General features: G+C 71.7%; 50 protein-coding genes and 1 pseudogene (1 of these 51 running past the window's edge). 32 read left to right on the top strand and 19 right to left on the bottom strand.

Annotated features, from left to right (window positions below):
• The first annotated feature begins 84 nt into the window (after nt 1-84).
• The 4 genes from ACIRL2_RS15905 to argS all read left to right on the top strand — a co-directional run bounded on the left by ACIRL2_RS15905 (nt 85) and on the right by argS (nt 4,708).
• Nucleotides 85-609 carry a gluconokinase gene (locus ACIRL2_RS15905; RefSeq protein ID WP_395859243.1) on the top strand — a complete coding sequence of 175 codons (525 nt, stop codon included), beginning with the start codon at nt 85-87 and terminating at the stop codon, nt 607-609.
• Nucleotides 610-626: 17 nt separating this feature from the next.
• On the top strand, nt 627-2,006 hold the full coding sequence (locus tag ACIRL2_RS15900) for a gluconate:H+ symporter (protein WP_395859335.1): 1,380 nt from the start codon (nt 627-629) through the stop codon (nt 2,004-2,006).
• 244 nt (nt 2,007-2,250) lie between these two features.
• Nucleotides 2,251-2,859 carry a TetR family transcriptional regulator C-terminal domain-containing protein gene (locus tag ACIRL2_RS15895; RefSeq protein WP_395859242.1) on the top strand — a complete coding sequence of 203 codons (609 nt, stop codon included), beginning with the start codon at nt 2,251-2,253 and terminating at the stop codon, nt 2,857-2,859.
• Nucleotides 2,860-2,953: 94 nt separating this feature from the next.
• The gene (argS, locus tag ACIRL2_RS15890; protein ID WP_402232526.1) at nt 2,954-4,708 is read left to right on the top strand and encodes an arginine--tRNA ligase; all 1,755 of its coding nucleotides are present in this window, start codon (nt 2,954-2,956) and stop codon (nt 4,706-4,708) included.
• 197 nt (nt 4,709-4,905) lie between these two features.
• Here argS and ACIRL2_RS15885 read toward each other — a convergent pair whose 3' ends face one another.
• Both ACIRL2_RS15885 and ACIRL2_RS15880 read right to left on the bottom strand, forming a co-directional pair.
• Nucleotides 4,906-5,718 carry a hypothetical protein gene (locus ACIRL2_RS15885; protein WP_395859240.1) on the bottom strand — a complete coding sequence of 271 codons (813 nt, stop codon included), beginning with the start codon at nt 5,716-5,718 and terminating at the stop codon, nt 4,906-4,908.
• 4 nt (nt 5,719-5,722) lie between these two features.
• The gene (locus tag ACIRL2_RS15880; RefSeq protein ID WP_395859238.1) at nt 5,723-6,394 is read right to left on the bottom strand and encodes a papain-like cysteine protease family protein; all 672 of its coding nucleotides are present in this window, start codon (nt 6,392-6,394) and stop codon (nt 5,723-5,725) included.
• Nucleotides 6,395-6,629: 235 nt separating this feature from the next.
• On the opposite strand from ACIRL2_RS15880, the gene ACIRL2_RS15875 reads away from it, so the two are divergent.
• Nucleotides 6,630-7,565 carry a hypothetical protein gene (locus tag ACIRL2_RS15875; RefSeq protein ID WP_395859237.1) on the top strand — a complete coding sequence of 312 codons (936 nt, stop codon included), beginning with the start codon at nt 6,630-6,632 and terminating at the stop codon, nt 7,563-7,565.
• Between the two features lie 222 nt (nt 7,566-7,787).
• On the top strand, nt 7,788-8,102 hold the full coding sequence (locus ACIRL2_RS15870; protein WP_395859236.1) for a hypothetical protein: 315 nt from the start codon (nt 7,788-7,790) through the stop codon (nt 8,100-8,102).
• Between the two features lie 72 nt (nt 8,103-8,174).
• Here ACIRL2_RS15870 and ACIRL2_RS15865 read toward each other — a convergent pair whose 3' ends face one another.
• Nucleotides 8,175-8,606 carry a hypothetical protein gene (locus tag ACIRL2_RS15865; RefSeq protein ID WP_395859235.1) on the bottom strand — a complete coding sequence of 144 codons (432 nt, stop codon included), beginning with the start codon at nt 8,604-8,606 and terminating at the stop codon, nt 8,175-8,177.
• A gap of 164 nt (nt 8,607-8,770) precedes the next feature.
• Here ACIRL2_RS15865 and ACIRL2_RS15860 point away from each other — a divergent pair, with 164 nt between their 5' ends.
• Nucleotides 8,771-9,715, top strand: a complete 945-nt coding sequence (locus ACIRL2_RS15860; protein WP_402232524.1) for a ribose-phosphate diphosphokinase — start codon at nt 8,771-8,773, stop codon at nt 9,713-9,715.
• A 43-nt stretch (nt 9,716-9,758) separates the two neighbouring features.
• On the opposite strand, the gene ACIRL2_RS15855 is transcribed toward ACIRL2_RS15860, so the two are convergent.
• Together ACIRL2_RS15855 and ACIRL2_RS15850 are read right to left on the bottom strand one after the other, a co-directional pair.
• Nucleotides 9,759-10,973 (bottom strand): DUF6114 domain-containing protein, encoded by a 1,215-nt coding sequence (locus tag ACIRL2_RS15855; RefSeq protein WP_402232522.1) that lies wholly within the window; start codon nt 10,971-10,973, stop codon nt 9,759-9,761.
• A gap of 66 nt (nt 10,974-11,039) precedes the next feature.
• Nucleotides 11,040-11,693, bottom strand: coding sequence for a DUF6230 family protein (locus ACIRL2_RS15850; RefSeq protein WP_395859232.1), 654 nt, complete (start codon nt 11,691-11,693; stop codon nt 11,040-11,042).
• Nucleotides 11,694-12,247: 554 nt separating this feature from the next.
• Here ACIRL2_RS15850 and ACIRL2_RS15845 point away from each other — a divergent pair.
• The gene (locus tag ACIRL2_RS15845) at nt 12,248-12,451 is read left to right on the top strand and encodes a hypothetical protein (RefSeq protein ID WP_395859231.1); all 204 of its coding nucleotides are present in this window, start codon (nt 12,248-12,250) and stop codon (nt 12,449-12,451) included.
• Between the two features lie 274 nt (nt 12,452-12,725).
• Here ACIRL2_RS15845 and ACIRL2_RS15840 read toward each other — a convergent pair whose 3' ends face one another.
• Nucleotides 12,726-14,435, bottom strand: a complete 1,710-nt coding sequence (locus tag ACIRL2_RS15840) for an amidohydrolase (RefSeq protein WP_402232520.1) — start codon at nt 14,433-14,435, stop codon at nt 12,726-12,728.
• A 329-nt stretch (nt 14,436-14,764) separates the two neighbouring features.
• Between ACIRL2_RS15840 and ACIRL2_RS15835 the strand changes: the two genes are divergently transcribed.
• The 7 genes from ACIRL2_RS15835 to ACIRL2_RS15805 all read left to right on the top strand — a co-directional run bounded on the left by ACIRL2_RS15835 (nt 14,765) and on the right by ACIRL2_RS15805 (nt 22,119).
• Complete coding sequence (locus tag ACIRL2_RS15835; protein ID WP_402232518.1) at nt 14,765-15,157, top strand: type 1 glutamine amidotransferase; 393 nt, start codon at nt 14,765-14,767, stop codon at nt 15,155-15,157.
• Nucleotides 15,124-15,456 carry a hypothetical protein gene (locus ACIRL2_RS15830; protein WP_395859228.1) on the top strand — a complete coding sequence of 111 codons (333 nt, stop codon included), beginning with the start codon at nt 15,124-15,126 and terminating at the stop codon, nt 15,454-15,456. Before ACIRL2_RS15835 ends, ACIRL2_RS15830 begins: the two co-directional genes overlap by 34 nt.
• Nucleotides 15,457-16,668: 1,212 nt before the next feature.
• Entirely contained in the window at nt 16,669-17,736 is a 1,068-nt protein-coding gene (locus ACIRL2_RS15825; protein WP_395859227.1) for a phytanoyl-CoA dioxygenase family protein, read from the top strand.
• The gene (locus tag ACIRL2_RS15820) at nt 17,718-19,031 is read left to right on the top strand and encodes a DUF6271 family protein (RefSeq protein WP_402232515.1); all 1,314 of its coding nucleotides are present in this window, start codon (nt 17,718-17,720) and stop codon (nt 19,029-19,031) included. Before ACIRL2_RS15825 ends, ACIRL2_RS15820 begins: the two co-directional genes overlap by 19 nt.
• A 37-nt stretch (nt 19,032-19,068) precedes the next feature.
• A complete protein-coding gene (locus ACIRL2_RS15815) occupies nt 19,069-20,292 on the top strand; it encodes a type III PLP-dependent enzyme (protein WP_395859225.1) in 1,224 nt (407 codons plus the stop codon).
• Nucleotides 20,289-20,858 (top strand): GNAT family N-acetyltransferase, encoded by a 570-nt coding sequence (locus ACIRL2_RS15810; protein WP_402232513.1) that lies wholly within the window; start codon nt 20,289-20,291, stop codon nt 20,856-20,858. Before ACIRL2_RS15815 ends, ACIRL2_RS15810 begins: the two co-directional genes overlap by 4 nt.
• 10 nt (nt 20,859-20,868) lie before the next feature.
• A complete protein-coding gene (locus ACIRL2_RS15805) occupies nt 20,869-22,119 on the top strand; it encodes an MFS transporter (protein WP_395859223.1) in 1,251 nt (416 codons plus the stop codon).
• Between the two features lie 134 nt (nt 22,120-22,253).
• Here the strand turns inward: ACIRL2_RS15805 and ACIRL2_RS15800 are convergent, their stop codons facing one another.
• From ACIRL2_RS15800 to ACIRL2_RS15780, 5 genes and pseudogenes are all read right to left on the bottom strand, one after another.
• Nucleotides 22,254-23,402: an NAD(P)/FAD-dependent oxidoreductase gene (locus ACIRL2_RS15800; protein ID WP_402232806.1), complete on the bottom strand. Its 1,149-nt coding sequence runs from the start codon at nt 23,400-23,402 to the stop codon at nt 22,254-22,256.
• A 39-nt stretch (nt 23,403-23,441) separates the two neighbouring features.
• Entirely contained in the window at nt 23,442-23,630 is a 189-nt protein-coding gene (locus ACIRL2_RS15795; RefSeq protein WP_395859222.1) for a ferredoxin, read from the bottom strand.
• A 96-nt stretch (nt 23,631-23,726) separates the two neighbouring features.
• On the bottom strand, nt 23,727-24,581 hold the full coding sequence (locus ACIRL2_RS15790) for a fumarylacetoacetate hydrolase family protein (protein ID WP_402232804.1): 855 nt from the start codon (nt 24,579-24,581) through the stop codon (nt 23,727-23,729).
• Complete coding sequence (locus tag ACIRL2_RS15785) at nt 24,578-25,495, bottom strand: catechol 1,2-dioxygenase (RefSeq protein WP_402232802.1); 918 nt, start codon at nt 25,493-25,495, stop codon at nt 24,578-24,580. The genes ACIRL2_RS15790 and ACIRL2_RS15785 overlap by 4 nt, the downstream gene beginning before the upstream one ends.
• Nucleotides 25,491-26,958 (bottom strand): annotated as a pseudogene (locus ACIRL2_RS15780) (aldehyde dehydrogenase); the annotation flags it as partial. The pseudogene ACIRL2_RS15780 and the gene ACIRL2_RS15785, both read right to left, overlap by 5 nt.
• 224 nt (nt 26,959-27,182) lie before the next feature.
• On the opposite strand from ACIRL2_RS15780, the gene ACIRL2_RS15775 reads away from it, so the two are divergent.
• Nucleotides 27,183-28,664, top strand: coding sequence for an aldehyde dehydrogenase (locus ACIRL2_RS15775; RefSeq protein WP_402232511.1), 1,482 nt, complete (start codon nt 27,183-27,185; stop codon nt 28,662-28,664).
• A gap of 94 nt (nt 28,665-28,758) precedes the next feature.
• Nucleotides 28,759-29,478 (top strand): gamma-glutamyl-gamma-aminobutyrate hydrolase family protein, encoded by a 720-nt coding sequence (locus ACIRL2_RS15770; protein ID WP_402232509.1) that lies wholly within the window; start codon nt 28,759-28,761, stop codon nt 29,476-29,478.
• A gap of 118 nt (nt 29,479-29,596) precedes the next feature.
• On the opposite strand, the gene ACIRL2_RS15765 is transcribed toward ACIRL2_RS15770, so the two are convergent.
• The gene (locus ACIRL2_RS15765; protein ID WP_331771316.1) at nt 29,597-30,169 is read right to left on the bottom strand and encodes a MarR family winged helix-turn-helix transcriptional regulator; all 573 of its coding nucleotides are present in this window, start codon (nt 30,167-30,169) and stop codon (nt 29,597-29,599) included.
• Nucleotides 30,170-30,332: 163 nt separating this feature from the next.
• Here ACIRL2_RS15765 and ACIRL2_RS15760 point away from each other — a divergent pair, with 163 nt between their 5' ends.
• Nucleotides 30,333-31,793, top strand: coding sequence for an APC family permease (locus ACIRL2_RS15760; RefSeq protein ID WP_402232507.1), 1,461 nt, complete (start codon nt 30,333-30,335; stop codon nt 31,791-31,793).
• Between the two features lie 97 nt (nt 31,794-31,890).
• Here ACIRL2_RS15760 and ACIRL2_RS15755 read toward each other — a convergent pair whose 3' ends face one another.
• Entirely contained in the window at nt 31,891-32,697 is an 807-nt protein-coding gene (locus tag ACIRL2_RS15755) for an acetoacetate decarboxylase family protein (RefSeq protein WP_395859215.1), read from the bottom strand.
• 251 nt (nt 32,698-32,948) lie between these two features.
• Between ACIRL2_RS15755 and ACIRL2_RS15750 the strand changes: the two genes are divergently transcribed.
• The 6 genes from ACIRL2_RS15750 to ACIRL2_RS15725 all read left to right on the top strand — a co-directional run bounded on the left by ACIRL2_RS15750 (nt 32,949) and on the right by ACIRL2_RS15725 (nt 42,195).
• The gene (locus ACIRL2_RS15750; RefSeq protein ID WP_402232504.1) at nt 32,949-34,307 is read left to right on the top strand and encodes a glutamine synthetase family protein; all 1,359 of its coding nucleotides are present in this window, start codon (nt 32,949-32,951) and stop codon (nt 34,305-34,307) included.
• Between the two features lie 159 nt (nt 34,308-34,466).
• A complete protein-coding gene (locus ACIRL2_RS15745) occupies nt 34,467-35,714 on the top strand; it encodes a cytochrome P450 (protein ID WP_395859333.1) in 1,248 nt (415 codons plus the stop codon).
• Nucleotides 35,715-36,157: 443 nt separating this feature from the next.
• Complete coding sequence (gene lanA / locus ACIRL2_RS15740; protein ID WP_395859213.1) at nt 36,158-36,337, top strand: SCO0268 family class II lanthipeptide; 180 nt, start codon at nt 36,158-36,160, stop codon at nt 36,335-36,337.
• 95 nt (nt 36,338-36,432) lie between these two features.
• Nucleotides 36,433-39,711, top strand: a complete 3,279-nt coding sequence (locus ACIRL2_RS15735; RefSeq protein ID WP_402232502.1) for a lantibiotic dehydratase — start codon at nt 36,433-36,435, stop codon at nt 39,709-39,711.
• A complete protein-coding gene (locus ACIRL2_RS15730) occupies nt 39,704-41,059 on the top strand; it encodes a lanthionine synthetase C family protein (RefSeq protein WP_402232500.1) in 1,356 nt (451 codons plus the stop codon). The genes ACIRL2_RS15735 and ACIRL2_RS15730 overlap by 8 nt, the downstream gene beginning before the upstream one ends.
• 56 nt (nt 41,060-41,115) lie before the next feature.
• Nucleotides 41,116-42,195: a PI-PLC domain-containing protein gene (locus ACIRL2_RS15725; protein WP_402232498.1), complete on the top strand. Its 1,080-nt coding sequence runs from the start codon at nt 41,116-41,118 to the stop codon at nt 42,193-42,195.
• Nucleotides 42,196-42,455: 260 nt separating this feature from the next.
• Here ACIRL2_RS15725 and ACIRL2_RS15720 read toward each other — a convergent pair whose 3' ends face one another.
• Nucleotides 42,456-43,154: an HU family DNA-binding protein gene (locus ACIRL2_RS15720; RefSeq protein ID WP_395859209.1), complete on the bottom strand. Its 699-nt coding sequence runs from the start codon at nt 43,152-43,154 to the stop codon at nt 42,456-42,458.
• Between the two features lie 710 nt (nt 43,155-43,864).
• A complete protein-coding gene (locus ACIRL2_RS15715; RefSeq protein ID WP_395859332.1) occupies nt 43,865-44,251 on the bottom strand; it encodes an MmcQ/YjbR family DNA-binding protein in 387 nt (128 codons plus the stop codon).
• 110 nt (nt 44,252-44,361) lie between these two features.
• Here ACIRL2_RS15715 and ACIRL2_RS15710 point away from each other — a divergent pair, with 110 nt between their 5' ends.
• The 4 genes from ACIRL2_RS15710 (at nt 44,362) to ACIRL2_RS15695 (ending at nt 48,407) form a co-directional block, all read left to right on the top strand.
• Nucleotides 44,362-44,889, top strand: a complete 528-nt coding sequence (locus ACIRL2_RS15710) for a gamma carbonic anhydrase family protein (protein WP_395859208.1) — start codon at nt 44,362-44,364, stop codon at nt 44,887-44,889.
• A gap of 598 nt (nt 44,890-45,487) precedes the next feature.
• Entirely contained in the window at nt 45,488-46,660 is a 1,173-nt protein-coding gene (locus ACIRL2_RS15705) for a globin domain-containing protein (protein WP_395859207.1), read from the top strand.
• A gap of 210 nt (nt 46,661-46,870) precedes the next feature.
• Nucleotides 46,871-47,977 (top strand): nitric oxide synthase oxygenase, encoded by a 1,107-nt coding sequence (locus ACIRL2_RS15700; RefSeq protein ID WP_395859331.1) that lies wholly within the window; start codon nt 46,871-46,873, stop codon nt 47,975-47,977.
• Nucleotides 47,978-48,197: 220 nt separating this feature from the next.
• A complete protein-coding gene (locus ACIRL2_RS15695) occupies nt 48,198-48,407 on the top strand; it encodes a cold-shock protein (protein ID WP_395859206.1) in 210 nt (69 codons plus the stop codon).
• Between the two features lie 135 nt (nt 48,408-48,542).
• On the opposite strand, the gene ACIRL2_RS15690 is transcribed toward ACIRL2_RS15695, so the two are convergent.
• Nucleotides 48,543-48,929, bottom strand: coding sequence for a hypothetical protein (locus ACIRL2_RS15690; RefSeq protein ID WP_402232495.1), 387 nt, complete (start codon nt 48,927-48,929; stop codon nt 48,543-48,545).
• 194 nt (nt 48,930-49,123) lie between these two features.
• On the opposite strand from ACIRL2_RS15690, the gene ACIRL2_RS15685 reads away from it, so the two are divergent.
• The 3 genes from ACIRL2_RS15685 (at nt 49,124) to ACIRL2_RS15675 (ending at nt 52,993) form a co-directional block, all read left to right on the top strand.
• On the top strand, nt 49,124-51,103 hold the full coding sequence (locus tag ACIRL2_RS15685; RefSeq protein ID WP_402232493.1) for an ABC1 kinase family protein: 1,980 nt from the start codon (nt 49,124-49,126) through the stop codon (nt 51,101-51,103).
• A 146-nt stretch (nt 51,104-51,249) separates the two neighbouring features.
• Entirely contained in the window at nt 51,250-51,954 is a 705-nt protein-coding gene (locus ACIRL2_RS15680; protein WP_395859203.1) for a hypothetical protein, read from the top strand.
• Between the two features lie 280 nt (nt 51,955-52,234).
• Complete coding sequence (locus tag ACIRL2_RS15675; RefSeq protein WP_395859202.1) at nt 52,235-52,993, top strand: class I SAM-dependent methyltransferase; 759 nt, start codon at nt 52,235-52,237, stop codon at nt 52,991-52,993.
• A gap of 121 nt (nt 52,994-53,114) precedes the next feature.
• Here the strand turns inward: ACIRL2_RS15675 and ACIRL2_RS15670 are convergent, their stop codons facing one another.
• Nucleotides 53,115-54,716 (bottom strand): ABC-F family ATP-binding cassette domain-containing protein, encoded by a 1,602-nt coding sequence (locus tag ACIRL2_RS15670; RefSeq protein ID WP_395859201.1) that lies wholly within the window; start codon nt 54,714-54,716, stop codon nt 53,115-53,117.
• Nucleotides 54,717-54,973: 257 nt separating this feature from the next.
• Here ACIRL2_RS15670 and ACIRL2_RS15665 point away from each other — a divergent pair, with 257 nt between their 5' ends.
• Nucleotides 54,974-55,171 carry a hypothetical protein gene (locus ACIRL2_RS15665; protein WP_395859200.1) on the top strand — a complete coding sequence of 66 codons (198 nt, stop codon included), beginning with the start codon at nt 54,974-54,976 and terminating at the stop codon, nt 55,169-55,171.
• 511 nt (nt 55,172-55,682) lie between these two features.
• On the opposite strand, the gene ACIRL2_RS15660 is transcribed toward ACIRL2_RS15665, so the two are convergent.
• Entirely contained in the window at nt 55,683-56,603 is a 921-nt protein-coding gene (locus ACIRL2_RS15660; protein WP_395859199.1) for a DUF6777 domain-containing protein, read from the bottom strand.
• 557 nt (nt 56,604-57,160) lie between these two features.
• Nucleotides 57,161-57,187, bottom strand: partial view of an SDR family oxidoreductase gene (locus ACIRL2_RS15655; protein ID WP_395859198.1) — the end only. The gene runs 636 nt beyond the window's last position; only the last 27 of its 663 coding nucleotides appear in the window; its start codon lies off the right edge, out of view; the stop codon is at nt 57,161-57,163.

Here is a 57,187-nt window from a genome sequence, read left to right as displayed (position 1 = left end):
CAGAAGTCTTGATTAAGTACTACCTATAAGTTTGGGTATGGGACGGCGCCCGAGCACGAGCCGGGCAAGGACAGCGAGGTATCGATGAACGCCCCCCACGTCGTGGTGGTCATGGGTGTGTCCGGGACCGGGAAGTCCACAGTCGGTCGGCTACTGGCCGCCGAACTGCGGGTGCCCTACGCGGACGCGGACGACTTCCACCCACCCGCCAACATCGCCAAGATGTCGGCCGGGATCCCGTTGGACGACGTGGACCGCGCGCCGTGGCTGGACGCCGTCGGCGGCTGGCTCGCCGCACACGCGCAGTCCGGCGGCGTGGTCGGCTGCTCCGCGCTCAAGCGCGGCTACCGCGACCGGCTGCGGCTGGCGGCGCCCGAGCTGATCACCGTGCACCTGGTCGGCGACCGCGCCCTGATCGCCGAGCGCCTGCGCCGGCGCACCGGCCACTTCATGCCGGAGACCCTGCTGGCCTCGCAGTTCGCCGATCTGCAACCGCTGGAGTCGGACGAGGCGGGCCTCGTGCTCGACATATCGCCCGGACCCGACGCCGTCACCGAGCAGGCCGTCATCGCGCTGCGCCGCCTGGAACCGAATCAGGAAACTTCGTGACCGCCATAGCCCTGCCGATGGTGGCGGCGGGGGCGCCGGCCGCGCCGATCACCTCGGCCGGACACGCCCAACTCGGCCTCGCGGTGCTCGTCGGCATCGGCGTGATCGTGCTGCTCATCGGCCGCTTCAAGCTGCATGCCTTCCTGGCGTTGACAATCGGCTCGCTGGTGCTCGGCGCGGTCGCCGCGGCCCCGATGGACAAGGCGATCGCCAGTTTCACCTCGGGCCTGGGCTCCACCGTCGCGGGCGTCGGCGTACTGATCGCGCTCGGCGCGATCCTGGGCAAGCTGCTGGCCGACTCCGGCGGCGCCGACCAGATCGTGGACACCATCCTGGCCAAGGCGAGCGATCGCACCATGCCCTGGGCAATGGCGCTGATCGCGGGCATCATCGGCCTGCCACTGTTCTTCGAGGTCGGCGTGGTGTTGCTCATCCCGGTCGTGCTCCTGGTGGCCAAGCGCGGCAACCACTCGCTGATGCGGGTGGGCATCCCGGCCCTGGCCGGCCTGTCGGTGATGCACGGTCTGGTCCCGCCGCACCCCGGCCCGCTCGCGGCCATCGACGCGATCGACGCCGACCTGGGCGTGGTGCTCGCGCTCGGCGTGCTGGTCGCGATCCCGACGCTGGCCATCGCGGGCCCGCTGTTCGGCCGGTACGCCTCGCGCTGGGTGGACATCGCGCCACCGGAGGGCCTGGCCCCCGAGCGTTCCTCGGCGGATCCGCAGCAGCGGCCCGGCTTCGCCGTCACCGTGGGCACCGTGCTGCTCCCGGTGGTGCTGATGCTCGGCAAGGCGCTGGTGGACATCGTCGTCGACGACCCCGCGGACCGGGTCCAGCGGGTCGCGGACGTGGTCGGCTCACCGCTGATCGCGCTGCTTTCGGCGGTGATCGTGGCGATGTTCACCCTCGGCCGGGCCGCCGGATTCACCCGGGAGCGGCTGTCCGGCACGGTGGAGAAGGGACTGCTGCCGATCGCGGGCATCCTGCTGATCGTCGGCGCGGGCGGCGGCTTCAAGCAGACCCTGATCGATGTGGGCGTCGGCCGGATGGTCCTGGAGATATCCGAGGACTGGGCCATCTCGCCGCTGCTGCTCGCATGGCTGATCGCGGTGGCGATCCGACTGGCCACCGGTTCCGCGACGGTGGCGACCATCTCGGCGGCGGGCCTGGTGGCACCCCTCGCGGCGGACATGAGCAGCACACACACCGCACTGCTGGTGCTGGCCGTGGGCGCGGGCTCGCTGTTCTTCAGCCACCTCAACGACGCGGGATTCTGGCTGGTCAAGGAGTACTTCGGGATGAGCGTGGGCCAGACGGTGAAAACCTGGTCGCTGATGGAGACGATCATCTCGGTGGTCGCGGGCGGGTTCGTGCTGCTGTTGTCGCTGGTGTTGTAGCGCACACACCCGTGCCCGGAGAGCGGTAGACGGCGCGGGGCGTCGGGCGCGGCGGGCGGGGCGCAGCCGGCGCGGGGCGCGACGTCGTGGTGTCGCGCAAGGCGCCACGCGCGACGCGGTGGTCGGTCCCCGCACCCCGCGAGTCGCCGGGCCCGGCCCCGCCGACGCCCGGCACGATCCGGCGCGGCGTGGAGAAGGGTGTCGGGTCCGCCACGATCGGCCGGGCAGGCCCTAAGCTGCCGGCATGTCGGGTCCCCAGGATGCTGCTCGTGACGAGGACCGGGTACGCGCCGCCGCGTTCCGCCTCGTATCGGCCCGAGGCGGCTCGCCGGTCACCCCCGAGGAGGTCGCCGCCACCCTCGATCCTCCGCCCGTCGAACTCGGCCTGACCGACCCCGACGACGTACTGCTCGCCGCCGTGCACTGGTCGCATCGCCGGATCGCCCGGCGCTTCTTCGACCTCACCGCCGGTCGCTTCGGCCTGGCCGCTCTGCGGGCCGGCCTGATCGACCTGCTCCCCCTGGACGAGGACCGCCTTCAGGAGACCGTCCTCGAGGTGGCCATGTGGCACCGCGGCCTGGTCTCCCCCAAGATCGCCGCGAACAACCGCCGTGAGCGCGAGGACCTGAGCGTGATCGTCCGCGGTGTCCTGCGCGACGCCCGCGACGACGGCGAACTGATCGACGGCGTGGACGTGGACCGGGTCACGGCCGAATTGCTGGCCCTGATCGACGGCCTGAGCGTGCACGCGCTGCTCTACCCCGAGCGCATGTCCGGCACCGCCGCCGCCCGCGCGCTCGACGCCGAACTCGACCGGATCGCCCGTCCCGGCCCGAACCCCGAAGCCCGCTGAATCCACCCCGCAGACCACCCGGCTCGCCCGTTCCACCGCCGCACGCGCGGAAAATGACATGAGTCCGCACCCCCGGGTCGTCTAGCTTCCCCGCATGACCACTCCGGAGAAGCTGCTCATCGAGCGGCTGGCCCCGGCGTTCGCACGGGTCGCGGGCACACCCGCCGATCCGACGATCCGCCCGAGCCGGCACGCGGACTTCCAGTGCGACGGGGCCCTGGCCCTGGGCCGACGCCTGGGCCGCGACGCGCGCGAGATCGCGGCCGAGGTGCTCCGGTACGCCGCGCTGGACGACCTGTGTTCCGCGGCGGAGATCAGCGGGCCCGGCTTCGTGAACCTCACCCTCGCGCCGACCGCGCTCGGCCGGTCGCTCGCCGGGATCGCCGCCGACGAACGACTCGGCGTGCCGCGTACCGACCGGCCCGAGACGATCGTCGTCGACTACTCGGGGCCGAACACCGCCAAGGAGATGCACGTCGGCCACCTGCGCTCGACGATCATCGGCGACGCCGCCGTGCGGGTACTGGAGTGGCAGGGCCACACCGTGCTGCGCCGCAACCATCTCGGCGACTGGGGCACCCCGTTCGGGATGCTGATCGAGCACCTCCTGGACATCGGCGAGACCGAGGCGGCGCACGAGTTGTCGGTCGGCGACCTGACCGGCTTCTACCAGGCCGCACGGCGTGCCTTCGACACCGACGAGGAGTTCCGGGTCCGGTCCCGGGAGCGGGTGGTCGCGTTGCAGGCGGGCGATCCGACCACGTTGCGGTTGTGGCGGGTGCTGGTGACCGAGTCCAAGAAGTACTTCATGGCGGTCTACGCCCGACTCGGTGTCCGGCTGACCGCGGACGACTTCGTGGGGGAGAGCCGCTACAACGATCGACTGGCGCCGCTGGTAGCGGAGTTGGCGGAGCTGGGACTGCTCCGGGAGAGCGCCGGCGCGCAGTGTGTCTTCCCCGCGGGCTTCGTCAATCGCGACGGCGAACCGCTGCCGCTGATCGTGCGCAAGAGCGACGGCGGATTCGGTTATGCCGCCACCGATCTGGCCACCCTGCGGCACCGGTTGCAAGACCTCGCGGCCGACCGACTGTTGTACGTGGTCGGCACACCGCAGAGCGGGCACCTGGAGATGGTCTTCACGACCGGGCGCGACGCGGGATGGCACGATGCGACCGCGCGCGACGCGGACCGGCCGAGTGCGCCCGCGCGGATCGAACACGTCGACTTCGGCTACGTGTTGGGCTCCGACGGAAAGATCCTGCGGACCCGGGCCGGGGCCTCGATCAAGCTGGTCGACCTGCTCGACGAGGCGGTGTCCCGGGCCGCCGCCACGATCGCCGAGAAGAACCCGGACCTGGACGCGGACGCGCGGGCGGCGGTGGCCCGGGCGGTCGGCATCGGCGCGGTGAAGTACGCCGACCTGTCCGGGGACCGGCGCAAGGACTACCGCTTCGACTACGACCGCATGCTGTCCTTCGACGGCAACACCGCGCCCTACCTCCAGTACGCACACGCCCGGGCCCGCTCGATCCTGCGTCGGGCCGGTGCCGAGGCGCCGCGGGCGACCGGGCCGCTGGTGATCGGGGAGCCGGCCGAACGGGCCCTGGCCCTGCGCCTCCTGGCCTTCCCCGACGTGATCGCGGAGGTCGGCGAATCGCTGGACTTCCATCGCCTCGCCCTCCACCTGTTCGAACTGGCGACCACGGTCACCGGTTTCTACGAGAACTGCCCGGTGTTGCGCTCGACGGGCGAGATCCGGCACTCGCGACTGATCCTGTGCGACCTGACCGCCCGCACCCTGGCGCGCGGCCTGGACCTGCTGGGCATCGAGGCGCCGGAGCGGATGTAGCCGAGCGGTCGACGCCGACCGGTGCGCAGCGATCTGTTTGCAGCGACCTGTTTGCAGCCGACCGCACCCGCGCCCGCGTGCTCGGCGGGCGCGCGTGCGGTCGTGGCAGAACCTTCCCGGGCGGGGTCGACGTGGGGGAGCGTCGACCCCGCCCGGCCGGAAGGCCCCGGCCCCGATCGGGCCGCCGGGCAGGGGGATCAGCCGCGGCGGCGCCGGACCTTGACCAGCACGCCGCCCACGCCGGCGACGCCGAGCAGACCGGCCGCGGCGATCGCGGTCGGGCCGACGCCGAACGGGTCGCCGTCGGTGCGCGCCGTACCGGTGTCGGTCGGCCCGAAGCCGCCCGCGAGACCCTTGGCGTCGTAGCCGGAGCCGGGCAGCTTGTCCGCGTAGGCCCGGTGCACCCGGTCCCGGTACGCCGAGACCGTGGTCCCGCCGGCGCCGATCGCACGCTTCGCGTCGGCGTTCAGCGGCAACACCCGGTCGCCGCCCTGCACGTACCAGGCGTTGATCTGCGGCTCGCGGAAGACGACCCCGCCCGCGAGCAGACGCGCGCCGGCCGCGATGTGGCGCGCCTCGTCGTCGCCGTCCGCGATGTTGACCACCTGTCGGCCCTGCGGGCCGTCCACCGTCCACACCGACGCCTTGCGGCCGTCGGCGGCCACCACGGTGGCGGCGAGGAACTCCTGCCGGGCGATCGGCACCGGCCGCGCGCCCGGACGGGCCGCGACGAACTCCGGGGCCAGCGTGTACACGGCGACCACGTCGCCGTCGATCCGGGGAGCCGCGTCCGCCGCCGCGAGCGCGCCGTCCCGGGCGAAGAACCTGGACAACGTGTCGAGCGTGCCGGGCGCGGCGATCACGTCGCGCGCGGCGCCCACGCTGATCGCGTCCGGCGCGGGCGGTGCGGGCACGGACGCGGCGTGCGCGGCCTGGGGGGTGAGCGTCAGGGTCAGCGCCGCCGCGAGGGTACCCGCCGCGAACAGGCGCTTGATGCCGCCTGTGGTCATGGCGTCACGCTCCGATCCGGTAGAGCGAGTGGGTCCAGGAGAACTCGTTGTTGTTCACGTACCAGTTGTGCGCGGCCCAGTTGTAGCGGTGGTTGTCCGGCCACGGATCGCCCCAGTAGACCCAGTTCTGCGCGGTGTCGAAGCCGTGGATGACGTGCATGTGCCCGCCGCCCGAGGACCACTGGATCCGGGTCTCGATCGGCCGGTTCGCGTTGATCTCGGTCTGTACGGTGCTGTACTGGAGCCAACCGTTCACGTAGGAGCCGGAGTTGATCCCGGCCCAGCGCAGTGCCGTCTGCACGTTGCCGAGCGTCGCCTGCGAGTTGGGGCACTCGGTGCTCTGCGAACGGCCGAACGCCGCGTTGCAGAACTGGTTTTGGCTGTAGTTGCGGCCGTACCAGGTCGCGATCGTGTTGCCGGCACCCGCCCAGCACCAGTTGCTCTTCTGCTGGGCCTGCATGGTGATGTTCAGCTTCTTCGTGGCGAGCGCGAGCGGTTGGGCCTGTTCCGGGGTGGGGCTCTGCGCTTGGACGGCCGGCGCAAAGGAGCCGGCGGCGGAGGCGGACGCCGCCGAGGGCACCGCGAACAGCGCGGACAGCAGCGCGAACACGGTGAGGGTCAGCGCGCCGGCGCGGCGGCCGGACACGGGGCTCGTTCGTGGGGACGTTCGAGTCATGGCGTTCCTTCCGTAACGGAGGGACGGGGTGGGGCGTGGCGCGCGTCCGGACGCTGCAAGGTGGAGCATCGGGTGTTGTCGTGGTGTGTTTCAAGACGCTTCAATGCGGGGTGAAGCGGTGGTGTGAACGCCTGGACCGGCCTGTGAACGGCTCGTGACCGGTCGACTGGAACACCTCGGTCGGGAGCGGCGGTCCCGACCGGTCCGCCGTGAATGTTCACAAGGGAGGCGAGCGATGCCGCGGACCGACACTCGGGGTGACCCGGCCGAGGCGGAGTTGGCGCGGGTCCTGCGCGTCGGTCCCTTCCATCTGGCGTTGCGCGCGGCGCTGGCGGCCCGCGGCCTGGCCCTGCACCGGGTGCAGCACCGGTTGGCCCAGCGCGGCGTGCAGGTGGGGGTGACCAGTCTCAGCTACTGGCAGCAGGGGGCCCGGCGGCCGCAGCGCGCCGAGTCGCTGCGCGCGGTGCGGGCGCTCGAAGAGGTCCTGGAGTTGCCGCCGCACGCGCTGACCAGGCTGCTGGAGCCGGCGGTCGCCGAGCGTACGGCGTCGCGGTCCTATCGCGCGGTGGTGGAGGCGTCCGGCTCGCTCGGCCCCTTGTTGACCGACCTGGAATCACCCGCCGACGGCGGCCTGCACACCGTGTGCCAGCTCGAACAGGTCCGGGTCGGGCCCCGGCGTGAACTCCTGGATCGCGCCTCGCAGCACGTGGTGCGCGCGCATCGCGACGGGGTGGACCGCTATCTCGCCATCCACATCGGCGACCGGGGCTGCGCGCCCGAGCGAGTGCGTGTCCGGGCGACCGAGAACTGCCGTGTGGGGCGCGTGCGTTGGAGCCGGGACGCGGCCGTGCTCGTGGCGGAGCTGTTGTTCGACGCGCGGCTGCGCTCCGGGGACACCTACGTCTTCGGCTACGGCTTCGAGGACGGCACCGGCGGACCCAGCGACGAGTACGTGCGCGGCTTCACCTTCCCGTGCGGCCAGTACGTGCTCCAGGTCCGCTTCGATCCCACCGCCCTACCGGTGCACTGCCGTCGCTTCGCCCGGACCACGGCAGGCGCCCCACGTACCGGACGGCGCGACCTGACCCTCAACGGCCGACACTGTGTGGTCCACCTCGCCGAACAGGACGTCGCCCCGGGCATCCTGGGCATCGGCTGGGACTGGACCTGATCGCCGTCGGCGTCCGAGCGCCCGGCACTCGCCCGCGCGGACCCGCTCACCCGAAGGGCGCACCACCGGGGGCGATCCCGCACCGGATGACGTTGGATGGGCGGGAAATCGCCGGCGACCATCGGGCCCGCCCCGCCCGCCCACCACCGGACGGACCCCGGACGGCCGGGACACGACGGCCGCGGCGCGCGATCCGCGCACCCGAAGGAAGGAACGACACGCGTGAGCGAGACGACGGAACGGCCGGTCCTGCGGGCCGCGGGCTCACATCTGTATCCCGGCGCACTGGTGCGCCTGCACACGCCCGGGACGACGGACCCGCACCGAGCCGGCAGGGCACCGGGCGACCTGCTGTTCGCCGACGGTTCGCGAACGACCGCGCAGGTGCTGATCGACCCGGACGAGCGGGCGACCCTGTGGGTGGCCGAGTACACCACCGCCCGCGGCACCACCATCTCCGAACGGGTCTGGTCGACACACCCATCCCCCGACGGCTCGGGCGACGTAATCCTCCGCATCGGCACCCGACTGCCGTAGAGCGCCCCGCCCCCGCTCGCCACGCGCAACCCACGCGCGGTCGAGCAGGCGTGTGCCCGGTGCGCCCGATGCTCAGGCCGGCACGGCGAATCGCGCGGACACATCGCGACCGCCTCGGGTGATCACGGCCGCGACCAGCAGGACGCCCAGTGGCGGCAGCAGGAGCGGCGCCACCAGGCCGGAGCCGGCCAGTGCCGAGACGGCGATCGCCGCGCCGTGGGCCACGATCGCGGCCCCGATGCCCCGGCGGGCGCTGCCGTGCACCCGCAGCCGCCGAACCAGCGAACGACACACCCAAGCCGCCTGCACGCAGGCGCCCGCGGCCACCGTCCACATCAGGGCCCGCGACACGAAGACCTCGCGCGAGTCGGGCCCGTCGCCCTCCGGCCCGAAGCCGAACACCATGACGTCACCCATGAACCACACGAACCCGAGGGCCCAGAGCGCTTCCAGCACGACGACCACCATCGCCGACCCCGCCGCCAACCTTCGTAGCGTCTTCATGAGGGCATTGTGGTCCGTCGGCCGTCCCGGTGGGTGCGCCCGCCGGGTTCGGTCCGTCGTCGGGTCCGTCGGGGCCGTTGGTTCGGTGGGTTGGGGGGTGGGCCTTAGCATGTGGCCGGAATGCCGACTCGAGTGCGGCGATTCGATGACACAAGGAGCGGTTCGTGCGAGAGATCGCCGTGTTCAGCGGTAGCGCACACCCCGAACTGGCCGCCCAGGTCTGCGCGCACCTGGGTGTGCCGCTCAGTCCGACCCGGGTGAACAGATTCGCGAACGACTGTCTGGAGGTACAACTTCAGGCCAACTGTCGCGAGCACGACGTCTTCCTGATCCAGCCGCTGGTCGCTCCCGTGCAGGAGAACCTGGTCGAGTTGTTGCTGATGTGCGACGCCGCGCGCGGTGCGTCGGCGGGCCGGATCACCGTGGTGATGCCGCACTACGCCTACGCGCGCTCGGACAAGAAGGACGCGCCGCGCATCTCGATCGGCGGTCGGTTGGTCGCCGACCTCATGGTCGCCTCCGGTGCGAGCCGGGTGCTGGCGATGACGTTGCACTCGCCGCAGGTGCACGGGTTCTTCTCGGTTCCGGTCGACCATCTGCACGCGCTGCGTGAACTGGCCGAGCACTTCCGGCGCCACGACCTGTCCAACACCACCGTGGTCTCGCCGGACCTGGGCAACGCCAAGGAGGCCGCCGCGTTCGCCCGGATGCTCGGCGCCCAGGTCGCGGCGGGTGCCAAGCAGCGCTTCGCCGACGACCGGGTGGCGATCAGCGCGGTGATCGGCGAGGTCGCCGGCCGGGACGTGATCGTCCTGGACGACGAGATCGCCAAGGGCAGTACGGTGCTCGAACTGCTGGACCGTCTCCGCGAGTTGGGCGCCCGCTCGATTCGCGTCGCGTGCACCCACGGGCTGTTCGCCGCCGGCGCCCTCAAGCGCCTGTCGGATCAGCCCGACGTGCTGGAGATCGTCTGCACCAACACGGTCCCGATCCCCACCGAGGAATACACCGACAAGCTGCACGTGTTGTCGATCGCCCCCGCCCTCGCCGAGGCGGTCCGCCGCATCCACAACGGAGAAAGCGTCAGCGCCCTGTTCGACACCCCGTGACACGCGGTTCGGGCGGCGTCGGGTCGGGGTCGTTCGGGTCGGATCAGGTCAGGTTCAAGTCGGTGGTGATCTTGTCCGTGAGGACGAGGGCCTGTTCGGCGCGCACGTCGGTCATGAAGACGAACGGCGGGATGATCGGTGGGAGCGGCAGCCCGTCGGCGGCGAAATCGAGGCAGATCAGGCCCTCGATACAGCCGTGCAGGCGGGTGAGGTAGATCCGTACGTTGCCGTCCAGATCCAGCCGGGTCGTGTCGATCCGCATCCTCGGGCCGTCGCCGTCGCGGGTGGCGAGGCGGTAGTCGCGCAGGTGCGCGGCCCGCATGGTCAGCACGAGCACCCGCAACGGCCCGCGCGCGGTCTCCAGGGTGGTCACGCCGGCGAGGGCGAAGCCGATCGGGGCGAAGAAGCTCGCCGTGATGGTCGGAGGTGTGGCGCCGACGACGATCCTGGTCGTCGTCGGCGCCGACGCGGCGGCCGCCCTGGTGCCGCCGCACGCCTCGGCCGTGGCCCGCGCGGTACACGGCTTCGAGGCGGTCTCGGCCGCCTGGGCCCGGTTCCCGTCCGAGCCGAGTACGGACGCGACGATCAGCAACGGCAGCGCGACCGCCAGGGCCGAGGCTGCGCCGCCGGCGCGGCGCCGGTTGAACCGCCGCCGAGCCTTCGCGGGGGCGGGACGATCCGCCCCCTGATCCGCCCTCCGATCGGGCTCCTCGTCCGACTCCTCGTCCGACCGCGCGGCGGGGTCCGGCACCAAGCCGGGCCCGGGCCCCGGCCCGCCGAGCAGCGTGATCGAGGTGACGGACCCGACCGGCGCGGGCGGTGTGCTCGGCCGCGAACGAGGCTTCTCCCGAACGGACTCGGTCGCCCCGACCGCACGCACCGGCCGCCACGCGAAGCCCATCGCGCTGCCGAGCACGCCGAGCAGCATGCCCAGCAGGAAGCCACCGAGATTGGCCACGACGAACGACGCGATCGAGGCGACCAGCGCGACGATGCCCACGAAGTGCCGGTGCTGCGCCGCGAACCACATGAACAGGCCCGCGACCATCAGGATCACGCCGATGCCCAGACTCGCGATCCCGGCGATGCCCAGGCTGACCATCACCGGCAGCGGGGACAGCGGCACGGCCAGGATCTCCAGGCCGCCCGCGATCAGGTACACGCCGCTCCAGAACGGCCTGGTCCGCCGCCAGCGGCGAATCACCCGGCGCTCGGCTCGAAACGGCAGATGCCGGTCCAACCACGATCTCGGCTCCATGTCGGTTCCGTTCTCCGGAGGTGACGTGGGATCGGAGGAACAGTTCGCAAGAGCGGTGACGTGGGATCAGAAGCAGCCCCGGCCGTCGAGGCTCACCCCGACCCGCAGTCCCTTGAGGTTGAACGTGCCGCCGGTGGCGGACCACGCGTGCGAGCGCACGCCGGCCACCGTGACGTCGCCGGCCTGGAGTCCGAACGTGCCGCGTTCACCCTGCGCACCCGGCACCTTGTCCAGGGTGGAGGCGTCCCGGCCGATCTCCACGGTCCCGAACCGGGCGTCGCCGACCAGGTCTTCGGCACCGATGATGAGGTTCTTCGCGGTCACCTCACCCGCGTCGCCGCCGGCCGTGAGCTTGAAGGTGATGTCCCCCAGCGGGGTCTTGACCTTGGCCGACTGGCAGATGTCACTGAGCGTGGCATCGCCGATGGCGAGCATCGAGACCGGGTGGCCCTTGCCGTCGAGCGAGGTGTTGGTGCTCACGTACGACGACAGTCCGGCGCTGGTCAGCTTGCCCGAGCTGACCTGGAAGCTTGCCCCGGAGACGGCGAACGAGGCGGCCAACGCACCCTGGGCCATGGCCAGGGTGAGGAAGCCGACCGCGCCGAGGCCGACGATGCCGAGCGCCCCCGCGCGCCGCCAACCGGTGCCGCCCTCGTCGGCCTCCGCCGACGGGACCGTGTCGAGGTGGGATTGTGCGGCCGAGCCGTTTCGTGCGGACACTGTGTTCCCCTCTCGTGGGACCTGGCCGTTCACGGGTCGCCGAGGCGACGCGCACGCACGCACGGCACGGTGGACGCCGAAGGGCAGCGCGGCGGAGTGGTGGAGTGGGCCGTACTCGAGTGCGGTGGGACGGCGGAGCGGAGTTGCCTTCGACGCTGTGCGTATACCGTGCCGGGCCCGAGAGTAGGCTTCGATTTGAATAAAAGTCAACGAACTCCGCATAACTTGCCGCCATTTCGTACCTCCTCGCGGATCGGGGCGGTGCTCTCCGCGCTCTCGAGGGGTGGGAGGCCGGTGCAGGGCGAGGGTGACGAGCAGAGCGCCGACCATGCCCGCCGCGGTCGGCAGCACCACCACGAACTCCCCGTCGGCGGTGGCGGTGCGCAACGCCTCCCCGGCCTTGCCGCCGGTGCCGATCGGCGGTGCCGGGCGCGCTGAACCGCACGCTCGGCCGCCGTCCCCGCCTCGGCCCTCCGTTCGGCGCAATCGCCGTGTTCTTCGCCGGGCTTCGGGGTACTGGGTTCGCCCCTCGATCCGACGGCGGGAGAAACGCGATGGAGATCGGCACGAAGGTCAGGACGACCCGGCTGCTCGACGGCGGCCTGCGGCAGGTGGTGCCCGCGGACGCCGAGGGCTACGTGGTGGCCAAGCTGTTCGGCGGTGAGGTCGAGGTCGCCTTCACCCTGCGGGGCCTGCTCGGCGGCACCCGTACCGTCAACGTCCCGGTCGCCCCGACACACCTGGCGGTCCAGCCCTAGCGGCGGGGCTCGCGTCAGCAGCGCGGAAGGAGGTCCTCGCGCGGCACCGACCGCGTCGGGCCGTTCCAGGGACTGCGTATGCGGCGTGCCGGTCAGCTCGCGGTACACCGAACCGGAAATGCGCGCGGCCACGCCCGCCGTGAACTCCGGCCTCGACCGCGATCCGCGGCAGAGCCGGCAGGTCGCGCGGGTCGGTCGGCGTCCAGTTCTCGCCGAGTACCAGGATCAGGCGTGGGGCGGGCATGGGCATTCCTTCCTCGGGGGCGACGCCGACCTACGCGGCATACACGATCCGGCCGTCGAAGATGGTCAGCGCGACCGGGAGATCGGCGATCTCGCGCGGGCCGGTGATGGTCAGGTCGCCGTCGAGGACACAGATGTCGGCGACCTTGCCCGGCTCGAGGGAGCCCTTCCAGTCCTCGGCGAAGTCCTGACGCGCGGCGTTGATCGTGTACGCGCGCACCGCCGTGGCCAGGTCCACACACTGCTCGGGACCGCTGGCCCGACCGGTCGCCTTCGATTCGCGCAGCATCATCGCGGACACGCCGCGGCGCCAGTCGGGGTGGGTGATCGGCGCGTCCGAGCTCGCGGTGACCGCGATGCCCGCGTCCACGGCGCTGCGTACCGGCCACTGGTAGGCGGACCGCTCGGGGCCGACCACGTCGTCCATCAGGTCGGCGATCGTCCATTTGATCGCCGGGTTCATGTTCACCCCCCAGCCGTGCTCGGCGAGGGTACGCAGGCTGCGCGGCGTGCAGAAGTCGCCGTGGATGACGTAGTGGCGCTCGTCCCGCCGCGGGTGCGCGCGGGCGGCCTCCTCGAACGCCTCGACCAGCGCGTCGATGGCCCGATCGCCGGTGACGTGGACACCGATCTGATGTCCGGCGGCGTGCGCGTGCCCGACGATGGCGCGCAGTTCGTCCACCCGCAGGGTGTCCGAGTCGCCGTGCATGCACAGGCAGCCGTTGCCGCCGCCGACGTACTCCTCGCGCATCCACGCGGTACGGCTCGGCGGTATCCCGTCGGCGAAGACCTTGACGCCCAGGATTCGCAGCAGTCGGGGGTCGAGGTCGGCGATCCCGTCCGGGAGCGGCTCGGCCAAGCGCTCGGGCAGTATGTCGGCTGCCTCGCCCATCGCCAGCGGGAGCAGCAACACGCTCACCCTGGCGTCGAGTTCGCCGGTGCGGGCCAGATCCGCGTAGACCGAGAGGGTCTCCGGGCCGGCCGCACCGAGGAACAACGAGCCGCCGCCGGGGCCCAGGCCCGGTTCGGTGAAGCTGGTGATGCCCTCGGCGTGGCAGATCGCGACCGCCGCACGAACGGCCCGCTCGCGTTCGGCCCGGGTCATCGGCGGCACGGCCGCGTTGACCAGGTTCTGGGAGCCCTCTCGGAGCAGCCCGGTGGGCTCGCCGGCGGCGTCCACCTCGATGATGCCGCCGGGTGGCGCGATCGTGTTCCGGTCGATGCCCGCGACCTGGAGGGCGCGGGTGTTCAGCCACGCGGTGTGCCCGCTGAACTCGTAGAGCAGGACCGGTCGATCGGCGACCACGGCGTCCAGGTCCCGGCGGTGCGGGGATCGGGGGTCAAACGCGCTCGACGCCCGGCACTCCGCCAGGTAGCCGATGTCCCAGCCGTTGCCGATCACCCACGCGTCCGGCGGTAGCGCCTCGGCGTGTCGGGCGACGGCGACCGCGATGTCGGCGATCGAATCGACGGCGGGGTACGACACGTCGACGGCGAGCGGCGGGCGGGTGGCGCCGAACGCGCACGCGTGCAGGTGGGAGTCGTTGATCCCGGGCAGCGCGGTACGCCCGGCCAGATCGATCACCTCGGTCCCGGGGCCGATCAGTGGCCGGATCTCGACGGCCGACCCGACCGCGACGATCCGGCCGGCGTGTACCGCGAGTGCCTCGGCGACGGTGAACTCGGCGTCCACGGTGAGGACGCGGCCGTTGGTCAGGACGAGATCGGCGCGGTCCGGCATCCGGGCTCCTTGGGTTGCGACGACACACCGGGGAGTCGACACCCGATATTATTTGAGGCCAAACGATATGGAGGACCCCGACCCACCACAAGACCCGGGAGCGGATTCTTCGACGCCGAACGAGGAGCCGGGCGGGCACGATCCACCGAACGACGACCCGGCCTTGCGATCGGCGGACGACCCACCTATCGTTTGGACTCAAATAAGCCCCGAAGGGGATCGGGCTCCGAACGCATCGAAACGACTGGGTTCGGTTCGATGGAGTTCGGTCCTGTTCGGATCATGTGGGGTCGGTTTGTCGTGATGTGTCGACGGAAGGTCGGGTTCCGGTGCGCGCCTTGATCATTCGCCACGACCACGTCTCGCATGCCGGGTACGTCGGTGCGCGACTGGCCGAACGGGGATTCGTGCCGTACGAGGTGGCCGTCGTCCCCGCGCAACGCTTCCACTCCCCCGATGTGCGCGTCGCCTTCCCCCACCCGACGGACTTCGACGTCGTCATGTCGCTCGGCGCGCCGTGGTCGGCGTACGACACGGAGGCGATCGGCACCTGGATCGGCGACGAACTCGCGCTGCCGGCCGAGGCGGTCCGGGCGGACGTACCCGTCCTGGGCATCTGCTTCGGCGCCCAGGCGCCGGCCGCGGCGCTCGGCGGAACCGCCGAGCCGGCGCCGAGGTTCGAGCACGGATGGCACGCCGTCTCATCGCACGAGCGAACCTGATCTCCGCCTGCCCGTGGTACCACTGGCACTTCGACCGCTTCACCGTCCCACCCGACGGGCGCGAGATGGCCCGCTCGCCGGCGGGACCGCAGGCGTACGTGCTGGGCCGCTCGCTCGGCGTGCAGTTCCACCCCGAGGTCACCCCGGACACCGTGGGCGCCTGGCTGGACGGCGGCGGTGATGCCCTGGCCCGGGACCTGGGCTTGAACGTCGCGGAGTTGCGCCGGATCGAGGCGGGCGGCCGGGAACGGGCCGACGCGCCGGCGGACGCGTTCCCGGCGGACGTGGCCAAGCTCTGAGCCGCGGCCGGCCCGCCGGCCGAGAGCCCTCGGAAGGCCGCCCTCGGTGGGTGCCCTGATCGGGACGCGCACCGAGGGGCCGGTTCGGGCCCGGTGCCTCCTGCTGCCGCTTCGGAGGATCCGAGGGCACCTCGCGAGGATCGCGGGGGCCTCGCCGCCGCATCGGGGCCTCTCGGCCACGCGCTGCCGCGCCGATGGATAGGCGCGGCCCGCGAATCCGTGCGCGAGGAGCACGGCGGACCGGATCGATGCCCCGGACACCCGGTATTCGAGCCGCCGACACCGGCGGAATCCGCCGCGTTCATCCCGGGTTCGACTACGAACTGCCTTGCTCGGAAAGGCCGATCGACACTTCGGGGCACGCCCACCGTACCCCGTCGCGCGGGCCCGCCGCGTCCGTCACCGCGCGTCCGCGGACGGTTGCAAAAAGGATCAACGTGGGGGTTGACACTGAAAGTTGGTCTAGACCAACCTAGTGGAGCGGGGATCGGAGAGGTGTGTGTTCCGGCATGGCCGCCCGCTGATCGAGCGAGCGCGGGCCGGGACCGTACGTCCGCTGTGGGTGTGCGCGCCCTGTGCGCGGCACCGAGTACAAGGAGGTAGGAATCCCGGCTCGGTCATCGCGGAGAACCACGACCTCCGCGGCGCGACCGACCGGGCGCGGTGGTGCGCTTTCTTACCAAGTCTGCTTGCCGTAAAGCCCGTTCAGCCCTTCGCGAGATTCCACCGCGGGTCGGGGGACTCGGGGATCACCGAAGGGTCCACGAATCGCGATCCGTCGTTCGCCACCGTCTCGGGGCGACGGCCCTCACCGCTGTACGGATGAGCTCTCACAGCACCCGGGCAGCCTCACTCGACGCTCGTTCCGCGACCGGCGACAGCCGGCGACTCCCCGCGGCACGAGCGGCCCGCCGAGGTTGCGGTGTGTGCTGCCCTCGGTCGGACCGGGGCGAGTCGCCCGTCGGTCGGGATCGCAGCCCTCGGCCGCGCCCGCCCGGGACGAACTCCCTTGCACAGACAGCGACTCAGCTGCGCTCACCGTTCTCGGACCGGCGCGTCCGCCTGCTCGGCGCTCGTTGTCGTGCCCGGACGACGAGGGCGACCACGTCGAGGTCGTACTCGGCACGGGCCGCGATGCCCCCTGCCCGAACCACCGCCGAGAGCGGTCGATTCGCTCAGACACGGAAGAACTTCGAGCCCTGGAGTGGTCAGATGCCGACGCCCGACCCGTATCCGTATCGAGCAGCCTCGGATATCCCCTACTACAGCGCGGACGGTGAGACGTACCTGGCGCCGACACCGCTGCGTGATCTGAAGAAGTCGAGGCCGTTGCGGGTGTTGTCCGAGGAGGACTTCGACTTCTGGCAGACCTGTGGATACGTCGTGGTCAAGGAGGCCATCCCGGCCGCCGCGGCGGCCCGCCTGCTGGAATTCGCGTGGGACTTCCAAGGGCTCGACCCGGACCGACCGCAGGACTGGTACCGCGACGATCGGCAGTTCCGCTCCGACCTGGACCGGGAACTGCACATCTACGGCTTCGTCGAGGCCTACCACCACCAGCTCATCTGGGACAGCAGGCAGACCCGGCGCGTCTACGACGCGTTCGTGGACGTGTGGGACTGCGAGGAGTTGTGGGTGACGCTGGATCGGCTCAATCTGAACCCGCCCAACATCCGGGACCGCGATCGGGCCCTCATCGCGCCCACGGACCAGGGATTCGACATCGAGTTGCACTGGGACGTGGACACCACCCTGGAGATACCGCCGCAGCGGGTGCAGGGCATCATCGCGCTCGACGACACCCGACCCGACCACGGCGGATTCCAGTGCTCTCCGGAGCTGTTCCGTCGTTTCGGCGAGTGGAAGGCCGGACAGCCCGCGGATCGGGACCCGATCCGACCCGCCGTCGACCGCACCGAGTTCCCGGTGATCCGACCGGAACTCGAAGCCGGCGACCTGCTGATCTGGAACGGTCTGCTCGCCCACGGCGTGGCCCGAAACACCTCGGTGAACGGCGTGCGAGCGGTCCAGTACCTGTCCATGATGCCCGCGTTGGAGTCCCACCACGAGCAGCGTCGATCCCGGGTCGAGTCGTGGCGGCACCTGAGCACACCCGACTGGAACAAGACACTGGTCGGCGACGCGACGAAGCACGAATCGTTGCGCTACGGCACCGCCACCCTCGACGACCTCGGCGAGAAGCTTTTGGGACTGCGGTCCTGGAGCGGACTCGACAACGAACAGGCGACCGGAGAGCCGGCATGCGCAAAATCTGCCTGACCCTGCCCACCAACCGGGCGTGCGCCGCCACGATTTCCGCGATCGGCGAGGAAGCCGCCTATGCGGCACAGCACTTCGACGTCGAGGTGCACCTGCTGATTCTCGATTCTTCCGACCCCCGGGCGTACGCGGCTCACGCCCAAGTCGTCGAGGAGTCGCCCGAGTCGGCGAACGTGATCGTGCACCATCTCGACGAGGCCCGGCAGCGCGACTTCCTGTGCGCGGTGATCGACCGCGCCGGCGTCGGCAAACCGGATCTGCTGCTGGACCTGATGTTGCCGAACACCGTGTCGTACGGCGCCTGCACCAACCGCGCCTTCCTGATCGCCGCCGCGCTCGGGTGCGCGTCGATCCACCGCCGGGACTCGGACAGCACCTACCAGACCCACGAGGGGGAACCGGTCTTCCCCATCCACCACGAGCTGACATCGCTCGGCAAGCGCGCCGGCGACGCGGCGTCCGGCGTGAGCGAGACCGCGCTGGATCCGGCACACGCGGACAAGCCCGTGGTCCTGGCAGGCGGTTCGTTCGTCGGTGAACTCTCCGTCGACATCGGCGAGATCCAGCGCATCGACCCCGTGGCCTACCACGACATCGTCGGCCTGTGGGCCCCGTCCGAGTGGTCGGAGCAGCAAAAGCGCACCCTGGTCGCGGAATCCTTCACCGGAGCCGGCACCGCCCCGTTCGTCCGGGATCACTCGACGCTGACCATCGTCGACCCGATGCGGATCGACATGTGCAACATCGGCTTCCACCACCAGGTGTACGAGCGGGTTCCGCTGCCGCCGGCGACCGACACCATCGGCAGCGACTACTTCCTCATGCACCTGGTGCACGACGCCGCGCTGCCGGGCGTCCTGCACAACCGCCACATCGTGAACTTCTACACGCCGGAACGGCGAACCGACTCGGGGTTCGTCGCCTACCAGCTCCGGTTGACGAAGTTCTTCCTGTCGATGCTGCACTTCAACTTCATCTACGCCCGGATGGCGACGAAGGGCGACGCGCTCCTCGACGCCGAGGGACACGTCCGTCCCGACTCGATCGCCGAACTCGCCCGCGAAAGCGCCCGGTTGGACCACGCCGAGAATGTGCGACGGCTGCGCAGTCTGGACCGGTCCTACCGAAGGCTGGGCGGCCGATACGCCGCGTTCGCCGACACGCTGGCCGAGCGCGGCCCGCGACTGCTCGACGAGGCCCAGGCGGACATCGAAGACTTCGCGCTGCTGATCGAGGCATGGGCGGCGCTGATCCACGCGAGCAAGGCCACGAGCGTCCACGAACCGCACCGATAGTGGGACCCGGACCGACATCATGCACGTAAACGCACGTATGCGCGCCGCCCTGGCGGCCTCCACCGACGACCGAATCGTCTTCGACCTCGCCGGCATCGAAGAGCGATACGACTCCCTGCTGCGCGAGTTGCCCGACATCTCCGTCCGATTCGCGATGAAGGCCTGCCCCGTGGACGAGGTGCTCGCCTGTCTGGCCGACAAGGGCGCCGGCTTCGACGCGGCAAGCCCGCGGGAGATCGAGCAGGCGATCGCCACCGGCGTACCCATCGATCGCATCCACTACGGCAACACCATCAAGTCCGACCGGAACATCGCCGACGCATATCGGCTCGGTGTCCGGGACTTCGCCACCGACAGCCTCGAGGACGTGCGGGCCGTCGCCGCCCACGCGCCCGGCGCCCGGGTCTTCTGCCGACTGGCCACCAGCGGCGAGGGAGCCCTGTGGGGTCTCAGCCGCAAGTTCGGCTGCTCCGCTGCCGACGCGGTGCTCGTCATGGAGGAGGCCCACGCGCTGGGCCTGATCCCCTCCGGCCTGTCGGTGCACGTCGGTTCCCAACAGATGACCACCGAGCCCTGGCGAGACGCCTGCGACCGGATCGCGGTCGTGCTCGCGAACCTGAATCGGCGCGGGATATTCCCGGACCACGTCAATCTCGGCGGCGGGTTGCCGGCCCTGGGCTACCTCGACCGGCACGGCCGGCCGTTGCACCCCCCGATGGACAAGATGTTCTCGGTCATCCGCGAGGGCATCGCGCGCCTGCGCGAGGTGTCCGCGACCCCGCTGGACTTCCTGATGGAGCCCGGACGCTACTTCGTCGCCGACAACGGCGCGATCCGGGCCCGGGTCTCCCGGCTGTCCGCGCGCGAACAACTCGACGGACAGCGCCAGTACTGGCTGTACCTGAGCTGCGGGAAGTTCAACGGCCTCTACGAGATGGACGAGTTGCAGTATCGACTGGTCTTTCCCACGCACGACGACGCGGAGTTCGTGCCGGCCGTCGTCGCGGGCCCCACCTGCGACAGCGACGACGCCTACCCGCACCGGGACAACCTCACCCGGGTGCCCGAGTCGGTCGCCTCGGGGGATCCGGTCTGGATCGTCTCCTGCGGCGCGTACGTCACCAGTTACACCACCCTGGGGTTCAACGGTTTCGGTCCGCTTCCCTACACGTGGACCGACGGCGACTCCGACGATCGCGACAACGTTCGGCGCCGGAATCCGCCCCGGCGCGCCGATCTGGTCCTGGAAGGTCTGCGGTGACGGGCCCACGCGCACGCATCCGACACATCACCGAGGACGACTGGGACCACATCGTCGCGCTGGAGGCCGCCACGTATGCCGACGGCGCGCTGTCCGAGGAGCGGCACGCGCTGGAGTCGCGCGCCCGCTCGTCGCCGGCCACGTGCTTCGTGCTGGACGTCGAAGGACGACCGGCGGGCTACGTGCTGGCCCTGCCGTACCCGATGTTCCGGTATCCGGACCTGTCCCGCGCGGAGGACGTGGTCTTCCACTCGCGCAACCTGCACCTGCACGATCTCGTCGTCGCCGAGCGTCATCGCGGCAACGGCTTCGCGCGCGATCTGCTGGACCGGCTGATGACGACGGCGCGGACCAAGAGGTACGAACGCCTCTCCCTGATCGCGGTCCGCGGCAGCGAGGCGTTCTGGGCGGCGAACGGCTTCGCCGCCCTTCCCGACGTCCCGCTTTCCGCGAGTTACGGCGCGCACGCGGTGTACATGTCCACGGCGGTGCACCCGGGCCCCGCATCGAGAAGGCAACACCCGTCGATGGTCCGCGCCGCGGATCGTCCCCACACAACGAAGTAGGCGCATACCCATGTTTCGCGTTCGCGACGACTTCCGCCGGGCCCAGGTGGCGATCGCGGCCCTGTTCTGCTTCCTCGGGCTCCAGTACGCCACCTGGGCCTCGCGGCTGCCCGCGCTCAAGACCGGGCTCGACCTGAGCGAGGCCGAGGTCGGCCTGCTGCTGATGGCGTGCGGAGCGGGCGCGGCGGCCTCGTTCCCGCTCGTGGCGATCCTGACCAAGCGCCTGGGCTCGCGACTCCTCGCGCTGTTGTCCGCTTCGGTGCTCGGCCTGCTCCTGCTCGCGTTGGCCGCGGCACCGAACTATCCGGTGGCCCTGGTGATCATCTGCTGCGACGGGGTGGCCGTCGGGTGCCTCAACGTCGCCATGAACGCACAGGGCGCCGCGCTCGAAGTCGCCCATCAGCGCACCGCGATGTCCCAACTGCACGCGACGTTCAGCGCCGGCTCGTTGTGCGCCGCGCTGCTGGCGTCCGGGATGAACGCGGTGACATCGAACCTGACCGCGCACTTCGCGGTGGCCTGCGTGCTGCTGTCGCTGCTCCTGGGCTTCGCCCGGTCGGGCCTGTTGACCGAGGATCGACCCGCGGAGAAGTCCGCCGAGCCACAGGAGTCGCCGGAGCGGAGCGGGCGCGGGTTGACCCTGCCGTCGCGGATCACCATCTGGATGGGCTGCGCGATGGCGTTCGGCACGGTGACCGAGGGGGCGATGAACGACTGGTCCGCGCTCTACATGAAGGACGTCGCGCACGCGGCCTCGGAGGTGGCGCCGCTGGGCATCGCGGTGGTCTCGGTGATGATGGTGCTGGCCCGCGTATTCGCCGACGGCTGGCGCAGCCGGTGGGGCGACGGCCGGATCGTCCGGGTCGGCAGCGCGCTGGCCGGGGTGGGGCTGGCGGTCGCACTGCTGGTCGGTGGCGTGGTGCCGGCGCTGATCGGCTTCGCCTGCGTCGGCCTGGGCATCGCGGCGGTGACCCCGTGCGTGTACGTCGCGGCGGCCCGGGCGGGCTCGGACGCGCTGGCTCTGGTCGCCGCGATGGGCACCACCGGCCTGTTGGCCGGACCGGCGCTGATCGGCTTCATCGCGAGCGGCAGCAGCCTGGTGTGGGGCATGGGCGCGGTGGCCGCCTCGGCGCTGCTGGTCTCGGTGTGCGCCACGCGGATCCGCTGGACCGACCTGGGTGAGAAGGACCCGATCGCGAAGGCCGTCGCGCCGGCCGAACCGGTCGCCGACGTCGAGCCGTTGACCGACGCCGGTGCCTGAAGTCGGCGTTTGAAGTCGGCGTTTGAAGTCGGCGCTCGGCGCCGGTACTTGATGCCGGCGCTTGCTGCCGGGTGACCGACGCCGGTGCTTGATGCCGCGTGGTCGGCATGGGGTGCGGCGCCGCCGGGCGTAGGTCAACCGACCAGCTCCCGGCGGTACTTCGTCGCCAGCGCGACCGCCTTGCCGCCCAGCGCCACCACCCCGACCAGCGCGTCGTCCCGGTGATAGCCGACCGCGCAATCCCCGTCCCAATCGCCCTCCAGCAGGCGCACGTCCGTGCCCGCCAGGCCCGGGGCGCCGTACGACTGGAGGCGCTCGTCGTACTGGTCCGACCAGAACGTCGGCAACGGCGCGAACGGCGTCGGGTCGCAGTCCGTGCGGGCCAGGTGGGCGGCGAGCGTGCGGGCCGCACGTTTGGCGCTGTCGGTGGGCATGCTCCAGTGCTCGATCCGGCGCGGTACGTCGTCGTAGCGCGGATTGACGAACCGGGCCACATCGCCCACGGCGACCACGTCGGGGCGGGACTCGACGCGCAGGAGCGCGTCGCAGCGCACCCCGTCGCCGAGATCGAGGCCGTTTCCGGCCAGCCATTCGGTGTTCGGGATCGAGCCGACGGCCTCGACCACGACGTCGGCGGGCAGTTCCCGGCCGTCGTCCAGCAGCACGCCGGCGACGTACCGATCCCCGGTCGACTCGCGTACGGTGCGGCCGAGTTCGAACCGCACGCCGCGGGCGAGATGCCGCCTGCGCAGCGCCGCGCCCAACTCGACGCCGAGCGGGCGGTACATCGGCTCCGCCTCGGGGCCCACCACCGTCACCTCGGCGCCGAGCGAGCGCGCGGTCGCGGCCACCTCGCAGCCGATGAAGCCCGCGCCCACGACCACCACCCGGCGGCCCGGGCCGAGTGCCGCGCGCAGGTGTCGCGCGTCGTCGAGCGTGCGCACGACGTGCCGTCCGTCCCGGGGCCCCGGACAGGTCAACCGGCGTGGACGCAGGCCGGTGGCCACCACGAGGCCCGCGTACGACAACCACTCGCCGTCCGCGAGCCGAATCCGCCGGGTGGTCAGGTCGGCCGCGACGGCGGCCCGGCCGAGCCGCCAGTCCACGTCGGCGCAACTCGCCCGCAGGCGAAAGGCGAGCGAGGCGTGCGAGACCCCGCCCGCGAGCGCGTCCTTGGACAGCGGCGGCCGGTTGTACGGCATGTGCGGCTCGTCGCCGACGACGGTGATCCCGCCGGTCCAGCCGGCCGCGCGCAGTTGTTCGGCGGCCCGCAGACCGCCCATGGAGGCGCCCACCACGACGACTCGGGCAGCGGTCACGGTTCAGTCCTCGATCGTGATGGCCTGGAGCGGGCACACGTCGGCGGCCTCTTCGACCGCGTCGCGCAGCGCCTCGTCCGGTTCGCCGACGAACTCCAGTCGCCCGGCGGCGTTGATCCGGAATACCTCGGGCGCGGAGAACACGCACTGCCCGTGGTCCTGACAGCGGTCCATGTCGACGACGACCTTCACGGTGTAATCCCTTCCCTGCATTCGGTGTGGAGGTGGATGGCGGGATGCGGAACGGTGCGCGGGCGGGTCGCGGGAGATGCCCGGGCACGATCGCGGTCAGCGCCGAGGCGCCCGGATGCCACGGAACTCCCAGTCGCCGCCCAGCGCGGTGGAGAGCACCTCTTCGGACTCGGTGGGCTGGGCGCCGCAGTCGGTACGGATCGGGGTCGGACCGGCGACGATGTGGTTGGTGAGGCGGCCCAGTCCTTCCGCCTCGACCTCGACGACGTCCCCCGGTTGCACCGGACGCGAGCCGGCCGGCGTACCCGACAGCAGCACGTCGCCGGGGCTGAGCGTGATCGTGCGGGCGATGTCGGCGACGAGGTAGTGCATGTCCCACTCCATCTCGTCGGTCGAACCCTCCTGCACCACCTCGCCGTTGACGTAGGTGCGCAACGCCTTGCCGCGGAAGTCCCAGCCCTCGACCAGGCCCGGGCCCAACGGGCACAGCGTGTCCGAGCCCTTGACCCGCAACATCGAACCCGCGTCGGTGTCCCGGAAGTCGTGCAGGCCGTAGTCGTTGGCCACCGTGTAGCCGCGGATGAAGGCGCCCGCGTCGGCGGGCGCGATGTTGCGGCAGGTGCGGCCGATCACGATGGCGATCTCGCCTTCGTAGTTGAGGTACTTGCAGCCGTCCGGGCGCACGATCGCGCCGCCGTGGGCGTTCAGCGACGACGTGGGCTTGTGGAAGTAGGTCGGCGCGGACGGCAGCGAGGTGCCGAATTCGGCCACCCGGCTGCGGTGGTTGAGGTGTACGGCGATGATCTTGCCGGGCTCGACCGGCGGCAGGTGCCGGGCGTCGGCGGTCTTGGTCCGTCTGCCGTCCGCGGCGACCAACTCAGCGCCCTCGCGGACGACTTCGACGATCGCGCCGTCGAGCAGGATGCGGCGGTACTCGGTGGTGCGGCTCATGTGGTGTGTCCTTGGCATGTGGGGGTGGGACCGGCGGAGGCGGTCCAGCCGTCGAGGGGTCGGTCGAACCAGACGTGGGCCTGGCCGGTGCCGGTGGCGTTCTCGTAGTCGCCGACCAGCCGGCCGGGCGCGGTGCAGCGTTCCTCGCCGAGCGCGCCGAGCATCATCAGGTAGTGCCCGAAGCGGGCCTCGGGCTTGTACCGCAGGAAGTCCGGCATGCCGGCGAGCACGCTCGCGTGGTCGCCGTGTTCCATCCAGGCGATCCGCTGTTCGTCGGCGGCGCGGGCCTGCGGTGTGCGCACGTGGATCGGGTCGGACGCCTCGTGCGCGCGCAGTTCGCGCAGGTTCCAGAAGGTGTGCGAGAAGGCGCCGGAGGCCACCAGCAACACCTTGCGGTCGGTGGCCGCGATGCCGTCGGCGAGCGCGCGCCCCAACCGCAGGTTGTCCTCGACGTCCGCGGTCTGGCAACAGCCGATGCCCATCCAGCGTTTGCCGGGCACGCCGAGGTGGTGCCACAGGTTGACGGTGGCGTAGTGGATCGGCAGGTACGGGTCCTCGATCGGGGTGATCCAGGTGCCGTGTCGGTCGGCGAAGCCGGCGGTGGCGTGCGCCAGTTCCGGATCGCCGGGGAAGTCGTAGGGGATCTGCCGCATGCCGCGCGGCAGTTCCTCGGAGGTGTACAGCCCGCTGCGGTGCGGTTGCGCGGCGATCACGTACTCGACGGTGGTTGCCCAGTGCGAGTCGAAGACCACGACCGTGTCGTAGTCGAGCCGCTCGAACACCTCGGCACGCAGCTCGGCCAGGGCCGGGACCAGGCTGATCTCCCTGCCCTCGTTGAGCTCGTGGCGGACCTCGCGCGGCAGCATGATGGTGGGCGAGTGGGCCAGGATGCCCGCACCGACGATCTCGCCCATGGTCAGTGCCACCCGTTCGGCGCGGTGACGGTGTTCTTGACGTCGCAGTAGAAGTCGAAGCTCCAGGTGCCGCCCTCGCGGCCGACGCCGGATTGCCGGGAGCCGCCGAACGGGGCGCGCAGGTCGCGGACGAAGAAGCAGTTGACCCACAACGTCCCGGCGACGAGTTCCGCGCCGACCCGCTTCGCGCGCTCGCGATCTCCGGTCACCAGCGTCGCCGCGAGCCCGAATCGGGTGTCGTTGGCGAGCCTGATCGCCTCGGCCTCGGTGGTGAAGGTCTGCAGGGTCAGTACCGGGCCGAAGACCTCCTCCTGGACGATCTCGCCGTCCTGGGCGACGTCGGTGAGCAGGGTGGGGCGGTAGTACAGGCCGCCGAGTTCGGTGTTGCGTCCGCCGCCGAGCAGGGCCTTGGCGCCGGCGTCGAGTGCGCGGCGGACGAAGCCGTCCACCCGGTCCACGTGTTCGGCGTGGATGTTGGGGCCGACGTCGGTGGCCGGGTCGCGCGGGTCGCCCTGGACCAGGGTGCGCGCCCTGGCCAGGAAGCGGGTGGTGAACTCGGCGGCGACCGAGGCGTCCACGAGCAGCCGGGTGGCGGCCAGGCAGACCTGGCCGGCGTTGTCGTACTGCTCGACCGCGAGTTCGACGGCCAGCTCGAGGTCGGCATCGGCGAAGACCAACAGCGGTGACTTGCCGCCCAGTTCGAGACCGACCGGAGTCAGATTGGCGGCGGCCGCGGCACCGATGTGGCGGGCGGTGGGCACCGAACCGGTGAAACTGATCCGGCGCACGTCCGGGTGGGCGGTCAGCGCGGCACCGACTTCCTCGCCGTAGCCCTGGACCACGTTGAACACCCCTGCCGGCAGGCCCGCCTCGGCGGTGATGTCGGCGAGCAGCGACGCGGTCAGCGGTGTCCACTCGGCGGCCTTGAGCACGACCGTGTTGCCCGCCGCGAGCGCCGGGGCGATCTTCCAGGTGGCCAGCATCAGTGGCGCGTTCCACGGCGTGATCAGTACGCACGGCCCGGCGGCGTCCCACGAGACGTGGTTGTCGTGGCCCCGGGTGTCGAAGTCGTCGTGGCGCAACTGCCCGCTGAGCCAGTCCGCGAAGAAGCGGAAGTTGTGCGCGACGCGCGGCATCACCCCGCGCAGGTGTGAGCGCAGCAGCGCGCCGTTGTCGGTGGTCTCCACGATCGCCAGCTCGGCGAGCCGGGCCTCGACCCCGTCGGCGATGGCGTGCAGGAGGCGGGCGCGCTCGGCGGGCGTGGTCGCGGCCCAGGCCGGGAACGCGGCGCGGGCGGCGGCGACGGCGGCGTCCGCCTCGGCGCGGCCGGCCCGGGCGATCTCGCCGATGACGGTGCCGTCGATGGGCGAGACGTCGGTGAAGGTGTCCGAAGACCCGACGCGCTCGCCACCGATCCAGTGCCGGGTGTCGACGCGGACGCCCGCAACGGTGACCTCGGTCATGTGGAAAACCCTCCAAGTCGTTTGACCCCAAACAATCTAGCCATTCGCGATCGGGGCGGTCAAGGGGCGCGCCCGGACCCACCCCGCGCCCCCGAGGCCCGAGTCCGCAGAGCCGGCTCCGCGCTCCCGCACTCGGGCCTCGCGGAGCCCGCCTCGCGTTCCCCGTACCCGGGTTCCGTTGTATCGTTTGCCCCCAAACAATCCCGTCGGCGAAAGCGGGCAGCATGTTGCGGCTCTCCCACCAGGACTGGCTCGAACGGGCGGCGCGGCTGCGCCCGATGACCGTCCATCACATCGACGGCGCCGACCACGCCGGCGACGGCGACACGTTCCCCGTGGTCGCGCCACGCGACGGATCACCGCTCGCCGACGTGGCCCGGGCCGGGCAGCGCGAGGTGGACCTGGCCGCGGCCGCCGCCCGCCGCGCCTTCGACACCGGGGCCTGGCCCCGACTCGCGCCCGCCGAACGCGGCCGCGCGCTGATCCGGTTCGCGGACTCCGTCGAGGCGCACCGCGAGGAACTCGCGCTGACCATCGCGCTGGAGATGGGCAAGCCGGTCACCGAGGCGTACACCATCGAACTGCGCGCGGTGGCGGCCTGCTTCCGCTGGTACGGCGAGATCGCCGACAAACTGGTCGACGAGGCGCCGCAGACCGCCTCGGACGCGCTCGCGCTGGTCACCCGGGAGCCGGTCGGCGTGGTCGCGGCCGTCGTCCCGTGGAACTTCCCGCTCACCATGGCCGCCTGGAAGGTCGCCCCGGCGCTCGCGGCCGGCTGCACGGTCGTGCTCAAGCCCGCCGAGCAATCACCGCTGTCCGCGCTGCGACTGGGCCGGCTCGCCGCCGAGGCCGGCCTGCCGCCGGGCGTCTTCAACGTGGTCGCGGGCGAGGGCCCCACCGCCGGCCGCGCGCTCGGCCTGCACCCGGACGTCGACGTGCTCGCGTTCACCGGCTCGACCGCGGTCGGCCGACACTTCCTGCGCTACGCGGCCGACTCCAACCTCAAACGGGTCTGGCTCGAACTGGGCGGCAAGTCCCCGAACATCGTGCTGCCCGACGCCGACCCGCTCGCCGCGGCGGCGAGCGCGGCGTGGGGCGTCTTCTTCAACCAGGGCGAGATGTGCACCGCGCCGTCCCGCCTGCTCGTGCACTCCTCGATCGCGGACCGGGTGACGGACGCGGTGGTCGAACGGGCTCGGGCCCTGCGCGTCGGCGACCCGCTCGACCCGGCCACCACGATGGGCGCGCTGGTGAGCGCGGAGCACCTGGTCCGGGTCCGCGACCACATCACCCGCGCGCACGCGGCCGGCGCCCGGCTGCGCACCGGTGGGGCGCGGTTGGAGCGGGCCGGCCACTACCTGGAGCCGACCGTGTTCGACCGGGTCGCCCCGGACATGGCGCTCGCCCGCGAGGAGGTGTTCGGGCCGGTGCTCGCGGTGCTGACCTTCGACACCGAGGACGAGGCGATCCGGCTCGCCAACGCGAGCGAGTACGGCCTCGCGGCGGGCGTGTGGACCACGAACCTGTCCGCCGCGCACCGGATCTCGCGCGCGGTGCGGGCGGGCACTGTATGGGTCAACTGCTACGAGGAGGGCGGCCTGAACGTGCCCTTCGGCGGGGTCAAACAGTCCGGCCACGGACGGGACAAGTCGCTGCACGCGCTGGAGAAGTACACCGACCTGAAGACCACCTGGATCGCACTGTGACCGGCCGCCCTCGACGTCCCCGAAGCGCCCGAGGTCCCCGCCGTCGACACCGCCCCCACTGTCCACACCGTCCCCGAGAGCTGCGGAGACCGCTGTGCTGCGTCCGTTGATCGCGCTGCCGTGCAGGTTCGCGGCCACCACGTCCGCGCTTCGCCACGCTGCCGAGGTGACCGCCCGGGCGCTGGCCGAGGCGGTGTACGCGGCGGGCGGCGAGCCGTTCATGATGCACCCGGCCGAACCGGAGGAGGCCGCGTCCAGGCTGTCCCGCGCGGACGGCCTGCTGCTGCCCGGCGGCGGCGACCTGGCGCCGAGCAGCTACGGCGCGGACACCGTGCACGGCGAGGTGTACGACGTCGACGCCGCCCAGGACGCCTTCGACCTCGCCGCCGCCCGGTACGCCCTCGCCGTCGGCCTGCCCACCCTGGCCGTGTGCCGCGGCCTCCAGGTGGTCAACGTGGCCCTGGGCGGCACCCTCACCCAGGACATGCCCGTCCACCACCGCCACGTGATCCACCCGGTGACCCTCACCCCCGACTCGGCCACCGCCCGCGCCGCCGGCGCCACCGAACTCGACGCCTCCTGCTACCACCACCAGGCCGTGAACCGCCTCGCCCCCGGCCTCCGCATCACCGGCACCTCGCCCGACGGCACGGTCGAGGCCCTCGAACCCCTCGCCCCCACCGGTTGGTTCGTAGCCGTCCAATGGCACCCCGAGGACACCGCCCCCACCAGCCCACCCCAACAATCCCTCTTCGACACGCTCGCCGAATCGGCCCACCGCTACGCCGCCCAAAAGAGCCCGCACGCGGCTTAGCCGTCTCGAACCGGTCACCGCGTGGCCGAAATGGAGCGACAAAGGACAGGCCGTGCCCCCGACGACCTCACCCGAACACGGGTCCGCCCTGGTCGGGGGGCGGGCCCGTGACCGAGGTTCAGCCCTTCGCCCGCCGCCCGCCGCGTCGGGGTTTGGGGGTGTTGCCGGCCAGCAGATCCTGGCGGCGTTCCTCGCCCTTGGCCTCCAGGCGGGCCACGATGCGGCGCAGCGAGTCGGCGAGCGTCAGGCATTCGTCGGCGCCGAGGTCGTCGGTGACGAAGGCCTCCTCGGCGTTGAACGCCGGGAAGACCCTGGCCATCAGGTCCTCGCCGGCGGGGGTCAGCGAGAGCAGGACGAGCCGCCCGTCGGTGGCGTGCGCGGCACGGGTGAGCAGGCCGCGGGTCTCCAGCGTGCGGGCGACGCCGGTGAGCGTGCCCTTGGAGATGCCCGCCTCCTCGGCGACGTGTCGGGTCTCGCTCTCGCCCCAGATCCACACCTCCCACAGCACGGTGAACGCGGTCCAGGTCAACTCCGCGTCGCGCAGCACCGAGTTCTCCAGGTGTTGGCGCACCGCGGCGGCCGCGCGATAGATGTTCGACACCGCGGCCATCTGCTCGCGCCGCAGCGGGATGTCGCCCAGGCGCGCCTGGACGGCCTTCTCCGTTTCGGTGATGGACCGCTTGCCGACCACGTGCTCCGCCTTCTTCGTCGTTCGCGTCCGAGGGTCCCCGTTACGCCTTGCACACCCCGAAATCTAGCCCTTGTGGGGACCTGTTTGCATCCGTACGATCAGCGGCACTCGCAGATCGTACGGGCCCAAACGAATGGGTTCCCGCCCCTCGGAGGCGCCGGGCATGGCATCCAGACAAGCGTCGACGACCAGCACCATCGACTCCGAGGCCGCCCCCGCACGCGGCTCGCTCGGTGTCGCGCACATCGTCTTCTTCGTGGTGGCGGCCTCCGCCCCACTCACCGTCGCCGCCGGCGGCATCCCGCAGAGCCTCGCGGTCACCGGCACCTCGGGAATCCCCGCGGTCTACCTCGTACTGGCCGCCCTGCTCGCGATCTTCAGCGTCGGCTACGCCGCGATGAGCCGGCGGATCACCGGCGCGGGCGCGTTCTACGCGTACGTCGCCCAGGGCCTGGGCCGGGCGGCCGGACTGGGCGCCGCGTTCGTGGCGTTGATCTCCTACAACGCGATGCAGATCGGCATCTACGGCCTGTTCGGCTTCACCACCGCCGACTTCCTGGACGCCAAGCTCGGGTGGCACGTGCAGTGGTGGGTGGTGGTCCTGGTCGGCATCGTGGTCGTGGGGGCGCTGGGCTACCTGCGGATCGACCTCAACGCCCGGGTGCTGGCCGCGCTGCTGATCGCCGAGACGGTGACCGTGCTCGTCTTCGACATCGGCGCGTTCACCCAGGCGCCGGACGGCATCTCGCTGCACCCGTTCTCCTGGGAGGCGCTGACCTCGGGCTCGATGGGCGCGGCGTTCTGTTTCGTGATGGCGTCCTTCACCGGCTTCGAGTCCGCCGCGATCTACGGCGAGGAGTGCGTGGACCCCAAGCGCACCGTGGCCCGCGCGACGTACGTGTCGGTCGGCGTGATCGGCGTGTTGTACGCGATCACCGCGTGGGCCCTGATGAGCGGCGCCGGCACCGACAAGGCGGTCGACGCGGCGACCGAACACGGGCCGAACCTGATCTTCGTCCTGGGCGGCGACCAGATCGGCTCGGGCTTCGCGGACCTGGCCCAGGTGTTCCTGATCACCAGCCTGTTCGCGGCGCTGCTGTCCTTCCACAACGCGGTCGCGCGCTACTTCTTCGCGCTGGGCCGCGAGGGAGTGCTGCCCACCGCGCTGGGCCGCACCCACCCGCGCACCGACTCGCCGCACCTGGGCTCCGCCACCCAGACCGCGCTCGCCGCCGCCGTGGTGATCCTGTTCGCCGCGCTCGATCGCGACCCGATGGCGACGCTGTTCAACTGGTTCACCAACCTGGGCGCGCTGGGCGTACTGCTGTTGCTGGTGCTGACCTCGCTCGCGGTGGTCGCGTTCTTCGTGCGCAACGGCGCCGACGGCGAGAGCGCGTGGAGTCGGCTGATCGCGCCGGCCGGATCCGCGCTGCTGCTCGCGGCGGTGTTCGTCGCCGCGCTGGACAACTTCGGCGTACTGCTGGGCGTGGACTCCGGCTCGGCGCTGCGCTGGGTGTTGCCCGCGCTGGTGCTCGGCGCGGGCGTGGTCGGCGCGCTGTTCGCGCTGTACCTGCGCGCGGCCAAGCCGGGCGTGTACGCGGGCATCGGACGCGGCCGGAACTGACCGCGACCACACCCGCCCGCGGCCGGAGCCGAACACGCGCGCACGAGGGCCCGAGCACCGCGATCCGGTGCTCGGGCCCTCGTGCGTGTACCGCGCCCTACGCGGCGCCCGAGCCGCCACTCGCCAGGAGCGTGCCGCCGTTCCAGACCACGCCGACCTGGCGGTAGTACGCGCCGATCACCTCGCGCACCTCCAGTCGGGCCAGTTCCTCGGTGGGCGCCTCGAACAGGGTCAATTCCGCGTCGCCCGCCCAGGCCCCACCGCCCTCGGCGGACTCGGCACCGGTGGCCACGAGTTCGTCCAGGGCCAGGCCCTTGCCCGGTTCGATCGAGGGCAACCAGCGGTGGTGCGCCATCGGGTGCCCGTTGACGAAGCCGCTGGTCGGCGACGGTTCGCGCAACGTCACCACGGCCTCGGCCAGCCGCCGGTCGGCGGCGGCGAGCGTGGCGCCGAACATCGCGCCCGCCTCGATCCGCGGCGCCGGGCCGTACGGATGCGGCCGGGTCTGGTGGATCGAACCGAGCTTCTTCGGATAACCCTGGTGCAGGCCGCGCGCGATGGCGAAGTCCTTGTCGACCCAGATGTACACGCAGCGCGAGTAGGTCACCCCCGCGTACCGACAGCGCACCACCGCGAAGCACTCCTTGTACTGCCCGCGCACCGGGTCGAGCAGTTCCGCGCCCGCGGTCGAGCAGGACTGCCAGTCGGCCCAGATCAGCGCCACCGCGCCCGGGTCCTCGTCGGCGAGCGACAGTTGCGGCGGCAGCAGTTCGGCGACCCGCGCGGGGTCGGTGCGGTACTCGATGGTGAGCAGGTCGCCCGAGTACCGCCACGGCGGTGCCGGGATCATCGAGGACCGGCCCGTGCCGGTCTTGGGGTGGAAGAAACCGTGTACACCGGTCATGGCGACTCCCTCGAAGCACGGCGCGGCCCGGAACGGGTTCGGAGCCGATTGATCGTTTGGGTCCGTACGATATGCCTCCGGTCGCTCGTTGTCACGCGCGCGCGACCACCCGCCGACACCCGCCCACCTCCCGTCGCCACACGCGCAAAGGCTTGCCCCAACCCCTTGTGCGACACCGGCGACCTCCATATGGTTTGGGCTCAAACGAATCGGCCGTCCTGCCGCCGCCCGTCCCGTGCGAGGAGAAACCGGTGAATCCATCAGCAGTGGACCGGGCCCACGACGTCGTCGCCGACCTGAAGGCGCGGGGCATCGACGTGGTCCGGATCGCCTACCCGGACCTGATCGGCACCGATCGCGGGCGCGACGTGCTGGTGGACCACCTGCCCTCGGTGTGCGCGCACGGCCTCGCCTTCTGTCGGGCGGTCTTCCACACCACCCCGCGAGGCCAGACCGTCCCGGTGGCCGGCGGCATCGACGCGGGCCTACCGGACATCTGCGTGTTCCCGGACCTGGACACGCTGGTCGCGATCCCGTGGGAGCCCGGAGTCGCGTGGTGCCTGGGTGAGACGACGGACCCGGCGACCGGTCGGCTCGCCGCCGAGGCGCCGCGCTCGCTGCTGCGCGACGTGCTGACCCGGATGGCCGACGAGGTGGGCCTGCGACCGGTGGTCGGACCGGAATTGGAGTACTTCCTGTGCGAGCCGGACCCGGACCGCCCGGGCGGTTGGCGGCGCTACGGCGACGCCCCGGGCAACGTGTACGTGGCCGGCCGGCGCGGAGATCCGGACGGACACCTGCTGCGCACGCTGCGCAGCCTGGGCGCGCTGGGCATTGGCGCCACCACCGGCAACCACGAGTACTGCTCCGGCCAGTTCGAGATCAACCTGGACCACTCGCCCGCGCTCGACGCCGCCGACCGGGCCTTCCGCTTCAAGTCCTCGATCAAGGAACTCGCGCGCCGCGAGGGCCGGTTGGCCACCTTCATGGCCAAGCCCTTCAACGACGAGGGCGGCTCCGGCTTCCATCTGCACCTGAGTTGCCTGGACCCGGACGACGCCAACGCCTTCGACGACCCGACCGGCCCGCACGGCCTGTCCTCCGCCGCGCACCACGCGATCGGCGGCGTCCTGGCGCATGCCCCCGCGCTCGCCGCGCTGCTGAACCCGACGGTCAACTCCTACAAGCGCTTCGGCCCGGACACACTCGCGCCGTGGCTGATCGACTGGGGCCTGGACAACCGCAGCGCGATGGTGCGGATACCGCCCGAGCGCGGCACCGGCACCCGCCTGGAAGTCCGGCTCGGCGACGCGAGCGCCAATCCGTACCTGGCCGTCGCCGGTCTGCTCGCCGCCGTGCACCTGGGCCTGCGCGAGAAGACGACTCCGCCGCCGCCGTTGCGGGGCTACGGCTACGACAGCGCCAAGGCGCCGCTCCTGCCCGCGACGCTGACCGAGGCGCTGGACGCGTTCGAGGCCGACACCGCGCTCACCGCGCTGCTGGGCGCGGACTTCGCCGACGCGTTCCTGACCTACAAGCGCGACGAGGACACCCGTTTTCGCCGGCACGTCACCGACTGGGAGTTCGCCGAGTACGCCTACCACCTCTGAGCCCGTCCGCGCCGGCGCACCGGCGCACCCCGCGCACCGCGCCGCCTCGCTGCCCCCGCGCCGCCGCGCGGACCGCCGATCGCGCCCGCACCCCCGCCGATCCCCCCGCGAGGAGTCTTCGTGAGCACCCCCACCACCGCCGCCGCGGTCCCCGAGCCGATGCCCCTCGACGAGATCGACCTCGCCGACAACGACCGTTTCCTGGACGGCGAAACCCCGTGGCGGATGTTCCACACGCTGCGCCGCGAGGACCCCGTGCACTGGCAACCCGAACCGGCCCCCAACAGCGGGTTCTGGGCGTTGACCCGGCACGCGGACATCGTCGCCGTCGACCGCGACCCGGACACCTTCACCTCCACGCGGTTCACCAACCTCGAGGAGGTCGACGACTCGCAGATCGCCATCCGCCGCTCGCTGCTGGAGACCGACGGGCTACGCCACACCGCGCTGCGCAAGCTGCTCCGGAAGCAGTTCACCCCGCGCGCGATCGCCGACTACGGCACGTTCCTGCGCGGGCTCACCGCCCGCACGCTGGACACCGCGCTGGCCAAGGGCACCTTCGACTTCGTGCACGAGGTCAGCGCCGACTTCCCGATCAACGTGCTGGCCAAGATGCTGGACGTGCCCGGCGAGGACACCGGCAAGCTGATCGACTGGGGCAACCGGATCATCGGCAACACCGACCCGGACTACGCGGACGTGCTCCTGGAGAGCAGCGAGAGCGAGCGCTACCGCGAACTGCCCTTCCGCAGCCCCGCCTCCCTGGAAGTCTTCGAGTACGGGCGGGAGTTGGCCGCCAAGCGGCGCGGCGGCGCGGGCACCGACCTGGTCAGCCGACTGGTCAACCAGGCTCCCTCGGACGGTGTCCCGCTGTCCGGACACGACTTCGACAACTATTTCCTGCTGCTGGTCGTGGCCGGCAACGAGACCACCCGGCACGCCATCTCGCACTCGATGCTCGCGCTGCTGCGCAACCCGGGCCAGTTGGAACTGCTGCGGGAGAACCTCGCGCTGATGCCGGACGCGGTCGAGGAGTTCCTGCGCTGGGCCTCCCCCGTCTACCACTTCCGCCGCACCGCGACACGCGACACCGAACTGGGCGGCAAGTCGATCCGCGCGGGCGACAAGGTGGTGCTGTGGTTCGCCTCGGGCAACCGGGACGAGGCGGTGTTCGAGAACCCGTACGACTTCGACGTCACCCGCCGCCACGTCGACCACGTCACCTTCGGCAAGGGCGGCCCGCACTTCTGTCTCGGCAACGCGCTCGCCCGCCTGGAGATGCGCGTCATGTTCGAGGAACTCCTGCCGCGTGTCGCCGACATCCGCCTGGCGGGCGAGGTCCGCCGGGTCCGCTCCAACTTCGTCAACGGCATCAAGGAACTCCCGGTGACGGTGACCCTGGCCTAGCGCCCGAGCCGCGGGCCCGGAGCCGACCCCCGCGGCCCGAACGGCGCCGAATCGCCCCCGAAGATCATTTCCGATTCGACCCGGCGGATCATTCGAACGAATTGAACGGGAGGCTACGGCGAGGGCCGAAAAATTGCCGCGTGGAATGTTCGCGACGCAGAATCTGTCAACAAAATCGGTTAACGGTGATTCACCGGTCGATCTCGTCGAGGCGAAGGCGACCCCCTCGTGAAGAAGCCGGACGGACTCCGCCCGCCCGACATCCTTGCAGGGTAGGAGCCTGATCGCGGCTTCCACAGGGAGATTTCCAGCCGGTCCGAATGGCCAATAATCGTTCTTGTTCGGCCGCCTATTCAACGCTTAGCGTCCTCCCCGAGATCAAACAGATCTCCTCGAATCGCAGTGCCCACCAAAGCACTGCGACCGATATCGCGGGAGTTGTCATGAACGACAAGATTCTGCTCGAAGAAACCACCGAGACGCGCGACTTCGCCGACCTGGACCTCGACGTCCGCATCGCGGACGGCGAGCTCGAGGCGTCCGCCTTCGGCTCGGCCGGCGGTGGCTGGACGTCGCCGAGCACGTACGGTGTGCAGTCGCGCTGTCCGATCTGCTGCGCCTGACCTGATAGTTCCGGGGGCGGGCGGGTCTGCCCGCCCCCGGGTGTCAACCTCCGGCGAGAGCCGGTCACACGGGCATGGGGTCGGTGCGGAACACGGTGCGACACTCCGAGCGGAATCCTGGGCGCGACGACGGTCCGAACGAGGGACGACACGACGCGCCGGAGAGCGAATACGAACCGGCCGGCCTCGTCTTCGTGCGCATGGCGAGTGTGCCGCGCGCGGAGACCGGCCCGGGTCCGGACCGCGTCGAGCCGGTCCGGGACACGGCCGACGCGCACACCCTCGCGGGACTGCGGCGGATCACCGCCGACCCGCTGCTGCGCGAGGCCGTCAGGGTCGCCAGCGGCAGTCTGTCCGCCGCCCTGGACCGGATCGACGAGGGCATCGACCCCGGCCCGAAGCGGCTTGCGGGCACCGCCCTGTCGGTGACCCGGTACGCGCTGCGGATGGCCGGTCGACCCACCCCGTTCGGCCTGTTCGCGGGCGTGACCGCGGCCCGCCTGGGCGCGTCCGCCCACGTGCGCGTGCACGGCCCCGGCAGCAAGGCGGTCCGCCTGGACGCCGGTCGACTCGACGAGCGGGTGCGGGACTGGCTCGCCGCCCCCGAGGTCCGACGCCGCGTCGACGTCATGCTCAACGACCTGTGCCGGGTGCGCGGCGACCGCCTGATGCTGGCCGGACCCGAACGCGAGATCTCGGTACGACACAGCCCCCTGGTCGCGCACCTGCGGACGATCGCGACCCACCCCGTCCCGTACGAGACCCTGCTCGACCGGGTCGGCGCGGCCTTCCCCGGCGCACCGCGCGATCGCCTCGACGCCTCGGTGGCGCAACTGCTGCGGCACGGCTTCCTGCTCAGCTCGATCACCCCGCACCGCCTGGACGACGCGCTGCTCGATCGCATCGACGGCGCCGTCGAGGACCTGCCGGACGCGGCCCGGGAGTTCCGCGCCACCCGGACCGCCGTACGCGAGTACGAGAAGGCCCGCCCCGGCGAGGGCACCGCGCCCTGGCGCCGGTTGATGGCCCTGGTCGATCCGCACACCGACGCCGCCCATCCGCCGGTCCAGGTGGATCTGCGGATGGACGCCGAACTCACCCTGCCCCGGACCGTGGCCGAGGAGGCGGGCAGCTACGCCGGCGCGATGTGGGCACTGTCCGACGCGTGGGTCACCCACGAACACATGCGCGACTACCGCAACCGCTTCGTCGAGCGGTACGGCACCACCCGCACCGTCCCGCTGGCCGAACTCGTCGACCCGCACCGGGGGCTGGGCTTCCCGACCGGCTACGGCGAACGCCTCGCCGTGGGCGACCGGCCCACCACCGGCTACCGGCCCGGCCGCGACCGACGCGTACTGACCGCCGAACTGGTCCAGGACGCCCTGCTGCGCGAGGACCGTGAACTGCGGCTCACCCCGGAGCTGATCGACCGGCTGGCCGACACCGCACAGTCCGAGCACGGCGAGCCCGCCGCGCCGCCGAACTCGCTCGACCTGTGCTTCCAACTGCTCGCGCACGACGTCGCCGACCTGGACCGGGGCCGGTTCAAGCTGGTCGCCACCCCGCACGCGGGCTCGTGGGTGGCCGGCTCGATGGCCGGCCGCTTCGCCGAACTCACGCACAGTACCGAAGAGTTGGCCAGGCTGGTGCACGCCGCGGCGGACCCCGGCACGCTGCCCGCCCAGGTGACGTTCCGGCCGCACACCGCCCGCGCGCTGAACATGATCCAGGTACCCGAACTGCTGCCCCACCACATCCCGGTCGGGGTGTACGCCGATCGGCGCGATCCGCACTGTCTGGACTGGCGCACGTTGCTCGTGGGCGTCGACGCCCGCGGCCTGACGCTGACCCTGGCCGAGACCGGCCAACGCGTGATGCCCGTGGTGCCGCACATGCTGGCGCTGGATCGCGAGGCGCCCAGGGTGGTCCGGCTGATGGTCGACATCGTCTTCGGCCGGTCCCGGACCTGGACCGGCTGGGACTGGGCGGGCCTGGAGGCGCTGCCACTGCTGCCCCGGGTGAGCTTCGGCCGGGTCGTCGCCGCGCCGCGCCGCTGGACCCCGGACCACGCGATGCGCGCGGCGGTCGAGGATCCGCGCGAGTTCGACCGCGCGCTGCGCGAATGGAGCGATCGATACGGTGTGCCGGACCGGGTCCAGGTGGTGCACTGGGACCGGGTCTACGGGCTCGACCTGGGTGAGTCCTGGCATCGCACGCTGCTGCGCCACGAGGTGCGCAAGGGCCGGCTCGCCCTGTTCGAGGACCTGACCGAAGACGGTCGCGGCTTCGGCTGGGCCGACGGGCACGGCACCGAGGTGGTCCTCCCGCTGACCCGCCGACCCGAGGCCGGCACACCGACCGCGACCGCCCGGGCAACGCCCTCGCGCGGCGCGGAACCTGCCGCCGCCGATTACCGTCTGCCTGGCGAGGACTGGTTGTTCGCAAAGCTGTACGCGACCTCGGACACGCACGACGAGCTGCTCCGGATGCACCTGCCCGCGCTGCTCGCCGAGGTCGGGGAGCGGGTCGACCGCTGGTTCTTCATCCGCTACCTGGACCCCGAGCCGCACATCCGGATCCGGCTGCACGGCGATCCGGCGGCGCTGGCCGAGCACGTGTTGCCGGAACTGGCGCGACGCGTACGGGCGATGCGCGAGGCGGGCGCGATCCGCACGATGGCACTGGACGTGTACGAGCCGGAGACCGAACGCTACGGCGGGCCGGACGCGTTGGCGGCCGCCGAGCGCCTGTTCACGCTGGACAGCAGGTCGGTACTCGCCCAACTGGGCCTGCGGGCACGCGGCGCGCTCGCGGTGCCGGACGAGGTGCTGATCGCGGTCAACCACGCACTGCTCCTGGAGAGCCTGGGCGATTGGGACTGGCCCTCGTGGGTGCGGTACGCGTTCGCCAAGGAACCCGACCAGAGCGCGTTCCGTCGGCATCGCGCCCTGGTCCGGGAGCTGATCCGGCCGGGCCGCACGGCCGCGGCGGTCGGTGAGCGCCTGGGCGTCCCGGCGCTGGCCGAGTTGTGGTCCCGGCCGCCGTACGGCCGGGCGTACGGGGAGATCGTGCTGTCCGACGCGGGTCGCCGACCGGCCGGCGCCGCGCACGAGAACGCCGTACTCGGGCTGTTGCACATGCAGCACAACCGGCTGCTCGGCATCGACCGGGCGGGCGAACAGCGCGGTTACGCGATCCTGCGCGGCATCGCGTGCGACCACCTGGGACGGCTCGCGCACGCGCCGGCGCGGCCCGGTGCCACGAAGGCGGGCGCGACGCGGTCGAGCGTCGCGAACACGGGTGCCATCGGCTCCGCGAGCACGGGTTCCGGTGCCACGAACGACGCGGAGAGGGGCGGTCGGGATGGCTGAGCCGACGGCGGCCGGCGGCACGGCGGTGGGCACGAGCACCAAACCCCGCCACGCGGAACGGGCCCGGTCGATCGTGGCCCGGGTGCTCGACCGGCTGGCCGATCCGGCGGCCGTCGCCGCCGACACCGAGGTGCTGGCCGACGCCTCCCGCGACGGCGACGAGCAGCCGCTGTGGACGGACCTGTCGCTCTCCAGCGGGTTCCCCGGCGTCTCCCTGGCCTTCAGCGGCAGCACCCGGCGCGGTCCCGGGCACGCCGAGCGCGCGCACGCCCACCTGGCTCGGGCGATGGCCGTACTGGCCCGGGAGCGCTTCCCGGCGGGCGGCATCTTCACCGGTCCGGGGTCGGTCGCCTTCGCCACCCTGGTCGCACACCGGGCGACCGGCGGGTACGTGAGCGCGCTGACCCGGATGGACGAGCACCAGCGCCGGGTGGTCCGGGCGGCCCTGCCGCGCCCGCGCGGCACCGCACCGCTCGCCACCAACGGCGAGTTCGAGACCGTCCGCGGACTGACCGGGATCGGCCGCTACCTGCTGGCCCGCGACGCCGACGGCGACGAGTTGCGGATGGTGCTGTCCTACCTGGTCGGGCTGGCCGAAGGCGAGATCCTCCACCGCGGTCGCAAGGTGCCGCGCTGGTGGACCCTGGCGGCGCCCAAGCTGGGCCAGGAGGTCGAGATGCCCGCCGGGCATCTGAACCTGGGCCTGTCGCACGGCGTCGCGGGACCGCTGGCACTGCTCGCGCTGACCTGGCGCGCGGGCGTACGGGTGCCGGGGCAACCCGCCGCGATCGAGCGACTGGTGGCGCTGCTGGCCCGATGCGCGGTCCCCGCCGGCGACGGCCTGTGGTGGCCGGCCTATCGCACCCTGGAACAGTGGGCTTCCGAGCCCGACCCCGACTCCCCGGCACAGCGCCCGTCCTGGTGCTACGGCGTCCCCGGGGTGTCGCGCGCGGTGCAGTTGGCGGCGCTCGCCCTCGACCGGCCCGACTGGCACGAACTCACCCGGCGTTCGGTGTCCGGTCTGCTCGGCACTCCGATCGCGGAGTGGGGCATCGACGATCCGGCGCTGTGCCACGGCTGGGGCGGACTGATGCACCTGCTCGGTCTGCTGGCCGAACACCTCGACGACGCCCGACTACCCGCCGTCCGGGACGAGTTGGCCGCGTTGGTGCTCGCCCAATATCGTGACGAGTACCGCTTCGGCTTCCGCTCGACGATGACCCGCGCCGCGCAGGGCGTGGACGTACCGGCGTTCCTGGAGGGTGCCGCGGGGGTCGTGCTCGCCCTGGACGCGTACGCCGAGGGTCGCACGACGGCGAGCTGGGACCAGGCGCTCCTGGTGGTGTGACGCCGGTGCGCGGAGAGGGGTCAAAAGCCGGATGGTCCCGTGTACGTTCCCCTGCCATGGACTCTTCCAGCGGTATATCGGCCGCTCCGCCCGGATCCGGCGGGCCTGCTCGATCCCCCGGCGCCTCCCGCCCCGGGGGCCGGCCCCGGAACGCGCTCGTGGTGGTCGTGCTCGCCCTCCTGGCCGCCCTCGTCCCGTCCACGGCCTCCGTCGCCACAACCACCCACGCCACCGCGGCCACCCTCACCGCCGCGGAGCAACGGTGGGGCAACGACCGCCTCGATCAGGTCACTTCGCTGACCACGCACAACTCGTTCACCAACTACGAGGACTCGCGGTGGTCCTCGGTCAACCAGTCCGAGTCGGTGCGCGGACAGTTGGATCGCGGCGTGCGCGGGCTGATGCTCGACACGCACTGGTACGAGCACAGCACCGGTCTGTGCATCATCAGCTTCGGCAGCGACTGCTACCCGAGCGACGTGTACCTGTGCCACGGCGACTGCAAGGCGTTCGCGGGGGTGACCTACGCGTTGCCCCGGCAGAGCTTCGCGGCGACGATGCAGACCGTGGTGGACTTCCTGAACGCGAATCCGCTGGAAGTGGTGACCGTGTTCCTGGAGGACTACGTCGACACCGATCGGCTGCGTCGATCCCTGGAGCGGGTGCGCGGGCTGCCGGAGCTGCTCTTCCGGCCGGACACCGCCGGGGTGCGGGACACCGGCTGGCCGAGGGTGGCGGACCTGGTCACCGCGAACAAGCGGCTGCTGGTGTTCTCCGACAAGCCCGGCAAGGAGGGCCTGGGGGTGATGTACGACAAGGAGTGGACCGTGCAGAACTACTGGAGTCTGGGCGACCTGGGCAACGACCTGGCCTGCACGAGCCGATGGTCGGACGTGCCGCTGAACCGGATCGAGCCGGGCTTTCGTCGGTTGTTCGTGATGAGTCACTTCCGCAATGTGCCGACGATCGGGACGGCCGCCCTGGACAACGGGACCAAGCTGCGTGATCGCATCGCACAACAGTGCGGGACGGCCGCGGGCCGGAGTCCGAACTTCGTCGCCGTGGACTTCCATCGGCAGTCCGACGGGAGCGGGCGTTCGCCGGCATCGATCGTCGCGGAGCTGAACGCGGGCTGAGCGGTCCGGCGGGTCGGGGCCGTACGGGTGACCGGGCCGGGCCGCACGCCCGGGCCCGACCCGCACGAATGGGCGAACGGGGGCGGAGGGGCGGGCCGAAGCGCACGGGCTCCGACGGCGGCGTTGACCGGCGACACGAGGGTGCCGGTCGAACCGCCGTCGGAACGCTCCGTCGAGACCCCCGAGGCGTTCCGTCGCGGCGCCCCCGGTCGGACCGCCCGGCGCGGGCGGTCCGACCATCGCATCCGACCGGGTGGTCCTCAGGCGCGCTTGGCGGTGCGAGCGCTCGTCGTGCGCTTGGCCCCGGTCGTCTTGCGGCCGGGCGTGCTGCGCGTGGTGGGCTTGGCGGTGGTCTTCTTGGCGGTGGTCTTCTTCGCCGCCGCCGTCGCGGTGGTCTTCTTCGCGGTGGTCTTCTTGGCGGTGGTCTTCTTCGCCGCGGTCGTCTTGGCGGCCGTGGTCTTCGCGGCCGCCCTGGGGGTGGCCTTCTTCGCCGTGGTCTTGCGGGCCGGGGCGGCGGTCTTGGCCGCGGTGGCCCGCGTGGTCGCCTTCTTGGCCGTCTTCTTGGCGGTGGCCTTCTTCGCGGTCGTCTTCTTGGCCGCGGCCTTCTTGCCCGCGACGGTGGTACCACCGGTCACCGTGCCCGGCGAGGCCTTCTTGATCGCGGTCTCGCCCCGGGTGAGCTTCTTGGTGCCGCCGGTGAGGTCCTTGAAGCCCTGGCCGGGGCGGAAGCGCGGCACGGAGGTCTTCTTGACCCGAACCCGTTCGCCCGTCTGGGGGTTACGGGCGTACCGGGCGGCGCGCTCGACCTTCTCGAACGAGCCGAAGCCGGTGACCGAGACCCGGTCCCCGGCGACGACCGAACGGATGATGGTGTCCAGGACCGCGTCGACCGCTTCCTCGGCCGCAGCCCGGCCGCCGAGCTTGTCGGCGATGGCTTCGACGAGTTGTGCCTTGTTCATGAGACGCCTTTCGTGGTGCGGGGGTACCGATCGCTTTCGATCGGCCGGACCATCCGACCGATCGGGTCGAACGCCGTTGCGCCAGTACCCATTTCCATGACTGTAACTCTCCGTCACACGGGGGGCATTTCGAACCGCAGCAAAGTGGTGCTCGAAACACCCCCTTGGATCAACGACGAGGGCCCGTGCGGAGATCCGCGCAACGCTCCACAAATCCTGGTGCCCGGTCCCGATGTTGATCGAGCGAGGGGCGGTTTCCCCTTGTGGCACAAGGCCCGAGGCGGTGCGGACCGGTCGTGATCCCGACCCGGCGGCGGCCTTCGGGGGGTGCGGTAATCGGGAAATACGCGCCGACTCGCGCATCCGCCGAACGGATTTCGCACATTCGGCGTGGCAACGGCCGTTCGTGGCCCTGATCCGCGCTCCGAGCCGCCGGCAACTCACCGAATCCGACCCACAATCGATCGTCCGCGTCCCGCGTCCTCCGGAACCGCCGGGCAACCCTCGAATCGGCCGTCGCCGGACCTTCCTCGACCGCCCGAAAGGGCCTTTGACGTGCACCGATACCGGTCCGCCGGATATCTTGCCGGACCGCCGGAAGGCGCGCTTCGATGCCCGGCGGGCGAATCGACCACCCCGGCCGGATTCCGCACCGCTCGGTGGGCCGCGCACGCCCGCCCGGCAGGGCTTTTCGGCTCCCCCGGGGTCGCCTAGACCCCTTCCGGCCGCTGACCCGGCCAGTCCAGTTTCAGGCGTTGCAGCTTCGGCAGTTGGGCGACCACGAGGTCGTACGAGTCCTCGATCAGGTCCCGCACCAGCGTCTCCGGCAGCGAGCCGTCCAGGGTCACGGTGTTCCAGTGCCGCTTGTTCAGGTGGTAGCCGGCCTCGATCGCCGAATGCTCGGCACGCAGCCGGATCGCGAGTTCCGGGTCGCACTTCAGGCTCACCCGCAACGGCTCCGGGTCGGTCAGCACCGAGAACGCGAAGATCTTGCCGCCCACCTTGAACGTGGACAGGTCGGGACTGCGCCCGAACGGAAACTCCTCCACGGCCCCGTTGAACCCGAGGCACATCCCCCGGAGCCGTTCCGCGCCCATCATCGGCAACCCCTGCTTGTCGACCATCCCGCCAGTATGGCGCCCGTCCACCGCACTAAAGTGCGACCGCGACGGGCCCGAGCGGGGCCCATCCGCCGAGGAGGAGGACCATGACGAACCCGCTGATCGCCGCCGTGGGCGATCGGGAACCGCAGATCGACCCCGGCGCGTTCGTGGCCCTGAACGCGACGGTGATCGGTGCCGTCACCCTCGCCGTCGGCGCGAGCGTCTGGTACGGCGCGGTGCTGCGCGGCGACGCCGAATCGATCGTGGTGGGCCCGGACACCAACATCCAGGACAACTGCACCGTGCACAGCGACCCGGAGTTCCCGACCGTGATCGGCGCCCGCGTGTCCGTCGGCCACAACGCGGTGCTGCACGGCTGCACGATCGAGGACGACGTCCTGGTCGGGATGAACTCCACCGTCCTCAACGGCGCGCACGTCGGCGCGGGCGCCCTGGTCGCCGCCGGCGCCGTGGTCCCTCAGGGCATGCGGGTGCCGCCCGGCGTGCTGGTGGCGGGCGTACCGGCCAAAATCAAGCGCGAACTCACCGAGGACGAGCGCGCCGGCATCAAGGTCAACGGTGCCGGATACCGATTCCTGGCCCAAGCCCACGGCGAGATCACCCCGCGCTGACGTCCGTTCCGGTCCGCCGACGTCCGTTCCCGCTGCGCCGAACCCCGCCGGGTTCGGCGGAGTTCGCGCGTCGGCACGCGCGCCGCGTCCCGGTGTTGCGCGGACCCGTGTCGCGGAACACCGCATCCAACCCCACCGCCGGCCGGCGCGCAAGGGCGCCCCGGCCGGCGGTGGTCGGCGCGCCGCCGGAACCCGAGGTCCCGGGCGTCCGTCCTCCGGATCCTCGATCCGGGTCGAGCGCCGCGCCCGACACCCTCATGCCTCACCGCCGCCGTCGCCGAACCGACCCGGCCGCGCGCCGGCCCATCCGGCCCTCTTCGCGGCTTTCGCCCGTGCTTCGGTGCCGGCTTGAATTCGGCCTCCCACCAGGCAATTTGTCCCAGCCATACGTGACCGTATGGATGCGGAGAGTGGGGTGCGAATCATCACCAAGCACCGCATCAAAGACTTCTGTTCATCCGTAACCGGAACCGGGCCTTCGACTTGACGCCGGTACGACGAGCCCATGATCGTGTTCCGGCCGCCGGTGTTCCGCGAAGGACTCTCGACGGAGCCGGCCGGACAACCCTCATGCGGAAGGGCTACCGATGGGCCGATTTTGGAATCTCAAGACGCAGAACTCATCCGACAAAATCTCGCGGCCGTCGCCCCCCAGGCCGCAGATGTCACGTCCCACTTCTACGCTCTCCTGTTCCTGCGGCAACCCGCGCTGCGCGACCTGTTCCCCCCGGCGATGGACGTCCAGCGCGACCGTCTGCTGCACGCACTGATCCGCATCGTCGGCGACCTGGAGAACGCTCCGGCACTGAGCGGATTCCTCGGCCAACTCGGTCGTGACCATCGCAAGTTCGATGTCATCGCCGAGCACTACGACCTGGTCGGCGAGTGCCTGGTCGCCGCGCTCGCGCGATTCAGCGGCGACACCTGGAACGACGCCGTGCAGTCCGCCTGGGTGCGCGCGTACGGCGCCGCGGCGGGCATCATGATCGGCGCGGCCGACGAGGATGCCCGGACCAACCCCCCACACTGGGCCGCGGAGATCGTCGCACACGAGAAGCCCGCCGACGACATCGCCGTGGTCACGGTGCGTCCGGACGTACCGTTTCCCTACCGGGCGGGCCAGTACACGTTCCTGGAAACCCCGTGGTGGCCACGGGTATGGCGGGCGTACTCGATCGCCAACGCGCCCGACCCGCAGGGCCTGCTCACCTTCCACGTGCGCTCGGTGCCGGCGGGTTGGGTGAGCAACGCCCTGGTACACAAGGCGAAACCGGGCGATCGGATCAAACTGGGCGCCGCCATGGGCGAGATGGTCGTCGACCACCTGGCACCCAACCCGGTGTTGTGCGTGGCGGGCGGTACGGGACTGGCGCCGCTGAAGGCCATGGTCGAGGAAATGGCCTACTACGGCACCGATCGTTTCGTCGACCTGTTCTACGGCGCCAGCGCGCACAGCGGCCTGTACGGGCTCGAAGACCTGCTGCGGCTGTCCCAGCGGGTGTCCTGGCTGCGGGTGCGGCCCGCGCTCGACGACCTGACCTTGGCGGGGATCAGCGGAGGGGTCTCCGACGTGGTCAAGGAATACGGGCCTCGCTACGACTGCGACGCGTACCTGAGCGGGCCGCCCGCGATGGTGCTGGACAGTGCGCGCGTGTTGCGCAGGCTCGGCCTGAGCCGCAGACAGATCCACCACGACCCGGTCGTCGGGGCGTACGCCACCGACGTCGCGGCCGAGTCGGCCACCCCGGTCGGCGCGGAGGTGCCGGGCTGATCCTTCGGCCGCCGACGCCCACGCGTACCCCACCAGATCCGAAACAGGCTCCCGCGACCCCGTGGTCGCACCGAGCCGGTTCCCAGGAGAACCTTGACCGAGCAGAGCATCACCCGGCTCCGCGGTGATCAGCCGTCGTGCCCCGAACCGCGCCACGAGGTACCCGCCCCGCCCGCCCCACCCGCCCAGCCCGCGCGTCCGCACGGCACCGTGGATCTCGCGCAGGCCCTCTCGTTCCTGGACCGCTTCCATCAGGAGAGCAACTCGCCCACCGATCCCGAGGCCCGCCGGCGAGAGATCGCCGAGCAGATCCGCGAGACCGGCACCTACACCCACACCTCGGCCGAACTCACCTGGGGCGCCCGGGTCGCCTGGCGCAACTCGGCCCGCTGCATCGGCCGGTTGTACTGGAACAGCCTGTCCGTGCGCGACCGCCGGCACGTCAGTCGCCCGGACGAGGTGGCCGCCCAGTGCGCGGGGCACCTGCGCGAGACCTGGCGCGGCGGCCGGATCCGGCCCACGATCACCGTCTTCGCGCCCGACACCCCCACCGGGCCGAAGGTGCGGATCTGGAACGAGCAGCTCATCCGCTACGCCGGCTACCGCCGGGCGGACGGCAGCCTCGTGGGCGACGGCCGCAACCTGGGCATCACCGAACTCGCGTGCGAACTCGGCTGGCACGGGGCCGGCACCGACTTCGACCCACTACCGCTGATCGTCGAGGACGAGGGCGGCGGACTCCGCGCGTACGCACTGCCCTCGGACGCGATCCGCGAGGTGGAATTGTCCCACCCCGAGCACCCCGGGTTCGCCGCGCTGGGCCTGCGCTGGCACGCGATCCCGGCGATCTCCAACATGCGCCTGGAGATCGGCGGCGTCTCCTACAGCGCGGCGCCGTTCAACGGCTGGTACATGGGCACCGAGATCGGTGCCCGCAACCTGGTCGACGCGGATCGCTACGACATGCTCCCGGCGATCGCCGCGCTGTTCGGCCTGGACACCTCCAGCGAGCGCACGCTGTGGCGGGACCGTGCCTTGATCGAGCTCAACCGTTCCGTGCTGCACTCGTTCGACGCGGCCGGGGCGACCATCACCGACCACCACACCGAGTCCGACCGCTTCCTGCGTCACGTGCAACGCGAGGCGGAGGCGGGCCGCACGTGTCCGGCGGACTGGAGTTGGATCGTGCCGCCCGTCTCCGGCGGCCTGACGCCGGTCTATCACCGCTACTACGACGACTACGACGAGACCACCCATAGCCCGGCCTTCCTGCTCGACGAGGCGGCCGCCGGCCGCTCGGCGGGCCGGCACCCCTGACCCGCCCGCCGATCGGGCGATCGAGTGAATCCGGCGGACCGGGCGCATCCCGCCCGGTCCGCCGGAGCCGGGAGCACAGGGCCCGGTCCGCCCCGGGCGCCCGCCACTTGGGTGTTTCGCCGATGTCGGGGCGGGAAATCTCGGGGGCCGCGGTCGCGATGAGGCTCCGGCCGACGCGTCCCCCACGGCGCGTCGTGGCATCAGGTGAAGGAATGGATCGATGGCAACAGGCAAAGTGAAGTGGTTCAATGCGGATAAGGGCTTCGGCTTCATCGAGCAGGACGACGGCAGCCCGGACGTATTCGTACACTTCTCGGCCATCCAGAGCACCGGCTTCCGGCAGTTGGAGGAGAACGACCGGGTCGAGTTCGACGTCACCCAGGGCCCCAAGGGTCCCCAGGCGGAGAATGTCAGCGTCCTCAAGGGCTGACACGGCGCCAGTCGATCGGTCGACCACCGGGGCATCTTCGGGACCCTCGTCCCGAAGATGCCCCGGTTCACGTTCCGGGCCGCGGCGGCGCGGGTCGCCGCGGGCGGGTCCGACGCCGGTGCGGCAGGCGTGCGTTCAGCCGCGGGCGGGTGTGTCCCGGGTCGGGTCGCGGCGGTCCCGGCGGCGGACGATGGTGAGGCCGACGAAACCGGCGACGGTGAGTGCGGCGGTGAGCACCGAGAGGGACAACAACAGGTCGACCGTGCCCTGATGGTCGTTCCACGGGTACGACGGGACCGTTGCGCCGTCACCGAACTCGGTGGTGTCGACCATCGACTTCCGCACCCGTACGCCGAACCACACCGCGCCGGCGACCACCGCGGACAGTCCGCTCAGCCCGGCCGACACGAGCGGCGCGAGGTACCAGGCGCCGTGCGGACGCACCGGCACGGGCACCGGCGAGGGGGACGGCGGCTGCCACGCCGGGGGCGGCGGGGTCGGATACGACCGGCGGTTGATCATGGACCACATCCTGGGTCGGCGCCGGATCGGCCGGCCTGAGTACGCGTACTCGGATTCGCGTCGCGTTCACGCCCGGACGATAGGTTCTCCTGCGCACTTGCGTGATCACTCGGGGAAGGTCTCATCGGCATGTCGCGAAGATTGTCGCCGTCCGGCGGCGGACGCATCGAACTCGAGCACTTCCGGTGGTGCCCGTGCTGAGCGCGGCCGACGCCGATGTGAACCCCGCCGTGTTGTGGCCGGCCACCGCGATCACCGCGCTCCTGCTCACCCTCGGACTGGCCTGGGGCGCTCGGCGGTTGCTCGGGCTGCCGGTGGGCACGCGCCGCACACTCGCCGCGGGGCTGCTCGGACTCGTGGTGTCGTGGGCACTCGGCGGCAGCGTCCAACGGCACAATCCCGGCGTATTCATGACCATCACGCTCGGTGTGGCGCTGCTCGCCGCGATGACCTTCATCGTGGTGACCGAGGCGCTCGTCCCGAGCGGATCGTGGCCGGGCACGGTCGAGTTCGTCCGCGGACTGCGCCGCCGCTTCGCGCGCGGACGCCGCTACTCGCAGATCAGTCGGATCGCGGCCAGGCACGGACTCGGGCCCTACCTGCGCGGGCGCCGGGCCGATCGCACGAGCCGGCGGGCCGGCCTGGCCCGCTCGTTGCAGGAGGCGCTCCAGGACGGCGGGGTCACCTTCGTCAAGCTCGGCCAGGTGTTGTCCACCCGCCGCGACCTGCTGCCGGTCGAGTTCGTGGACGCGCTCGCGCTGCTCCAGCACCGCGTCGCGCCCGCGCCCTGGGCGGAGGTGGAGCGGGTTCTGACCGCCGAACTGGGCGCGCCGGTGACCGAGGTGTTCGCCGAGTTCGATCCCGAGCCGCTCGCGGCCGCGTCGATCGCCCAGGTCCATCGCGCCCGGCTGCGTTCCGGCGCGGAGGTGGTGGTCAAGGTGCAGCGCCCGGGGATCGGACCGATCGTCGAGCGGGATCTGGACATCCTGGCCCGGCTGGCGACGAGCCTGGACCGGCGCACCACATGGGGGCGCGCGCTGGGCCTGGTCGAGCTCGCCGACGGCTTCGCGGTGGCGCTGCGGGAGGAGTTGGACTTCCGGATCGAGGCGCGCAACACCGCCGCGGTGACCGCCGCCGGCGCCGGACGGCGCGACGCCCGGCTGATCCTGCCCGGACTGCATCCCGAGCTGAGCACCGCACGGGTGCTGGTGCTCGACCGGCTGGACGGCATACCGCTGGGCGACGCCATCGCGACGCTGGACGAGCGCGGGGTCGATCGGGGCGAGTTGGCCCGGATGTTGTTGGGCGAGTTGTTGCGGCAGCTCATGTTCGACGGGATCTTCCACGCCGACCCGCACCCGGGCAACATAATGTTGCTCGCCGACGGCCGGTTGGCGCTGCTCGACTTCGGCTCGGTGGGCCGGATCGACGCGCAACTGCGGGCCGGACTCCAGGAACTGCTGCTCGCGCTCGGCCGCGCCGATCCGGCCGCGATGTCCGACGCGCTGCTCCAGGTGGTGACCCGCCCGGCGGAGTTGGACGAGCAGCGGCTGCAACGCGCGCTGGGCCAGTTCATGGCCCGCCATCTCAGCGCGGGCCTGGCGCCGGATCTGGCCATGTTCACCGACCTGTTCCGGCTGGTGTCCGCGTTCGAGTTGACCGTGGCACCGGAGATCGCCGCCGTCTTCCGGTCGTTGGCCACCGTCGAGGGCACGCTGACCGGGATCGAACCTGGCTTCGACATCTTCGCCGAGGCGCGCGGCTACGCGACCAAGCACGTCACCGACCGCTTGGAGCCGGCCGGTCTGCGCGATGCCGCGGCCAGTGAACTGATGCATCTGCTACCGGTGTTGCGCCGCCTTCCGCGTCGCTTCGAGCGGGTGACGGGCGCGCTGGAGGAGGGTCGGCTCGGGGTCAACGTCCGGTTGCTGGCCGACGAACGCGACCGCCGCGTGCTCACGTCCATGCTGCATCGGACGCTGCTGACGGTGCTCGGCGCGACGGCCGGGATCATGGCCGTGCTGCTGCTGGGCACCGAGGGCGGGCCGCGGGTGGGCGACAGCGTGGGCCTGTACCAACTGTTCGGCTACAACCTGCTGGTGGTGAGCTGCGTCCTGGTCCTGCGCGTGTTGTTCGGCATCTTCCGGGCGGAACGCGCGGACGCGCGAACATGACGTCGGGGCCGGTGGCGGGCTCCGACACGGAAGTCGGCTACCTTCCGCCCGCGGTCGGAGACGCTCGGGTAGCTTGACCGTTTCATGATCGTTTCGTTCGGCGTCATGCCGTCCCACACCACTCGGCCACCCCAGGGGGACCCTCGATGAAGCGTTGGCCCGCAGCCCTCGTCCTCGCGTTCGGCATCACCATAGGCGCCGGCGGCGCCCAGACCGCGGTCGCCGCCACGTCGCACGCTCCCGCGTGCGTGGCCGACGCCTCGCCCGGACACACCCGCCGACACCTGCCGGACGCGGAGATCTTCGTCACCGACAACACCGCGGTGATCAGCGACCCGAACGATCCCCGGCTGGACACCCCCTTGAACCGGTTCGCGTGCGAGGTGCGGGCGATCGTCCGCGCACATGGCGCCGACCCGGAGAAGTCCTCGCTGCTCGACGGCGTGTTCTGGTCCGGCGACCTGCAGAGCACCACCTACGAGCGCTCGCGCGAGTTCGACGTCGACGACATCGACGCCGCGCGGCTCCACCACATCGCCGAGGTGCTGCGCAAGCGCTACGCGCAGGAGTCGGTGCTGACGTTCGAGTACCTGCGCGCCGACTCGCCGCGTGCGGACGCGATCGAGGTCGAGGTGCCGGGCGTGACCGTACAGCGCCTGCACGACGGGCTGGCCGCCGACCCCGAGGCGCGCGACCGCCTGTTCGGCGGCTCGGTCACCGTGCGCGGCGGCAAACTGATCCTGGTCGCGGACCGCGCGGACACCGACCTGGTCCGCCGCTTCGTCGGCACCCTGGGTGGCGACTGGTCCAAGGCCACGATCCACCACGGCGATCGCGAGTTCGTCGGGTAGCCGGGTCGGTCGGGTCGGGGTCGGGGTCGGAACGGGCCAACGGCTCCGGAACATCGAAACCATGCCCGACGCGCAGGCCGCCGCGGCGGCGGCCTGCGCGTCGGGAAGCCCTGCCGGCGAGGTGATCCGTCTTGCCCGGCGATCCGGCCGCTGCTTTCTTCGAGGATCGAACTGCCTTGATTGTGACGGGATTTGCTCAGGCGGTGCCGACCCGCCGGCCGGGCCGGGAGACGGGGCCCGATTCTTGGTGTTTTCGATCTTTCACGGTAATGATTCGGCTATGTCACGCACCTTTGAGGATCTGTTGGCCGAGGCCGAGTCGGCCTCCGTGGAAGGCTGGGACTTCTCCTGGCTCGACGGGCGGGCCACCGAAGCGCGCCCCTCGTGGGGTTACCAGCGACTGATGGGCGAGCGGCTGGGGGGCGTGGCGGCGGCGCTGGACATCCAGACCGGCGGCGGCGAGGTGCTCGCCGGGGCGCCCAAGTTGCCGACGACGATGGTCGCCACCGAGTCCTGGCCGCCGAACCTGGCCAAGGCCACCCGGTTGTTGCACCCGCTCGGCGCGGTCGTGGTCGCCGATCCGGACGAGCCACCGCTGCCGTTCGCCGACGCCGCGTTCGACCTGGTCACCAGTCGGCATCCGGCCACGGTGTGGTGGGCCGAGATCGCCCGCGTGCTGCGCCCCGGCGGCACGTACCTCGCCCAACACGTCGGTCCCGCGTCGGTGTTCGAGCTGGTCGAGTACTTCCTCGGGCCGCAGCCCGAGGCCCGCGAACATCGGCACCCCGACACCGAGAGCGCCGACGCGCGGGCGGTCGGGCTGGAGATCGTGGATCTGCGCTCGGAGCGGTTGCGGATGGAGTTCTTCGACATCGGCGCGGTGGTCTACTTCCTGCGCAAGGTGATCTGGATGGTGCCCGGCTTCACCGTGGACGCCCACCGGGACCGGCTCCGTGACCTGCACGAACTCATCGAACGGGACGGCCCGTTCGTCGCCCACTCGGCGCGGTTTCTGATCGAGGCGCGTCGGACCGGCTGAGTGGATCCCAGGTGGTCGGAGTCGGTCGCGGCCGGTCGGAGCCGAACCGACCGGCCGATCGGAGCCGGACGGCGGACGGGCCCGGCTGGGTCGGGCCCGTCCGCGGACGGCCGCCGGTGGGTCAGGCGAGCGCGACCAGGTCCAGGTAGTCCGTGCTCCACAGGTCCTCGGCGGCGTCCGGGAGCAGCAGCACCCGATCCGGGCGCAGCGCCTCGATCGCGCCCCGGTCGTGGGTGACCATCACGATCGCGCCGGGATAGGTGCCGACCGCCGCGAGCACCTCGTCCCTGGAGGCCGGGTCGAGGTTGTTGGTGGGCTCGTCGAGCAGCAGCACGTTGGCGCCCGAGTGGACCAGGCCGGCCAACGCGAGCCGGGTCTTCTCGCCGCCGGAGAGCACCTCGGCCCGCTTGTCCGCGTCGTCCCCGGTGAACAGGAACCCGCCCAGCACCTGCCGTACTTCACCGTCGCTCAGGTGCGGGGCCGCCGCTGCCAGGTTGTCGCGGACCGAACGGGAGAGGTCCAGGGTGTCGTGTTCCTGGGCGAAGTAGCCCAGGCGCAGCCCGGTGCCGGCCACCACGCGCCCCCCGTCCGGCGTCTCGTGCCCGGCGAGGACGCGCAGCAGGGTGGTCTTGCCGGCACCGTTGAGGCCGAGTACGACCAGCCGGCTGCCTCGGTCGACGGCCAGGTCGACGCCGGTCAACACGCGGTGGTCGCCGTAGGACTTGGTCAGGCTGATCGCGCCCAGCGGAATGCGCCCGCAGGGGGCCGGTTCGGGCAGCCGGATGCGGGCATGCCGGTCGGCGTGCCGGGCCGGTTCCAGGTCGGCCAACATCCGGTCCGCGCGGCGGGCCATGTTGCGCGCGGCCACCGCGGTCGCGACGTTGGCGCGCATCCGGTCCGCCTGGGCGTGCAGGGACGCGGCCTTGCGTTCGGCGTTGGCCCGCTCGCGGGTCCGCCGGCGTTCGTCCGCGGCGCGCTGCGCGAGATGGCCGGACCACCCGGTGTTGTGCACATCGAGTGCGGCGCGCTGCGGGTCGAGGTGGAAGACCCGGTTGACGGTGGCGGCAAGCAACGAAGTGTCGTGGCTGATCAGCACCAGACCGCCCCGGTGGGCGAGCAGAAAGCCACGCAGCCAGTCGATCGAGTCGGCGTCGAGGTGGTTGGTCGGCTCGTCCAGGAGCAGCGTGCCGTGGTCGGCGAACAGGATGCGGGCCAGTTCGACGCGGCGCCGTTGGCCGCCGGAGAGCGTGCCGACGGGTTGGTCCAACACCCGTTCCGGCAGGCCGAGGCCGGCCGCGACCCGGGCCGCCTCGGCCTCGCCCGCGTACCCGCCGCGCGCCTGGAATTCCGCCTCGGCCCGAACGTAGGCGCGCATCGCCCGCTCCAACGCGGCCGGGCCGACCGCGTCGGCCGGCGCGGTCTCGGCCGCCCGCAACGCGCGGTCCGCCCGGTCCAGGCCGCGTGCGGATCGGATCCGGTCGGTGACGGTGACCGTCCGGTCGGCCGCGCGGGAGTCCTGGGGCAGGTGGCCGAGCGAGCCGGTACGGGTGACGGTTCCGGCGGCCGGCCGGACCCTGCCGGCCACGGTGTCCAGCAGGGTGGTCTTGCCCGCGCCATTGCGGCCGACCAGGCCGATCCGGTCGCCGGGGGCGATGTGGAAGTTGACGTCGGACAGCAGCAGGCGGGCGCCGACGCGTACGTCGACACCGCGAAGGGTGATCATGGAATTACGCTCCGAGATGGCAAGAGGACACACGGGTGACGTGTAAGCGGGTCCTCTTGCTAGGACAGTCGGGGCGTAGACATGGGGGTCAGGCTAACAACCCACGCCCGGTGGCTGTCCAAGCCTTTTTGATCGCGTACGGAGGCGGGCGCTTCGTGTACCGGGCCGACGAGCGGGCCGTGCCGGTCGGGCCCGGCGTACGGGTCCGGGCGGGTGACAGGGCGTAGCCCGGGGGCGGTCTCCGCGTTGAGCAGGGTATGACGCACACTCGACGCATTCTGGCCGGCATTCTGCTGACCGCGGGGGCCGCCGCGCTCGCCGCGCCGGTCGCGAACGCCGCACCCGGTACGGACATCGCCCTGAACACCCCGCACCACACGCCGCCGGCGACCGACGGCGCCGACGCGGCCCTCGACGCCACGGTGTCCTCGCTGATGGGCGGCCTCAAGCACTGACACCGGCCCCGGCCCCGACCCGGACCCGGACCCGCGAGCCGGACGGCGGCGGACGTTTCCCGACGGGAGGCGACCGCCGCCCGGCACCGACGTGGGCACGGAACGTGTCGGACGCGACGGTCCGGCCTTCGGCCGGATCAGGCCGATCTGCTGCTCGACGCCCTGATCGCCGAGGGCCCGGCGGCCGACCTGCGCGCGGGCTACGCGGATCCGTTCTCCGCCGCGCTGCATTGCAGGGTGATCGGCGTCCCGTTCGCGGACCGGCGGCGACTGATGGCGGGCCTGGGCATCGCGTTCGTGACCAGTCCGCGGGTCTTCGAGGGAGTGGGCGCTAACCGGCGCAAGGATCACGCGTACATGCGCGCCCGGCTGAACGCGCCCGCCGCCGAACAGAGCGGACTGCCACTTGATCGGCCTCGGCCCGGCCGACGTGCCGCCCCGCACGTCGGCCGGGTCCGGGATCCGCGGCGCGGGGGTGGGCCGACGGGAGCGTGTCGGCCCACCCCTGCCGTCAGCGGAGCGCGGGGACCACCGACGCGGCGGCCGGACTGGCGGGCTTGGCGGACTTGCCACCGGTGCCTGCCGACGTGGATGGCCGGCGGGTGCCGGTCGAGGTCGCCGTGGAGGTCGAGGTGGAGGTCGACGACGCGCTCGCGCTCGGGCCGGTGACGCCGGCACTGCCCGTGGACCCGCTCGGAGTCGCCTTCTTGCCTCGCTCGGGCAGCGGCGGCGGGGTCGCGGTGGGCGCGTCCCGGTCCCCGGCGCTGCCGGGCGGTCGGGCGACGGCGAGGTCCGGCCGGGTCGGGTCGGTGATCACGAACGTCTTCACCGGCTGCTTGGCCTTCTTCACCGTCGTGGGCTTGGATCCGGTCCGCTTCCAGGAGGCGTCGGCGGTATCGAGACGTACGTGGGCGGCGTCCTTCTCCGGCCCGGCCAACGGATTCCCGCAGTTGCACTTGACCACCGGCTGCCCGAGCTCGTCGATCAGCACCGCGGTACCGGCTTGGAGGATCGCGTCGAAGGCCACCAGCGCCCCGTTCTTGAGCGTGTGATTGCGCACGAGGGTGTCGGTGCGCAGCACGACCGGGGTGAGCCGCGTCACGAACGCGCGGATGGCGGGTGTGCCGGCGACCTTGAGCACCTTCATCCACCGGGTCGCGGGCACCAGGTTGGCGGCCAGGCCGAGGAATTGGATCAACTGCTCCTTGTCGCAGATCCGCGCCTTGTTGGAGCCGCCGAACAGACCGGGGGTGTCGCCGGACAGCTTGGCGGCGGACACCTTGGGACGCAGACCGAGCGCGTCCAGCCCGAAGTTGACCGAGAAGAACGGATCGGCGCCCAGGTCGCCCGCCACGACCCCGACCACCTTCGACACCTTCGCGTCCGCACAACCGGACGCGGCACCGAGCAGCAGCGCACACGCGGTGAACACGGCGACCAGCGCGGCGTACCAGGGGCGACGGCGAACCCGTCCATCGACGCCTCCGGTTCGCCTTCGCGCAGGCGGTGGCCAAGCCTCCATCGCATCCCCCCCGAAACGACGGCGCGGAACCTCCCGGTCCGCCCTCACCTTCATGATGCGACAAATCGCCCCGTGCGGTGGGCCAATTCCCCATCTTTCACAACCCGACCGCACCACGCGCGCGGCGAGCCGGCGGGGGCGGACGGTCCGGGGCGGGCGAAGGCGACGGGGGCGGGTGGTCCGAGCGAAGGAGCTTATGGGAGCGGGGAGTTGGGGGTTGCCGCGGCAACTGGCGCGGGCTGAGCGAGGAGCCGAACGCCCGGGTCGACGGGCGGTTGGGGGCGAGGCCCGGGATTCGACCGCCCACGGGAGCCGGGGCGTGGCGAACGCGGCGGGCCGGGTGGGCCGGACGAAAGAACGCCTGGGGGTGGGGAGTTGCGCCGCGCAGCGATGCGCAGCGGTGGCGCGCGGGCTGGACGGAGGCCCGGATGCGCGGGTCGGTGGGGCGATGGGGTGGAGCCCGGGGTTCAGCCCCGGACGAGCGCGGCGATCGC

It is taken from the genome of Embleya sp. NPDC127516 (genome assembly GCF_044765325.1).
GTDB lineage: Bacteria > Actinomycetota > Actinomycetes > Streptomycetales > Streptomycetaceae > Embleya.
Note: the sequence above shows the minus strand (reverse complement) of the source record. Positions and strands in the feature narration are given on the sequence as shown.

Bases quoted from the DNA above. Each gene is read 5' to 3' on its own strand.
- ACIRL2_RS15905 (WP_395859243.1), top strand. From the start codon at position 85: ATGAACGCCCCCCACGTCGTGGTGGTCATGGGTGTGTCCGGGACCGGG.
- ACIRL2_RS15900 (WP_395859335.1), top strand. From the start codon at position 627: ATGGTGGCGGCGGGGGCGCCGGCCGCGCCGATCACCTCGGCCGGACAC.
- ACIRL2_RS15895 (WP_395859242.1), top strand. From the start codon at position 2,251: ATGTCGGGTCCCCAGGATGCTGCTCGTGACGAGGACCGGGTACGCGCC.
- argS (WP_402232526.1), top strand. From the start codon at position 2,954: ATGACCACTCCGGAGAAGCTGCTCATCGAGCGGCTGGCCCCGGCGTTC.
- ACIRL2_RS15885 (WP_395859240.1), bottom strand. From the start codon at position 5,718: ATGACCACAGGCGGCATCAAGCGCCTGTTCGCGGCGGGTACCCTCGCG.
- ACIRL2_RS15880 (WP_395859238.1), bottom strand. From the start codon at position 6,394: ATGACTCGAACGTCCCCACGAACGAGCCCCGTGTCCGGCCGCCGCGCC.
- ACIRL2_RS15875 (WP_395859237.1), top strand. From the start codon at position 6,630: ATGCCGCGGACCGACACTCGGGGTGACCCGGCCGAGGCGGAGTTGGCG.
- ACIRL2_RS15865 (WP_395859235.1), bottom strand. From the start codon at position 8,606: ATGAAGACGCTACGAAGGTTGGCGGCGGGGTCGGCGATGGTGGTCGTC.
- ACIRL2_RS15855 (WP_402232522.1), bottom strand. From the start codon at position 10,973: ATGGAGCCGAGATCGTGGTTGGACCGGCATCTGCCGTTTCGAGCCGAG.
- ACIRL2_RS15845 (WP_395859231.1), top strand. From the start codon at position 12,248: ATGGAGATCGGCACGAAGGTCAGGACGACCCGGCTGCTCGACGGCGGC.
- ACIRL2_RS15840 (WP_402232520.1), bottom strand. From the start codon at position 14,435: ATGCCGGACCGCGCCGATCTCGTCCTGACCAACGGCCGCGTCCTCACC.
- ACIRL2_RS15830 (WP_395859228.1), top strand. From the start codon at position 15,124: ATGGCACGCCGTCTCATCGCACGAGCGAACCTGATCTCCGCCTGCCCG.
- ACIRL2_RS15825 (WP_395859227.1), top strand. From the start codon at position 16,669: ATGCCGACGCCCGACCCGTATCCGTATCGAGCAGCCTCGGATATCCCC.
- ACIRL2_RS15820 (WP_402232515.1), top strand. From the start codon at position 17,718: ATGCGCAAAATCTGCCTGACCCTGCCCACCAACCGGGCGTGCGCCGCC.
- ACIRL2_RS15815 (WP_395859225.1), top strand. From the start codon at position 19,069: ATGCGCGCCGCCCTGGCGGCCTCCACCGACGACCGAATCGTCTTCGAC.
- ACIRL2_RS15805 (WP_395859223.1), top strand. From the start codon at position 20,869: ATGTTTCGCGTTCGCGACGACTTCCGCCGGGCCCAGGTGGCGATCGCG.
- ACIRL2_RS15800 (WP_402232806.1), bottom strand. From the start codon at position 23,402: ATGGGCGGTCTGCGGGCCGCCGAACAACTGCGCGCGGCCGGCTGGACC.
- ACIRL2_RS15790 (WP_402232804.1), bottom strand. From the start codon at position 24,581: ATGAGCCGCACCACCGAGTACCGCCGCATCCTGCTCGACGGCGCGATC.
- ACIRL2_RS15785 (WP_402232802.1), bottom strand. From the start codon at position 25,495: ATGGGCGAGATCGTCGGTGCGGGCATCCTGGCCCACTCGCCCACCATC.
- ACIRL2_RS15775 (WP_402232511.1), top strand. From the start codon at position 27,183: ATGTTGCGGCTCTCCCACCAGGACTGGCTCGAACGGGCGGCGCGGCTG.
- ACIRL2_RS15760 (WP_402232507.1), top strand. From the start codon at position 30,333: ATGGCATCCAGACAAGCGTCGACGACCAGCACCATCGACTCCGAGGCC.
- ACIRL2_RS15755 (WP_395859215.1), bottom strand. From the start codon at position 32,697: ATGACCGGTGTACACGGTTTCTTCCACCCCAAGACCGGCACGGGCCGG.
- ACIRL2_RS15745 (WP_395859333.1), top strand. From the start codon at position 34,467: ATGCCCCTCGACGAGATCGACCTCGCCGACAACGACCGTTTCCTGGAC.
- lanA (WP_395859213.1), top strand. From the start codon at position 36,158: ATGAACGACAAGATTCTGCTCGAAGAAACCACCGAGACGCGCGACTTC.
- ACIRL2_RS15730 (WP_402232500.1), top strand. From the start codon at position 39,704: ATGGCTGAGCCGACGGCGGCCGGCGGCACGGCGGTGGGCACGAGCACC.
- ACIRL2_RS15725 (WP_402232498.1), top strand. From the start codon at position 41,116: ATGGACTCTTCCAGCGGTATATCGGCCGCTCCGCCCGGATCCGGCGGG.
- ACIRL2_RS15720 (WP_395859209.1), bottom strand. From the start codon at position 43,154: ATGAACAAGGCACAACTCGTCGAAGCCATCGCCGACAAGCTCGGCGGC.
- ACIRL2_RS15715 (WP_395859332.1), bottom strand. From the start codon at position 44,251: ATGGGCGCGGAACGGCTCCGGGGGATGTGCCTCGGGTTCAACGGGGCC.
- ACIRL2_RS15710 (WP_395859208.1), top strand. From the start codon at position 44,362: ATGACGAACCCGCTGATCGCCGCCGTGGGCGATCGGGAACCGCAGATC.
- ACIRL2_RS15695 (WP_395859206.1), top strand. From the start codon at position 48,198: ATGGCAACAGGCAAAGTGAAGTGGTTCAATGCGGATAAGGGCTTCGGC.
- ACIRL2_RS15690 (WP_402232495.1), bottom strand. From the start codon at position 48,929: ATGATCAACCGCCGGTCGTATCCGACCCCGCCGCCCCCGGCGTGGCAG.
- ACIRL2_RS15680 (WP_395859203.1), top strand. From the start codon at position 51,250: ATGAAGCGTTGGCCCGCAGCCCTCGTCCTCGCGTTCGGCATCACCATA.
- ACIRL2_RS15675 (WP_395859202.1), top strand. From the start codon at position 52,235: ATGTCACGCACCTTTGAGGATCTGTTGGCCGAGGCCGAGTCGGCCTCC.
- ACIRL2_RS15670 (WP_395859201.1), bottom strand. From the start codon at position 54,716: ATGATCACCCTTCGCGGTGTCGACGTACGCGTCGGCGCCCGCCTGCTG.
- ACIRL2_RS15665 (WP_395859200.1), top strand. From the start codon at position 54,974: ATGACGCACACTCGACGCATTCTGGCCGGCATTCTGCTGACCGCGGGG.